The organism is Verrucomicrobiia bacterium, from assembly GCA_019634635.1.
Lineage (GTDB): Bacteria > Verrucomicrobiota > Verrucomicrobiia > Limisphaerales > UBA9464 > UBA9464.
Genome location: JAHCBB010000032.1, coordinates 1 through 54,796, shown reverse-complemented (window position 1 = coordinate 54,796; position 54,796 = coordinate 1). Strand labels below are relative to the sequence as shown.

Below are 54,796 nucleotides of genomic sequence, written 5' to 3'. Positions count from 1 at the left end.
ATGACAATTTGGGTGCGACGAGGCCGGCAACCCATCTGCAACCCCTTCCTTCGAGAGTCGCACGCACCGCGGCGGTTGACAGGCCTGGGCGACTGGTAGTTGATCGGGGTGCATTAAGTTCGTAAACCAACCTGTGCGGCAGACTTGGAAGGAAGCGGGGAACTTTGACGGCGTTCAGAAGAACGCCGGGATGGGTGTCCATCGCCTGAAATCGGGTGTTCTTATCGCAGCAGGATCCGCTGGGCCGGTGGACGAACATGGTGGATCGGGTGGGCACGAGCGGCGGGGTCACTGGGGTGGCCGGCCGCAGTGGGAGGATGGCCCGTGGACTTCCGGAACGAATGCCTGGGTGGACCTTGTGAGCTACGGGTACCATCCCTCGGGCGAGCGGAACGTGCCGGGCCTCAGCCAGCCCACGGGCAACGGCTGGACCAACACCTACACCTGGGACGCCGCCCATCGTCTGGCGTCGGTCGTCAGTCCGGCCGGGACGCACACCTACGTTTATCCGAATCAGGGACCGGGAGTCGGACGCATCAGTCTGCCGGGTGGATACTACCTGACCAACCAGTTTGATGCCCTGGGAAGAACGGCGGACACCCAATTGCGGACGAGCGGACATTCCATCCTCAATCGCCTGGGCTACGAGTACAACGCGGCGAGCCAGAGGACGCGGATCAGCCGGACCAATTCGAGTCACACGGCCTGGAACGGGTACACAACCAACAGCTACGACCTGGCCGGGCAGTTGCGGACGGTGCATGCCTTCAACGGGAGCGGCACGAGCGTCCCCGCCGACAATTTCTTCTACGGCTACGACCCGGGCTGGAACCTGCTCAAGCGCACGAACAACGTCACGGTGACGACGTACACACCCAATGTGCTGAACCAGGCCGCCGGAAGCTACGATCTGAACGGCAACCGGACGTCCGGGGCGGTGAGCTACGGTTACGACGAGGAGAACCAGTTGGTGCTGATGGAGTCCGCCAGTCAGTGGAAACTGGAACTGAGCTACGACGGGCTGTCGCGTCTGCGGGTGGTCAAGGACTGAATGGCGCTCAGTTAAGCCCCAACGTTTTCTTGGTGAGGCGTTTGCGACGGGTGGCGCTCGGAAGAGTTTTCCACATGTACTCGAGACTTTGCTGGTGCATTTGCTCCAAGATTTCCCATGCCTTCCGATTCCTTTGGATTGCGTGTTTGATCCAATCAAACTGCTCCCGGCTCAAGGCAACCGTGACGGTCTTCTGATTCACCCTCCGCGACCACTGGTAGCGCGGACCGCCTTGGCCAGGTTGGTCTCGTTCCACCACGCTGCCCAGCGCCACCCAGCCGGTCTGCGCCAATTGTGCCCGCAAGCGCTCATATTCCTGGGGGTAGGACTCGTTGGAATTTTTCACGGGCAAAATAGTACTTTGTGGTGGATTCCGCGTCAACAATAGGACAGTGTATGCACTGTTCGATAGGTCAACTCCTGATTTCCCCTCGTGGGCTGACGGATTTCAACGTGCCTACAAGAAGTTCTGCGGTGAGCCTACTCCCCCGGCGTGGCGTCCTTCTCGATCACGGCAAAGAAGCACCGCGACCCGTCCACGGGGACATCTGTCAACGTGGTTGTGGTGCCGGTGGCGGGGATGTCGGCGTAGTCCGCATGGACCGGCCACGCCTCAACCCGCGTGGAGAAATCCGTCGAGGTGACCAGGTCGTAGACCTTGCCGGGCTGGCTCTCCCAAGCGAGCTCGAAGCCGGTGTCTGGCGCGAAGGCCGGAATGATGGTGGGTGTGGGGTCGAGAACCACTCGTTCTAGAAAATGGAGTGATGGTTCAAAGATTGACATGCCGCTGGACGACGGGTCGAAACGAAGCATGCGCATGGCACGGATGAAGGTGAGGGCAGCGGAGGGGCGGGTGGGGGTGTACCACTGCATCTCCCGCGTCGTTGGCAGTCAGCGACTGCTCGACGATCTGTGCAAGGAGAAGCTCGCCGAGATCCTCCTCAAACTCGCCCCGTTCTGCGGGATCGAGGTCATCACCTACTGCATGATGGGCAACCACGTCCACCTGCTCCTGCGCGTCCCGGCAGCACGGGAAATCCCGGATGCCGAACTGCTCCAACGCCTGGGGGGGTTCTACGGCAAGAGAGGGATCCTGACCGTCCTGGCCCGGGAGGGATTGGAGACGCGTGGGGCGGTGGATCCGGATATTCGCCAGTCGCTGCTGGAACGAATGGGCGATGTGTCCGCGTTCATGAAGGAGTTCAAACAGCGCTTCAGCCGCTGGTACAACCGTCACACCGGCCGCTTCGGAAGTCGGATCCGGGGTGTCCCACTCCCAGGGATCCGTGTGCTGAGGGATCTGCAGGTGCGGGCGGTCGGGTAGCGGCTCCCATGGGAGAGCAGCGGGGTCAGGTGCGGTGCATCCCGATTCTTCATGGACGATCGTGCGGTCCTGCGGTTTCTTTGGGGAAACATCCCGGGGAGACAACGCCATGATCACGCTGAGCGGACGCGGTTCCATCACCACCTGCGACGGGGTTACCCGCCGCGACTTCCTGCAGGCGGGGGCGCTGGGGGCACTCGGACTGACCTGGGCCCGCTTCAACGCATTGCGGGCCCTGGCCTCGGAGGGCTCGGGGCCGGTGCCCGACAACGGGCGGTCGGCCATCCTGATTTTCAACCTCGGGGCGCCTTCGCAACTGGACCTCTTCGACATGAAGCCCGATGCCCCCCGGGAGGTCCGCGGTCCGTTTCAGCCCATCTCCACGCGCGGGGATTTTCAAATCTCGGAGCTGCTGCCCCGCCACGCGGCGCTTGGCGACCAGTTCAGCCTGGTGCGGACGGTGTACCACACCGCGGCGGCCGTGCATGACACCGGGCACCAGTTGTTGCAAACGGGGCGCCTCTTCACCGGCGGGATCAACACGCCCCATGCCGGTTGTGCGCTGGAGTTCCTGCGCGGACGCCGCAGCGAGCTGCCAGGGCATGTGATTCTTCCTGAGCCGATGGGGAACACCGGAGGCGGGCTGCCGCACGGTCAGGACGCCGGATTCCTCGGCAAGGCCTACGATCCCTTCTCGATCCATGCCGATCCGTCGCAGCCGGACTTCAAGGTGCCCGACCTGCTGCCGCCGGACGGCATAGGCGAGGCGCGCCTGGAGCGGCGCCGGGAGCTGAGGGATATCGTGGAAGGCACCGTCCGGAACTTCGAGGCGAGCGACAGTGCCCGGCTGATGGATGCCAACTTCGCGGCCGCCTACCGGATGATGACCAGCGAGAAGGCGCGGGAAGCGTTTGATCTTTCGAAGGAACCGGCGGCCGTGCGCGAGCGGTATGGCATGACCCGGTTTGGACAGAGCTGCCTGCTGGCGCGGCGGCTCGTCGAACGGGGCGTGCGCTTTGTCACCATCAACACGTTCATCACGGTCTTCGATGAGATCACCTGGGACATCCACGGCTCGAAGCCCTTCACCAGCATTGCCGGCATGAAGGACATCGTCTGCCCGATGTACGACCAGGGCTACGGCGCGCTGATCGAGGATCTCCGGCAGCGCGGCATGCTCGACGACACGCTGGTTGCCAACCTCGCGGAATTCGGCCGGACGCCCAAGATCAACCCGACGGGCGGGCGCGATCACTGGCCGGCCTGCTGGACCTGCTACTTCGCCGGTGGCGGCGTGCGGGGCGGCCGTGTCGTCGGGAAATCGGATGACATCGCCGCGTATCCGGCCGAGCGGCCAGTGAAGCCCTCCGAGATCGTGGCGACCATCTTTCACAGTCTGGGGTTGGATTTGGAAACCCACCTGCCCGGGCCCCAGGGACGTCCGTTTCCGCTGGTGGATTTCGGCACCCAGCCGATTCGGGAGCTGTTCTCGTGAAGGCGGGGATTTCCAGCCTGTGGCGGCACCTCATCGGGCATTGCTGGCGGGGCGCCTCCCGATGCGCCGCCCTTGTGGCGCTCTGCGGCGTGCCGGCTCCGGCGTTTGCGGAGGAGCCCGCCCCCCCGGCGGCGCACGAAACCGCGGAGCCGTCGTTCCGCAACCACGTCCAGTCCGTGCTGACACGGGCCGGCTGCAACATGGGCGCCTGCCACGGGGCGGCGGCGGGGAAGAACGGATTCTACCTCAGCCTGCGGGGGTATCACGACGAGGCGGATTGGGCGGCCATCACCCGGGCCGCGGGTGGGCGCCGGATCTCTCCGTCGGATCCCGGACGCAGCCTGTTGCTGCTGAAGGCGACCGGCACCGTGCCGCACAAGGGGGGCGGGCGCTTTGACGTGGGCTCCCCGGAGTATGCCACCCTCGCCACATGGATTGCCGCCGGGGCGCCGCCGCCGTCGGCATCGGACCCGCGACTGAGCGCTCTGGAGGTGTTGCCGGACCATGCGCGCCTCCAGCCGGGGCAGACCCAGCCCCTGCAGGTGCTGGCGCGATTCAGCGATGGGCGGGTGGAGGATGTGACCCGGTGGGCGAAGTACACCAGTGCCAACGAATCGGTGGCCAACGTCTCGGAGCAGGGCGTGGTGACCGTGGTCGGGTTCGGCGAGGCCGGGGTCACGGCCTGGTATTTGAGCCGGATTGCGGTGGGCTTTGTCACCTCGCCCTACACCCATCAACTCGCGGCAGACCTCTTCGACCGGCTGCCCGCACGAAACTTCATTGACGCCCAGGTCCACGCCAAGCTGCGCGAACTGAACCTGCCGCCATCGCCTCCGGCATCCGACGCCACGTTCCTGAGGCGCGCCTATCTGGACACGGTCGGGGTGTTGCCGACCCCGGCGGAGACCCGGGAGTTTTTGGAGGGCATCACCGATGCGAATCGCCGCGATCGGAGGGATGCGGTGATCGAGCACCTGCTGGGGCGTCCGGAGTTTGTGGACTACTGGGCCTACAAGTGGAGCGACCTGCTGCTGGTGAACTCGTCGCGGCTGCGTCCGCCTGCGGCGCGTGCGTATGCCGCATGGATCCGCCGCCAGGTGGAGGCCAACCGCCCCTGGGATGCCATGGTCCGGGAGCTCCTCACCGTTCGCGGCAGCACGTTCGCCAATGGTGCCGGTAATTTCTTCCTGCTGCATGACGATCCGCGGTCCCTGGCGGAAACCACCACCCAGGCCTTCCTGGGCATGAGCGTCGGGTGCGCGCGCTGCCACAACCACCCAAGCGAGCAGTGGACCAATGACGACTACTTCGCGCTGGCGAATCTGTTTTCCAGGGTCGGCACCAAGAACGCCCCGGGCGACGGCGAACGCATCCTGGTCGCGCTCGCGTCGGGCGAGCTCGTCCAGCCGCGGACCGGCCGGCCGCAACGGCCGCGTCCGCTCACGGGTGAACCGCTGGATCCCGAGGCCACTGACGACCGGCGGGTGGCGCTGGCGGCCTGGCTGACCGATCCGGGGAATCCCTGGTTTGCGAAGGCGGTGGTCAACCGGGTGTGGGCCAATTTTTTTGGAACGGGGTTGGTCGAGCCGGTGGACGATCTCCGGGTGAGCAATCCCGCCAGCCATGAGGCGTTGCTGGCAGCGGCGGCGGCGCATCTGGTGACCTCGGGATACGACCTCAAGGCATTGATGCGCGAGATCCTGCGCAGTGAGACCTACCAGCGCGACAGCGAGCCCCTGCCGGGCAATGCGGCGGACACCCGGTTCCATGCCCGGTACCAGCCGCGGCGCCTGATGGCGGAAGTCATCCTCGACGCCTACGCGCAGGTGACGGGGGTGCCCACCGAGTTCCGTCGGGCGACCGGCAACGGCGACACGTTCCAGTTTACCTACCCGGCGGGCACACGCGCGCTGCAGCTCCCCGATTCGCAGATCGCCAGCTATTTCCTCAAGAGCTTTGGAAAGCCTGACCGGCTGCAGACCTGCGAGTGCGAACGCAGCGCCGAGCCCAGTGTCGCCCAGGTGCTGCACATCGCCAACGGGGACACCCTCAACTCGAAGCTGGCCTCGGCTCGATGCCGTGCGTTGGAGGCGGCCGGGTCCGGATCCCCGGCGCCGACCTTGATCAACGACGCGTTCCTGGCCGCACTGTCGCGTCCGCCAACGGAGGCGGAGCGGACGCGTCTGGTGCCCCTGATGGAGGCCGCGGCGCCGGGAGACCGGCGTGCCGTTCTGGAGGATCTCTACTGGGCGCTGCTCAGCAGCCGGGAATTCCTCTTCAATCACTGACTCGGACCCATGATGCGGATCGCGTTGCCATTTGACGACGGGAGAGGGCGAGTGCTGACCGCCTGGCTCCTGCTGCTGCCGGCCCTGAGCGTTCCGGCCGGAGACTTTTCGCGCGTGGAGGCGCTCCTTCAGGAGCATTGCGTGGAATGTCATTCAGCGAAGGATGCCGAGGGCGGACTGGCCCTGGATTCGTTTGATGGGTTGCTGAAGGGCGGCGAGACCGGTGCGTCCGTGGTCCCGGGGAAGGCGGCCGATTCGCTGCTGATCCAGGCGGTCGAGGGTACCTGGGGCCGCACCGGCAAGAACCAGTTCATGCCGCCCGGCAAGCGCGACCGGCTTTCGGCTTCGGCCATCGCCGCGTTCCGGGAATGGATTGAGGCCGGCGCGCCGGCGCCCGTGGCGGCCACGGGCCCGCGGGAATTGAATGTGCCCCGGATCGAACCGCGGACCCCTCCGCGACGTCCGGTCCGGGACCTTGCCTTTGAGCCGGGGTCCAAACTCCTGGCGGTGGCCCGGCCGGATGCCGTGGAGCTGGTTTCAGTGGACTCCCGGACGATCGTGCGGAGCCTGACCGGATTTCGCGGCTCGGCCCAGGCGGTCGTCTTTTCCGCGGATGGTCAATCCGTGTTTGCCGGTGCCGGAGACGTCACCGGTGGTGAGATTGTGGAGTGGCGGATTTCCGGAGGAGAGCGCGGACGATCGTTCACCGGACCTGGCGATGCGGTCCATTCCCTCGCCTTCTCGGGAGAGGGGCCCATGCTGGCCGGAGGCGGTTACGATCATGGAATCCGCCTGTGGCACCTGGCGGATGGGCGGGAAATGGCAACGATCGCCGTGAACCAGGGGGCGGTCATGGGACTGGCGTTCCGCCCGGATGGCCGGGTGCTCGCCAGCGCCTCGTATGATCGCACCGCCCGGATCTACGCGGTGCCCTCCGGCGAGCGTCTGGAGACCTTCGGTCAGGCGCTCCAGGAGGTCCATGCGGTGGCCTTTTCCCCCGACGGCCGGACCCTGCTGACCGGCGGCGGCGACCATCGGATCCGGGCCTATCGCATCGGTCCCGATGGGCGCGAAGGTTCCAACGAGCTGATCGCGACCGTCTTTGCCCATGAGGGAACGCTGCTGCGGCTTGGATACAGTCCGGACGGCCGCCTGATCGCTTCGTCGTCAGACGACGGGACGGTCAAACTGTTTGATGCCGCGACCCTGGTCCCCCTGCGCACGCTGGAGCCGCAGCCCGACTGGCCGTTGTCGCTGGTGTTTGCCGGCAATGCGTTTCTGGTGGTGGGACGCGCGGATGGTTCTCTGGGGTTCTACGATCCGCACACGGGCCGGGCGGCGCCGCCTCCACGTCCCGAACTGGTGCGCCTGGAGCCCGCGGGGGCGGAGCGCGGGCGGGCGACCCGGATCCGTCTCGTCGGCCGCAATCTGGAACAGGCTCCGGTGATCCGGGTCCACCGAGATGGGGCCCTCGCCATGGCGGTGGCCGCGGAGTGGGAGGAGGGATTTCCCTGGGTGACGGTGGCTCCGCCGCCGGATGAGCGCCCCGGCAAATGGGAACTGAGCGTCGGCGACGGGATGATGGAGTCGGCTCGAATCCCGTTGTGGGTGGACGACCTCCCGCAACGCACGATCGCCGCTCATCCGGCCGTGGCGCGTTTGGAGCCGCTGGAACAAGTGGAATGGCCCGTCTCCGTCTGGGCGACGCTGGTGTCGCCGGGCAGCGCCGTGGAATTCGAGATTTCAGCGCGCGCCGGGCAGAGGCTGGTTCTGGATGTCGCCGCTCAACGGCTGGGAGCGAAGGGGGATTATGCGCTCACCGTGTCGGACGCCACCGGCCGGACCCTCGGCTTCAACGCCTCGGTGGACGGCCAGCCGGATCCCACGCTTGTTATCGAAGTGCCATCGGATGGCCAATATCGCGTCCGGGTGGGGGAGGAAACGTATGCAGGCTCCGCGGATCACCGCTTCCGCCTGAGCCTGGGCGAACTGCCCTGGGTCACCGGAATGTTTCCGCTGGGGGTGCCCGCAGGACACGCGGCGGTGGTTCAACTGTTCGGGGTCAACCTGCCCGATGAGGGGCGGGTTCAGGTGCCGCCTCTTACCCCGGGAGAGCATCCGCTGCCCGTTCCCGCGGCCGACTGGCGAACCCGGCAAAATCGTGTGCTGTCCGCGACCGTGATGCCTTCGGCCGTGGAATCCGAGCCCAATGACGCGCCCGCGGAAGCCAACCCGGTCTCGGTGCCGGCATCGGTGAATGGAACGTTGGGAAATGCCGGCCTTCCGGATCGCGATTATTTCCGGTTCACCGCCCGTCACGGGGTCACTTACGTCATCGAGACGTCGGCGGCGCGGCAGGGATCACCGGCGGACACCCGTATTGCGGTCCTCTGGCCCGACGGACGTCCGGCCGAACAGGTGCGGCTCCAGTCCGTGCTCAATTCCGCGATCACCTTCCGTCCGGAAACCAGTGATGACCCGGGCATCCGGTTTGAGAACTGGGAGGAGATGGAGCTCAATGATCTGCTGTGGTGCGGCGGGGAGGTCATGAAGATTTTCCGGGCACCGCAGGGACCGGATTCCGACACCCTCCTGTACTCGAACAACGGACGGCGTGTCGGGTTCTTCGACACCACGCCCATGGCCCATCCTGTGGACCGCGACGTCTACCTCGTCAGGCCGTTGGACGCCGGCGTGGTCCCGGTGCCGAACGGCCTGCCGGTGTTCACCGTGCATTTTGAAAACGATGATGCCGGAATGCGGGATATCGGCACGGATTCACGGGTGATGTTCCTGCCACCGGCGGATGGCGCGTTCCTGGTGGAGGTGACCGATGCCCGCGATTTTTCCGGGGTGGACCACACCTATCGGTTGGTGATTCGCGAGGCTGAGCCCTCGTTTGTGGCGACGCTGCAGGGCGCGCCCTCCGTGGTGGTGGCCGGCAGCGGGCAGGAATTCACCGTGGCGGTGGAGCGTCGGGATGGCTTCGATGGCCCCGTACACTTTGCGATGAATCACACGCCGCCCGGATGGACGCTCCCGGAGTCGCTGGTGATTGAGGCGGGGCACGACCGGGCGCAGGGGGTCCTGCATGCCGCCAAAGATGCCGTCCAGCCTGCGGACGCCGCCTGGGATGCCGTCACCGTCGTGGCAACGGCCGAGGTCGAGGCGCGTCCGGTCGCGGTGTCGGTCAACAATCTCGGGCGGCCGCGCCTCTCGCTGGAGCCTCCACGGTTGCGTGTGCATCTGGAACCGGCGGGGGTCGCGGAGGGGGAGGAGACCAGCGGGCTTCCCCGGGTGGTCCTCACCCCGGGAGGCTCCGCCCGGGCGCACCTGCGCATCGAGCGCCTTGGGTTTGATGGCGTGGTGACCTTCTCCGTGGACAACCTGCCTCATGGCGTGATTGTGGAGAACCTCGGCCTGAACGGGATCACGTTCCTGGCCGACGAGAGCGGGCGGGAAATCTCCATCGCCGCGGCGCGCTGGGTGGCGCCCATGGAGCGTCCGTTCCATGCGGTGGAGAATCAGGCGGGCCGCCAGGCGTCGCGTCCGCTCCTCCTGCAGGTGCACGCCCCGGTGATGCGGGCGGCAGCGCCGTGATGGATCGGGCAACGCCACGGGCTTTGTGAGATGCCGCCCGTACCTGACCCGATGTGTGCGCAACCCAGGGGGCCCACGCGCCACCACCGTAACCGTTTTGTTTTTTTTCCGGTTTGGAGCCCTGACCTCGAGTCTGCTAAATAGAACTGTTCCGGCGTATCACCGTCCCCCAAACGGGGGAAGGGGCGCGCGCCGGGGGCGGGTCTTCAATGACGAAGGTCGCTTGCTGAACAGAACATCAATTGAAATTCACAATGACAAAATCCCCACGCAGAAATCTGGCGGTGGCGCTGATGACGGCTGCCGCCGGCTTGATTCCAGCGGCCCGCGCCGCGGTCACGGACGACCTGGTCGTCCATCTTCCCTTCGACAACGCATTCTCCGATGCCACCGGTCGCGGGAATAACGGCACGCCGGTGGTGCAGCCGGAAATCGGCGGCGATCTGCCCGGTTTCGTCGCCGAGGCGGCGATCGGGTCCCACGCCGTGCGCCTCCTCGAAGGCCAGCATGTGACCCTCGGGGCGCCGGAGGACCTCCAGTTTGGCGCGGACGTGAACTTCTCCGTGGCGTTCTGGGTCAGGGGCGAGCCGGGAGCCTGGACGAGTGACCCCTCGTTCATCTCCAATAAGAGCTGGGCCTCGGGCGGCAATGCCGGATGGATCATCGCCGCCCAGGGTAATGGCGGCTGGAAGTGGAACTGGAAGGCCAGCGATACAGGCCGACTCGACACCCCCAACCTCGCCGTGATCGCCGACGGGGCGTGGCACCATATCGTTGTCGCCCATGACCGCGCGGGGGATGCGACGTTCTATCTCGACGGCATCCCGTTGAGCACGATTCCGATCGTGGATACCGGGGACATTGACAGCTTTCTGGAGTACAACCTGGGCAACGACGGCACCGGCCGGTACGGCTTCGACAATGATCTGGGTGCCCGGTTCAAGGACATCCAGATGGACGACGTCGGCGTCTGGCGCCGCGCGCTGAGCACCGCCGATGTGGCGGAAATCTATGGTGCCGGCCTGCAGGGCTTCAATCTCGCCGACACGGCCTCCGCCGGCGCGTTTTTCAAGAATCTCTCGCCCAGTCCGGGAACGGCCAGTGCTCCGGCGCTCCCCGTGATCCGTGGAGAAATCCAGGCCGGCGGTTCCGCTGTTGACGTGGGCAGCGTCCGGATGCTGCTCAACGGCGACGTGGTATCGGCCGAGGTGAGCCAGTCGGGGGCCACCACCAGCGTGCGCTACGCGGTTCCCGGCATTCTGCCGGCGGGATCCGTGCAGGCGGTGCGCATCGAGGCAAAGGATGCGGCAGGCGCCGACGTCATCCAGGAGTGGAGTTTCACGGTGGCCAGCTACGCCGCCGTTCCCGCCGATCTCGCGCGGCCGCTCGAAACCCGGGGTGAGCCTGGGTTCCTCTATCGGACCGTCTGGGCCTCCTTCGCCTCGCCCAACCTCGAAACCACGATTGCGCGTGCCGAGGCGCAGCTTGCGGGAACCCTGATTGATCCCAACACGGGCGAGCCATTCATGAACGACGCGGCGGTTGGCCCCGTTAACGGGTACTTTCAGGTGCCGGTGATCAACTTTCAGGAGTCCGGAAACAACGCCGGCAACTTCCCCGATGACGCGCCATTCCCCGGACTGGAGGCGGGAGACATCAATTCCTTCTCCACCGAGGCGCTGACCTGGCTGGAGCTGGCTCCGGGCTTTTACCGGCTGGGGGTCAACTCGGACGACGGCTTCTCACTGCGCACGGGTGCCCCGCCGCAGGACGTGTTGGACGGCCTCGTCCTGGGCAGCTTCGACGGGGGTCGCGGCTCGGCCGACACCCTGCTGGACCTCGTGGTGACGGCTGGTGGCCTGTATCCCTTCCGCCTGATTCATTTCGAAGGCGGCGGCGGTGCCGATTGCGAGTTCTTCTCCGTGGATCCCGAGACCGGGGTCAAGATCCTGGTGAATGATCCGGTGGACGCCAGGGCTCTCAAGGCCTTCCAGACCTCGACTGGCGCACCGAGCCTGCCGTTCACCCGCTCCGTGTCGCCCGCGCCGGGCGCCACCGGCATCCGTGAGGACGACCCGATCACCTTGACCCTGGTGGATGGCGCGGCCCAGATCATCGGCGGCTCGATCCAGCTCCAGGTTGCCGGGAACGCAGTGACCCCCACGGTGACCCGCTCCGGCGAGATCACGACGGTTGCCTACACCCCCTCGCCGCTGCTGCCCTCGGACAGCCAGGTCAGCGCCACGGTGACCTACGGCGATGGCACCACCACGAAGACCCAGACATGGACCTTCACCACCCGTCCGCCGACCCAGCCGCCCGCCATCACGGGCCATTGGGACTTCGCGGAGGGCACCCTCGCGCCGACGGTCGGGTACGCGCTTGAGTACCCGAGTCCTGCGGCGCAGGCGGCGACCCAGTTTGGCACCGCCTCCAGCTTTGGCATCCCGGGCATCGGCGGTCAGGACGTTCCGGTGCTGCGGTTCACCGGCGCCGCCGCTCAGAACATCTACTTCACGATGCGACACAACGCCGCGCCCAACGGCGAGGGGCGCCTCGTCAACCTGTGGACCCTCATCCTCGACCTGCACTTCCCGGAGAACGGGGCGGGGTCGTGGTTCTCATTCTGCCAGATTGACAATCTGGACAACACCAACGACGGCGAACTGTTTGCGAACTTCGCCGACCGGCTCGGCAGCGGCGCCCCGAACGATGGCGGCATTGGCATTGGTGGTCAGTACACCAACACCGAGGATTTCGAGACCTACATCCAGCGCGGCCAGTGGCATCGGGTGGCGTTCGCCGTGGACATGACCAACGACAATGACTTCTTCGAGGCAGTGCTGTCGAAGTTCATTGATGGAAAGAAGTTCCAGGACCAGCTCCGGGGAACTGCAAACCTCGACCAGCGGCATGCGCTGCGGGACCGGCTCCTGCTGTTTGCAGATGAAGATGGGGAGTCCCAGCTCGTTTACGTCCACAGCGTCCAGATCCGGAACTACAAGATGACCGACGCCGAGATTGCCGCCCTGGGGGTGCCTGAAGCTGCGGGCATTCCCATCAACACGACTGTGATCAACCCGCCGATTCCGACGAATCTGGAAGCGACGGCTGCGGTTGCCAACGGGCAGTTCACCCTCACCTGGACTGGCGGGACCGGACCGTTCGAGGTGCAGCGCAAGGCGTCCCTGACGGATGCCACCTGGACCACGGTGGCCACCACCACTGAACGGACGTTCACGGCGCCGACAGAGGCCGACGCCGCGTTGTATCAGGTCGTCCAGTAAATCAACCGCGTTCCGTCGGAACGCCGGGCTTCAGCCGGGCGTCGTGGGGGGCTTCAGGGCCCACTGCGGCGCCCGGTTCCTTTTTGCGGAGGCCGGCCGGTCAGGCCCGGCGTCCGACGGGACGTCCCAGGATCCGGTCAAGGGAATCGCTGGTCTGATAGATCAGGGCCTCCGGGTAATGGGTGTACGGATGGAAGTACTCGAAGGTCACGTACCCCTGATAGGTGATGGCGGCGAGCGCCTCCATCACCGCGGGCCAGTTGGTGGTGCCATCCAGCAGAGGACGGAACGTTTCGAGGGAATAGTCCGTACCCTTCCTGGTGAACTCCTTGAAATGGATGTTCTGGATTCGCGGACCCAGGATTGGGATCCAGTGCTCCGGGAACTGGAACATGGAGATGTTGCCCGTGTCGAAATGGACGCGGACATGCTCGCTCTGGAACGGGTCCACGAAGGCGTTCATCTCCATCGGCGTCATGAGATAGCCGTTGAAGAAGATGTTCTCGATGTTCAGGCACACGTCGAGTTTCGCGGCCTGACGTTCGAGGGATTGGACGGCCTCCCGGGCCCGGGCATCGCACACATCGTTCGGCACGGGTTCGTGGTCGGTACGCCAGGGGATGTGCACGGCCCCGGGCACGACGAGCACATTGCGCACGCCGAGGTCGTGCGCCGCCTGTGCAATCCGCCCGGCGAGCTCCAGTCCGCGGGCGCGTTTCGCCGGATCGTTGCTGGTGAGTGGATAGGGCCAGAAGAGGAAGGAGCAGAGCCCGCTGATCTCGATGCCGATCCGGTCCGCCTCGCGGCGGATGGCCTGGAAGTCGCGGGTGCCCGATTTGGGTGAAAGGTCGTTGTCCAGGTCGTAATTCAGCTCGATGCCCTCGAATCCGGCATCTTTGGCCAGTTGGAGGCACTCGGTGAGCGTCATCCGATCCGGGTAGGGGAAGGCCCAAAGATTGATGGACTTCTTGACCTCGAAGCGGCGGGGAGAGGCGCGTCGGGGATCCGGGGCGGGAGCCTCCGCCCCGGCGGCCACCGATGGTGCAAGGCCGGCCGCCGTGAGGGCTGCTGTGGACTTCAGCAGGTTCCTGCGGGACAGCAGCAGTTCGGAGGCGGCATCGGGGCGGGGAAAGAGCGACTCGGGGCGATTCATCACTGGGTGATCGCAGGGCCGGCTGGAATCTTCAATCCCCAACGCCGGCTGAGGATGCGGGGAAACCGGCAGAATAATCGAGACTGCCGTGCCGTCGGTTCCGCGGGAATTTCCTCCGCAAACGGATTTGAGATTCCTGCGTGAATTTTGGGGTGGTTCGTCGCACGATGGACGCCCACCCGGTTCCCAGGTGCAATTCGCCGCCAGCACATCGCCTCACGACCGATCCGCCGTCACCGGCTGGGTCCTCATCGGGTTTGCGATCGTCATGGCGGTCGTCGCGTGGTGGATCCCGGCCCGCTGGCGCTCCCTGCATCCCGCGGTGGTTCGCATTGCGGGGCAGGGGACGCCGGGGGTCGTGGATCTGGCGGTTCTGGCGGCCAATCAGCAGCGGAGCGGCTTGTCCCTGAGACTTCTGGAGGCGGCCGTGGCCCTGGGGTTACCGGGCACCAACGAGGCTGCGGACGCCCTGGAGGCGGCGATGGTCCTTCGGCCCGTGGCGCCCGAGGTCCGCGCCCTGGGCGGTCCGGATCCGACGGTGGCGGCATTGCTGCCGTCGTTTGGGAACGGGGTCGGGGAGCAAGGACCGACGGCCTTGGAGCTGTTCCTGCCGGCCAGCCGTCGCGTCAGTGTCCGAAACGGGCTGCTGGCCTCACGGTCGCCAGGGGTGCAGGTGCTGCTGAAGACGCTGGAGCTGCCGGTGGAGCAGTTTGTGCCCGCGGGCCAACCCGGGGGCCAGCCGTTCGAGGCGGTCGTGCTGATCGCTTCCACATTGTACGAGCGCGAGCGCTTCCACGCGTCCCTGGTATTGGAATTGCGGGAGCTGGCCTCCGCCGCGCCAGACGATGCGGAATCCCGGAGGCGGCTGGAGGAATTTTACCTTGGGATGCTGTCGCTGGCGCGACGGCTGGACTGGACGTCCCTGGCGGAACTGGTCCGCAAGGTGCCATCCCTCGCCGATTTCGAACGATTCGCGGCTGCCGTCCGGGCGTCGCCGGATGAGCTGCCGGTGTTGTATGCCTCGGCCCTGATGTCGGGAGAGCCCGCCGGGGTCGGGCACCAGTGGATGGCGTTTGGCGGCGACGGACGGCGGTCGGTCGGGGACGCCCTGGGTGCCGGTGCCGGCGCGATACGGATGCTGGCCCGGGATGCACGCCCGGTGCGCCGGGGGCTTCCGTCGCCGACCGCGCTGGCGCGGGAGGTTCAGCGCGCCCCGGAGTCCTGGCTGCTCGCCCGCTCGTCCCTCTTCGTGGCCTCGGCATTCCTCGCGGCCCTGGGCCTCGCCGCCCTCGCCCGGGCCGGCCTGCCGCGACCGGCGGTGGATCTCGCCTCGTGGGCCTGGGCCTCCGTGGTCGCCCTGGTGCTGGGCGGATTCCTGATCCTGGCCAGCGAGCCGATGCCCGGCCGCCCCGCGCCGCCTCCGGCGTCCAAAATCTTTATTGAACTCCGCTCCTTGACGGGAGCGGGTCCCGTCAAGGATTCATCCCCTACCAAAAGGAACTTCATGGAGCCAACCACACTAGCCACCCTGGTGGTTTTCGCCGCCATCCAGATGACGGTGTACGTCATCTGCCTGAGAAAGGTCGGTGAGATCTGCCGGCGGCCCGAGCCGGCGGCGATCCGGCTGAGGCTGCTGGAGAACGAGGAGAACCTCTTCGATACCGGCCTGTACGTGGGCATCGGCGGCACGGCGGCGGCGCTCGTGATGCAGGTCCTCCAGTTGGTGGAGGCCAACCTTTTGGCCGCCTACTCTTCCAACCTCATGGGCATCGTCTGCGTGGCCGTGGTCAAGATCGGCCACGTGCGCAAAGCGCGGCGGCTGCTGATCCTCGAAACCCAGGCCGAGATCCCGTCATCCGTCGCGCCGGTGGCGGCCGGTCCCGCGGTGGCCCCGGCTCCAGTGGCGGCCTCGAATCCGTTCACGTTTCGATGAACCGGACCCTGCTGCTCATCCTCTGCGACTTCCTGTTGCTGAACCTCCTGGCGCTGACGCGTTGGGACAAGGTCGAGCCGGGGGTGCGCGGACCCACCCCGGCGGTGCCGCAGGCGGCGGCGACCCCGGGGGCCGGGGCGCGAGAGGACTTGGTGGCCACCCTGCGCGAGGCGCTGGCCGATGAACAGGCGCAGCGGGAGCAGCTGAGACGTTCCATGAGTTCCGAGGTGACCGCGCGGGAGGCCTCGCTGGCGCAGCTGGAGGAAACGCGGAAACAGCTTGAATCCACGCTGTCACAGACCCGGGAAAAGGCCACGCAACTGGATGAGGAGCTGGCCGCCCGCGCCCGGCAGGAAACGCTGGCGCGCGAACAGCTCGAACAAGCCCAGGTCCGGCTCAACGAGGTCTCGCGCAACCGGGAGGCGCTCGCCGAGTCCGTGCAGGCCGCCGAGGCCGAACGCCGGCGCCTGGCCGAGGAACTGGAGCGGCAGCGGGAGCAGGCCGCGGCACTTGCGGCCGCCCGGCAGGAGGCGGAACAGCAGGTCGCCAGCCTGAGCTCGGCCGTCAAGGTCGCCGAAGCCGAGAAATCACTGCTCCGGGAAAGCGTCACCGACCTGCGCGGCCAGGTGCAGCAGGTCCAGGAGGAAAAGGTCCGGCTCCAGGAGCAGACGACCGTGCTGGCGCGAGGGGTGTCGCAGCTGGCCCGGACCTCGGAGGCCTTCCAACAGGAGTTCCGGGAGAGCACCCCAATCAACGCCAACCAGCTCTTCTCGGGCTTCCTGACCAACCAGGTCACCGTGACCATCGCCGGCGTGGGCGCGGGGATCCTCGGGTCCACGCCCCGGGAAAAGGACGCCGCGGCGCTGCTGGTGACCGATGGCACCGATGTCGTTGCGCTCATCCATGTGGCCGAGTCGCCGTTCAGCCTGACCGTTCCCGGATTCGGACTGTCGGATCTCACGGCGCGCGTGGCGCGCGAAGGGAGCGTCCTGCCATCCGGCCGGCCGTTCCTCACTTCAAGCGATCCGCGGATCATCGGCGTCCCGGTGGATGCCGAGGCCGTCGAAACGTCCGGGATTCGCAGTTATCCGCTGGCCAGGGACCCTTTCAAATTCCCGGAGGCGGTCCTGTTCAGCCGGGGTGGCCGGCGCTATGGGGAAGTGGAATTCAAGCTCGATCCGCGCACGCCGGACTATGTGCGCATGAAGAACCGGCTTTTCAGCGGTGTGTTTGGCGAGTTTTCGCCCACCGCCGGCGATCTGGTGCTCAGCAAGACCGGCGAACTGCTCGGCGTGATGGTCAACAGTGACTACTGCGTGGTGATGAAGGGGCTGCAGGCCGCCCCGGGCGGCGTGTTCGAGCCGGGACTGTCCCGCGAGGCCATGGGACGCAAGCTGGAGATGTTCCGGACCCAGGTGAACCGCCTGCCGGCACCGCTGCAGTGACCCTGCCGGGCTGTTCTGGCTGAACCCCGCCCCGCATGCAGCAGCTGCTGGTCTGGCTCGGGATTGCAGGGTGCCTCACTCAATCGGCGGTGTTTTCGGGGCTCAATCTGGCCTTGTTCAGTCTGAGCCGGCTGCGGCTGGAAGCCGCGGCTGCCGCGGGGGATCGCGTCGCCCGTCGCGTGCTGGAATTGCGTCAGAACGCCAATTTCGCCCTGGCCACCATCCTTTGGGGGAACGTCGGGACCAACGTCCTGTTGACCCTGCTCGCGGATTCCGTGCTGGCCGGGGTCACGGCGTTCCTGTTCTCCACCGTGTTGATCACCGTGGCCGGGGAGATCCTGCCCCAGGCGTATTTCTCCCGCCACGCGCTCCGGGTCGCCTCACTGCTGGCTCCGGTGTTGCGGTTCTATCAGGTCCTCCTGTGGCCCGTGGCATGGACGACCGGACGCCTGCTCGATGCCTGGGTCGGGCCCGAAGGCGTGCCCTGGTTTCGCGAACAGGAACTCCGCCAATTGCTGGAGCACCACGCCCGGCGTCAGGGATCCGAGATTGGCGCTGTCGAAGCCGTTGGAGCCATCAACTTTCTGGCGCTGGATGATCTGCCTGCCGGACAGGAAGGGGAACCGCTCGACCCGCGGAGCGTGCTGCAGGTGCCCTTTCAGAATGGACGTCCTGTGTTTCCCCGCATCCGGTCCTCGCCCGACGACCCGTTCCTTCGGGAGGTGGCGGCCTCGGGACGCAAGTGGGTGATCCTGACCGACGAGACCGGCGAGCCGCGCGCGGTTGCCGATGCCCCGAAGCTGCTCCGGGCCGCCCTGTTCGACCCCGATACTTGGGATCCGCACGTCCACTGCCACCATCCGCTGATCGTAAGGGATGTTCACCAACCGCTTGGACGCCTGCTGCAGCGGCTGACCGTCGAGCAGGAGGGGCCGGGTGACGATGTCATTGATCGGGACCTGATCCTGGTGTGGACCCCGGCAGAGCGGCGCATCATCACCGGCTCGGATCTCCTCGGACGCCTCCTCCGGCGCATCGCCCGCGGGGGGCCGGTCGAAACGGCGTCCGGTGTGGCGTGACCGGCATCTGGCGTTGCTTCACCTGCCGGACGCCCGGCGCGGGCTTTCGCCCACCAGCGGTTGTGTGCTGCGAAGGTACGCGAAGAGGTCCCGGACCTGCTGGTCGTCGAGGTCGTTGAGCAGTCCCTCCGGCATCAGAGACTGGACTGCGGGTTGCAAGGATGCGATCTCCTCGCGGGAGAGCACCATGTTGCGGTTGTCCAGTTCCCGGACCACGACGATGCGATCATTCTGTTCGGCGAGGAATCCGGACAGCACCCGCCCGTCGCGGGTTTCCACCGTGTAGTTCTCGAATCCCTCCCGGATCTCCGCGCCCGGATTGACGATCGCCAGCAACAGTGAATCCAGATCGGTCCGGTCGTGCGTGGTCAGGTCCGGGCCGACATCGCCTCCTTCGCCGAAAAGCCGGTGGCAACTCCCACAAAGTTTCCGGTACTGCGTGCGTCCGTCGTGCGGATCCCCGGTTCCGGACCGGATCCTCGCTGCCCGCGTCCGGATCTCCTCCTCCATGGCGGTCGTCGTGGGTTGTGCAGTGTTGGGCCAGAGGGTGGCCAGCAGTCCCTGCAGGTCGGCATCCTGATACTGCTTCATCCGGTGGATGATAGCCGGGGGGATGGTCCCGGCCTGGATGGTGGGACCACGCCATCCCGAAGATTCGCGCAGGATGGCCCGTGCCAGGCGGAGGCTCCACTCGGGACGGCTGGCCAGAAGGGTCTGTGCCGTGGGCAGGGAGTCCCGTCCCAGGGCGGTGTACAGCTCAAGGATCGCATCGGGAATGGCCGGATCGTCGTAAGGCTGGAGGGCGCCGAGCACGGCGCGGCGGAATTCGTCGTCCCGGTACGTGCCCCGCCAGGCTTGCAACAGCGCGGGCACGGCGCCGGGAACCCGGACTTCGCTCATGACCCCCAGGAATTCCAGGCGTTCGTTGCGAGGTGCGGTTTCGTCGGCAACGACCGCGAGGGCCCGACGGATTGCGCGCGGATCGTGACGCCTCACCGACAGCGCGGTCGAGGCGACTCCCTGGCGGTCCATGGATGTCGCGAGCTCCTCGGGCAATCCGGAGAGCAGCCGGCCCCGGAACCCGGCCTCGATACCCCGCATGAATTGCCGGGCATGTGCTTTGGAGGGCGCCTGATCCAGCACTCGGGCGCAATGGAGGAGATCCTGCTGTGTGCCGGACGACGCAAATCGCCGCCCGACACGTTCCACCAGATGCTCGGACACCAGGGGCAGGTCCCAGAACGAGGCATCTTCGAAAAGGCGAATCACGTCCTCCGGACGATCGCCGCACTGCGCTTCCATCGCCCACCAGACCAACAGGGGCTGGCGGTTGTCGCGGCTGTCTGCGGCGTGAGCGGACAGGCCGCGGATCATTCCAAGGGCTACCGGCGCGGGCAGGCGTCGTGCGGTTGCGGCCAGCTGATTGCGTCCTTCGAGGTCTGGTTCGCCGGCGGCCATCGCCACGAGACGCACCCCCACCGGCGGTGACACCCGGCGTTCGTCCCCGAGCAACCGGACGGTCCAGAGTCGGACCTGAGGTTCGGGATGCTCCAGGGCCCGGAGTGCGTCCGCCTCCGTCAGCCCGCCGCAGAGGGAAAGCGCCCAGAGAACTTCAAGGGCGAGCTGTCCACGGGCTCGGGTCAGGGCGTCACGCAATTGGGGAATCACGGACGCATCGCCTCGGTCACCGAGCAGGCGCAGGGCCGTCTGACGCACCCAGCGGTTTGGATCGGAGAGCTTCCCGACCAGCGCCTCAGATCCGAGGCGTGACAGATCGGCCGGGAGCACCGACGGACGACCCCGCAAGCCCAGCCGGTAGATGCGCCCGTTGGAGGCATCCAGGTGACCTTCGTGGTTGCGGTAGTGATTCACCTGCTGGTCGTACCAGTCGCAGACATAGAGAGCGCCGTCCGGGCCCGCCTTGATGTCCACCGGACGAAACCAGCGGTCGGTGCTGGTCACGGGATGCGACAGGTCGCGTGTGCGGAAGGAGGATCCGTCCGGCTCGAGCGATGCCTCGACGATCCGTCCCTGGAGCGGCTCGACGCCAAAGAGACGTCCGGTGTGCTCCGGTTCCAAGGCGCCATGCCCGTAGATGACAAAGTTGTGGGTGAAGCGGGGCACGCTGCCGTGCGGCATCGCGGGGAAGTAGCCGAAGGCGTGGGGGTTGGAGAGGGGACCGTGCTTCTCAAATCCCTTCTGGAGGTAGGCTCCCTGCTGATAGTGGAAGCCACGGGTGTCTCCACCATTGTGGCCGGAAAAGACCCGCCCCTGGTCGTCCAGTTCGCATCCGAACGCATTGCCACCCCCTTCGGCGAAGACCTCATACACCCGGCGCTCCGGATGATACCGCCAGATGTTTTGTCCCTGCGAAAAGATCGGGGTCTCGTTCCGGGGTTTGCCGTCGGCCCCCATCACCTGGATGTGTGCGGTGACCGTGCTGCCCTGCGCCCCGTACAGCCAGCCGTCCGGACCCCACCTCAGCGAATTGGCCACGCTGTGGGTGTCCTCCAGGCCGAAACCCGCCAAGCGAACCTCCGGGTCCCCATCCGGCACGTCGTCGCCGTCGGCATCCGGATAGAAGAGCAGGTACGGCGGATTGAGGACCCACACCCCTCCACGGCCGCGTTCGACTGAGGTGACGATGTTGAGCCCGTCCACGAACACGCGATGATGGTCAAAACGACCGTCCCCATTGGTGTCCTCATGGATGCTGATCCGGTCCGCTCCTCGAAAATGGCGGGGCGGGGGTGGCGGAACCTGGTCGTAAACCGCCCGCCATACGCTGTCGCGGCTGACCATGGTGAGGCCGGCGGGGTGGGGATATTGGCGGTATTCGACGACCCACAGGCGGCCGCGTTCGTCGAAGTTCAGAAACACCGGCTGGGCAATCTCCGGCTCGGCGAGAATCTGGTCCCACTGAAACCCGTCGGCGATCTGGAATTGCCGGAGGGAATCTGCCGGATCGAGGGCGGGTCCGGCCGCTTCCTGCGGGAGATCTGTGGGGGGTGGGGGCGGCGGTGGTGCCGCCGGGCGGGCAGGTGATCCGGGCGGCGTCGGCGATACTTCCGGATTTGGCGGCGCCGCAGACGACCGGAAACCCACGACCGCGCTTGCGGGGGGCACGGGCTCGTGGAGGCACCACAGGATGCCGTTTAGCAGGAGCCGGCGGAACGCGGGCAGCTCAAAATCATCCGGATTCCCCAAGGACGTGTAAAACACGCGCCGGTCGTCCGCCGCGTTCACCCAGGCCACCGGCTCGGTGACCGCGCGTCCCTCAATCCGCCCCTGGAGCAACACGGTGACGGTCGGGGCGATCCCGGTGTACTGGTAGAGATGCGAGGTCACCGGGAAGGGGCCTTGGGGCACTCCGGTGAGCACCGGGTGCTGGAGATGACCGGCCATCGCGGCCACCAGCGTGTTCGGCGCCTCCGGGGGCTTGTTTCCATGATGACCGGTGTACCGGGCACCCAGGACTTCGACATCAAACGCCGGCCAGCGGACCGCATCGGCGGCTGCCGGCGAACCTTCGGGGGCAAAGGCATGACTCGAGGTCCGCAGGCCCACCAATGGTTTTCCGGCGCCCAGATGCGCTTGGAGAAGCTCCCGCATCCGACGGGGCATCGGACGCCGTCGCACGCTGACCACCAGGAGATCGGCATCCTCGATTCGCTCCACGTCCTGGAAATCCCCGTCTCCCTCCCGGGATGAGGCGAGGACCCAAGAGACCTGCAGACCGCGCCATTCCAACTCCGTCCGCGCAAACTCCGGCAGGGTTTCCCAGGTCCGGTACTCGTTTTCCCCGACGACCATCACGATCCGGCGCGGGACATCTCCGCGAAATCGGAACGGCTCTCCGCCGAGAAACCCGGAGCTGGTGATGGTGGGGCACCAGTATCGCTCGACATGTTCGACCACGAGCTCCGTGCCGCGGAAATGGGAGACATGGGGCGGCATCCTGTGATGGTACATTGAGTCGGTGAGATCCCGCATCAGGACCACGTTCAGCCCCTGGGCAACGAGCTGGCGGATTCCAAAGGGGCGACCCAGCACGCACATGTTGATGTGGACGCCCATCACGATGACGTTGGTGATGCCGCGCTGGCGCATCAGGTGGTAGGCTTCATGCGAATCGGTGATCGCGTCGCCCTCGTGGATTTCCAGCGCCGGATGCTGGCGTGTCCACGCCCCGTATCCGGGACACTCCGGGCAGCCATCGCATCCGCCGTCCGAGTCATCAATGGGGAGTGGCGGCTCGCGTTCCGGCTGGATCGAGCACCATCCCTGCAGGGGCACCACCGGCTCGACTTTGGGTGCCGCTCGGGCGATTTGGCGACCGGGATGGTCCTCGTAAAAGGCCATCGTGTCGCTGGGGCAGTGGATGATGAGGATGCCGAGGTCCCGGGCGGTGCAGAGGACCTCATTCATCCGCGGGGCCATCTCGCCAACCCGTTCGGTGGCATCTGGGCAGTGATGCCGGTCCCACATGTCGCAGACGACCACGGCCGTCCGAGCGGGAACCCATGCCGCTGTCTGCCGGACTTCACGCCACTGGTCGGTGTCGGCGGTGTCGCGGACCTGCGACCGGGTATGGAGGGTGAACGGGGCCGCCGCCACGGCTGGGGAGGCCGGCGGGAGCCAGATGGCCACCGCGGCCAGGATGAAGAGGGGCGCCCGCAAGATCATACCGACGAGACTGGCGGCGCCTGGTCGCGAAGACAATCGAAAGGCGGGCGGGATGTCGTGGGGGAGGCTGGATGCGGAGGTGGAAGGATTCCGGCCGTCGTGAGATTCTTGCGGACGTGAATTCCGGATCCCGCTTCGAACCCCAACCTGCGGCCGAGCCTCCGGGGACCGGGCCGGCGTTCGGCCCTGTACGGGAGCGGCTCTGGCGGATCATCTTCCTTTCCGACACCAGCGCCGGACGAAACTTCGACGTGGCACTGCTGGTGGTGATCTTCCTCAGCGTCCTGGTGGTGGTGCTGGACAGCGTCGAGGCACTGCGTCTGGCCCATCCGGGCTTTTTCTGGATCACGGAGTGGGCCTTCACCTTCGCCTTCACAGTCGAATACCTCCTGCGGCTTTGGGTGGTCCGCAGACCGTGGCGGTACGCGCGCAGCTTTTTCGGGATCGTGGATCTCGTGGCGTTTCTGCCGTCGTACCTCGAACTGTTCGTCCCCGACACCCACTATTTGATGGTGCTCCGTGTCGTGCGCCTGCTGCGGATGTTCCGGATCCTCAAAATGGCGCATTACCTCGGAGAGGCTGGCGTGCTGACCAATGCGATCCTGGCGAGCCGGGCAAAAATTTCGATCTTCCTGATCAGCGTGATGATGCTGGTCTGCGTGGAGGGCACCGTAATGTACCTTCTCGAGCACAATGCGAACCCCGGCTTCAGCAACATCCCCCAGGCGATCTACTGGGCCATCGTCACCATCACCACGGTGGGCTACGGGGATGTATCCCCGATCACCGTCCCGGGCAAAATGATGGCCTCGATCGTCATGCTCACCGGATTCGCCATCCTGGCCGTTCCCACCGGAGTGGTGACCGCGGAGCTTGGGCGGGAGATGGCCCGCGCGCGGCGCCGTCGTCTGACCTGCAGGGAGTGTGGTTGGGACGACCACGACATCCGGGCGCGCCACTGCCAGCAGTGCGGGACCCTGATCGGTTGACAGCCGTCGGGAGGCGGATTGATGAATTGTTCCACCGCCCGGGCGGGAGCAGGCTTCCCAAGTCCCGGCAGCGCCGGATCAAACGCAAGGTACGCATCGGCATTGGGGTCCGTGACGTTCACCGGTTCCAGCAGCCCGTTCACGGCGACGGGCCGGCCGCAGGGGCACCCGCGGCAAGTGCGCGGAAACCGGGGCTGGGGTCCACGTACTTCCCATCAGGCCTGAATCAAGCGCCATCCAGGAGCACTTCCCGGTTTCCGCCCCGGATTCAGGGCGTGGCCGTGATCCGGTAGTAGGCGGACGCCGCCGTCCTGGTGATTTCCTGGTGCACCAGACCCTCGTAACCGGGAATCGGCTCCCCCAGCCGTGTCCAGAAGGTCCCCGCACCCAGGGACTCGGTGCGCTCGACCTGGTAGGAAACTCCGGCGCGTCCCTCCCAGGAAATCTCCAGCAGGCCGGCGATGACCCGCGTTCCGGCCACGACCAGTCTTGATTTGCTGTCGGAGGGAATGGTCCGCGAAAGATATTCCTCAAGGTTGCCATGTCCGTCGCCGTCCGGGTCACCGTCCGCATCCTCGGCCAGGGAACCGAAGTAGTCCTGCTCCCAGACGTCGGGCAATCCATCCTGGTCGGAATCCACGGGGGCAACGAGCTCGACCGCGCTCCATGCCACGTCGGAATACCTGGAGTCATCGCCTGGAAGCAGATTTCCGGCAAACGTTGCGAGCGCGAAGAAGCGGCCGTCGGCACTGAGGCGCCCCCCAACGCTGGGGCCGTCGCCCGCCCGTCCGTCGGCCGCCGCCGACACCAGCCGGGTCACGCCCGAGTACCGGTCATGGACAAACACATCCGAGGTCTCATTAAGATCCAGTCCATCGGAGCCGGCTGCCATGGACGTGAAGATCATCCAGCGCATGTCCGGGGTCAGTTGTGCTTTGGAAAAATCGAACGCCGGAGCGCCGTCTCCAAGTTCTGAGCCCGCACGGACGACAGTCCCCCGGTCGAGGGAGTAAAGAAACATCTGGCGTTCGGCGGCGGTGTTCCCCCCATGCAATTCCCGCCCTACCAGGAGCAGATGATGGCTGTCCCCGGCAAACCGGGGGATGGACGTCGCCAGGACCGAAGGGATTTCCAGCGGCATTGCACGGCCAAGGATGCGGTCGAACAGCGCGTAGGTGATGGGCGTGCTCTCCCAGACCTCCCGGGCTGGATCATACTTCTCGGTGGGGCCGAAGCGTGTCAGGAGCCAACGTCCATCGGGCGACAGGTCCACCACGCGACTGTCGGTTTGGACCGGAACCCGGGTCAGGGATCCGGAAGCCAGGTCCCTGATTTCCACAATGCCCTCCTGCTCGAAGCCGCTGCTGAACGCCACGACGGTGGCATTGCGATCAAAGCGGGCGGATCCCGGATGATGAACACGCGGAAAGCCGAAGGTGTTGGTAAGACCCTGAAGCACGTCGCGGGTCGCCGAAATCCCGCGATCCCACACCAACAGCTTTGGAAGGCCCGGGAACTCGGCGTCGAACTCCATCATGACCCGGCGGCCGTCCGCGGCAACCCACGCATTCAACGGCTTCAATCCCATGGCGGCGGCGCTGACCGGATCCACCGACACCAGCCGGGTCGTTCCCGTCGGAAGGTCCCGGAGGAAAACGTTGGGAGACCGGTTGGTGACCCCCTGGACAATATCGGGAGAATCGCTCAGGAACAGGACCGACCGGCCATCCCCCGAGAGGCGCCCCCAGCGGGCGCCCGTCGCCGCACTCCATCCCTCCCGATTGACGCTCACCAGCAGGTTGGTTTGCAGGAGCCGGTCATGGACAAACACGTCCTGCCGGCCATTGGCGTCGTTGGGCACCAGGTTGCTCGCCCGGCTGCTGAACGCGATCCACCGTCCATCGTCGCTGAGGCCCCCATCCACCCAACTGTTCCCGTCCCCGGTCGCAAACGACCCCGATTCCAGTCCCACCGATACCCGTTCCGGAGTCCCGTCAGGAAGCTCCAGGATGAACACATCCGAGGTCCCATTGTCGTCGAGGGAATCACGACGTTCAGAGGACTGGAAGGCGAGCCACCGCCCATCCGCAGAAAACGCGGGCTCAACGCCCATTGGCTCCACGGCCAGGCGCCGTGTGCTCCCCGTTGCCAGTTCCCTCAGGTAGCACGCTTGCCTCCCATCTCCGGGAGCCCCGGCCACCGGGATCGCTTCTGCCGTGCGGAACACCAGAAAGCGCCCGTCAGGGCTGGGTTCGCAGCGCGAGATGGATGTCGGATCCGGAGGCGGCGACGCCGGGGGCTCAATCCATCCGGACAAGGGGCGGACGCCTGACAACTCGGTCCAGATGTGGACCTCGCTTTGGAACTCGATTCCGGGTCGTCTCTCCAGGACCACGAGGCGTCTCCCGTCGTCACTCCATGCGATCTGGTCAAATTGCCTCAACGGCTGTTCAGGCAAGATGCGTTCTGCGGTCGCCGTTTCGACGTCGTAAATCCAGATGCCGCGCCGGTTGGGGCCTCCTCGGAAATCCAGGTGGAAGGCCAGACGGCGCCCATCCGCGCTCAGAGAGAAATCCAGCGGATGCCACACAGCGCTCATTTCTTCCGAGGGAGGCTCGGACAATCCCACCCGGGTATAGGTCGCATCGCGGCGACGCCAGACCATCAGGGAGGTCCACCCATTGCCTCCGGGGAAATATTGGGACGCGGGGTTCCGAAAGACGACGACCTCCGCATCCCGGCTGACCTGATGCTCCACGGGAGAATCGCTCGACGGGTCCGCAGCAAGCGCCCGGGAATCACCGGTCTCGATGGCGTAACTGATCACCAAGGATTGGTTCCCGCTTCCGCTCCAGGCCACCAGGTCCGTGGCCAGGGAGTTGAAAACGACATTCAGGCCATCCGCCGACAACGAAGCGTTCCATGAGGGGCCATCCGCAGGAACAGGTCCCGCCTCCCAATGTCGCCTGGAAATGAGGGTGGTGGTTCCAGCCGCGATGTCCCGGAGGAAAATATTGCCCTCCGGTGGCGCCATGAAGATCGTTGCCTGGCCGGAAAAGACCGCCCGCTCTCCATCCGCCGATACGGAATAGGCCACCGTGGTCCCCAGGGGATACGACCCCATTCCTGTGCTTACCAGTTCCGTTGTCCTTGATTCCCGGTCCCACCGGTAGAGGTTCAAACCCCAGTTTTCAAGCGCGTTGGTCACCAGATTCCGGGCATCGCTGACGAAGAACACATAGCGCCCATCCCGGGCGAAGATCGGGCTCCCCGACACGCCGTCGGGCGCCGTCAGGCCGGCCCGCGGCTGAAGACCCAGCGTCACGGGTACCAGCCCGCCACCAATCAGCGGCGCCACGCCAGCAATTCCGGCCAGGAAGGCGGCCGCGACCGACGGGAGCGGCGATCGCCTTGTGGGCGGATGGGCGCGGACCGCCCGGCGGATTCCGCATCGGAGTTTGGTCACGTCCTGGAAGATGGTCACGAAGCCTTTGGTTTTCAACTGTAGATTTGCAGTTGAGAATTTAACAGGCATCCGCGGGCTCGATGATCGTGGAGAGCCTGAATGGGTCCGATCCGAAACATTGAATCCTCAGCGAGGATTCGCCGGTTGCACGTCGGCCTGCACCGAAAACGGCGGAGGGCCGCCGTGCTCCATGGGCCGTGCGCACCGGGGGCCCGCGTCAGGGCAGGGGGAGGGAGGCCGTGGACGCCGAGGCCGTATCCGCCCGCTCGGCAAGTGAGGCGACGATCGCCGACGTCGTGCGCGGCACGGTCCCTGAAAACCGCTCCTGTCCGTTGATCCAGACATGGACCGGCTGATCAAGGTCGAGCAAACGGTCCGACAGCCGGAGGCGGATGCCGTCCGGCACATCCCCCTCCAGACGCACCGTCTGTCCGTCCAAGACGGCGACGATCTTGTGGCCGGCGCTCACCGGGGCATCGGCGGCGACCTGCAGCCAGTAGAAACGCCGGTGCACCACGTCGTCCTGAAACCAGACAATGCGCCGCGGCCAGGGCTGTCGCTGGTGGGCCGCCATCCAGGGGAGCGCCTCGGCATCCCTTTTCTGCATCCAGTGCCCAAGCCCCTCATAGATCCGGGTCAGGTGCACATACCCGGCCGGATCCTCCTGCTGGAGGCGGTCGAGCTCCGCCGCGCGATCCCGGGCGACCTGGTTGCGGTTGTAGGCCCGGTCCTCGGCGCCCATGAAGAGGGCAAACGGCAGGTTGCGGAGCCCCAGGAGCGAGGCCTCGTTGGGATGGCCGGCCATCATCGCGGCCGCGGCAAAACGGTCGGCCATGCGGGGGGCGAGTTGCCATACCCCGTCGCCACCCGCCGAGTAACCCATGAGATAAACGCGATTGGGATCCACCCCGCGTACGGCGACATAGTTGTCAATGAGCCTCTGAAACAACGGGTCAATGTGAGACTCATGCCAGAGATTCCAGGTGTCGGTCGGGGCCCGGGGCGCCACATAGATGCCTTCGGCGGGTTCATAGAGGCGACCCTGATTTTGCCACTGGCGGTCGTTCACCTCGGGGGGTGCGTTGCCACCCCCATGCAGGGAAATCCAAAGGCTGCGCCCGCCGGCGGGGGCGTCGCCAAAGGTGTGTTCCGTCCAGCGCAGCGTCTGATCCCCAAAGGTGAACCGCCGCTGCTCCACCTCCTCCCGACGTTCCACCGCCAGCCGGCTCAGGAGGTCTGTGGCCACCAGAGAGGTCACCCGCTCCGCTTCGACCTTCGTCAGGGGCAGGTCCAGCTCGGGCGCATTCGCGGGACGGGACCCCACCGGACGCTCCAGCCAGGTGCGGGCCGCATCCACAGCGGCGGTGGCCGGCATGAGGTCAGGCCAGATGGCATCCACCGTTGGGTTCCCCTCCGGTAGCGGACCGAACGGCATCTCGCGCGCCTCCTCTCCGACCGTGAAGCGCAGCCAGCCCTGGTCTCCCGGCTGGAGATGAAAGCGCGGCATGTCGTTGAGATCTGCGGTGCCGGATCGCGTGGAATCCAGTGCGCAGCTGCGGCGGACACCGTCCAAAACGCACACCTTTGCGGCGATCCGCTCCCCGCCCGGACGGTCCCAGAGGCGTACGCCAAGACGGGCGGCCGGCGCCGGAGGCTGGCGGGACGCGGCGTAGCGTTCCGTGACATTGACCGCGGCGACCGACTCGTTGCCACGCGACCAGACCATGGGGAATGTCAGGCCCTGCCGCTTCCAGGACGTGGCGTAGATCGCGTGGCGTGGCTGGCCGGCAATCGCCTCGGCGGCATCGCCCACAAACCAGCCGCGGTTCAATCCGGCCGCGTCATATTCATCCGCGCCGGTGAACTGCCAGTCGCCGTACCAGATTTCCACCCAGGTGTGGTTGCCGCGACCGTTGGCCCAGAGCGGCGTGCCCACGGCGCGTGCGGGAATGCCCACGGAACGGCACGCCTCCACCAGGATGATGGAGAGTCCGGTGCAGGTCGCCTTCCCGAGTTCCATGGACTCGCGCAGGCTCTGGTGCGGACGTTTGCGACCGGTGTGATAGTGCACCTGAATCCGGTCAAAAAGCTGCCGATTCAAGGCCTGGGCCGCCTCGATGGCCGTCTTTGAGCCCTGCACCAGCTCGCGGGTGAGAGCCATGAGCTGCGGACGCCATGGGTCCCGTGGTTCGTTGAAGACTGCGTAGGGCAGCACATCGTTGAGAAAGAGGTCCTCCGGGACGGTAGAGGCCCACGGGAACTCGTGCCGCGCCTGGAATGCAAGGTCCAGGTTCTCGGTGAGGAACGCTGCCGTAAGGGATTCCCGGTCGCCCGGAGGCATGTGGTCCACGAGGAACTGGGCCGCCCGGACTCCGGCGTCGCCATGACGCGCACGGGCCGCATTGAGAAATTCATCCACCGGAGTGGCCAGCACCGTGCCGGCGATCGCACAAAGACCCAGAAGCCATCGCATCGGCCCAAGGTCTCCGGAAACAGCGCCCGGGTCAAAAGCACGATCCGCTCCCAACGGTTTTGATCGCCGGGAGGGTTCGGTCTTCATCGGGGACGTTTCACGGAAGTGAACGTCACCGTCAGGGGTTCCGGCCGGTTCGGAATGTCCGCCACGAAAAGATCGGTGTCCTGAATCCACGTGCCGCCGGCCTCCCGTCCGTTGATTCGGAAGCGCACGGCGCGCTGCACGCCCCGGAGGATCAGGCGCCAGGTGGTTACCGCGGTGGGGAACGGCCCCTCGGATTCCCCGAATTCGAGCTGAAAGCTTCGCCCCGCGGTCCGGCTGCGAAGGCGTCGGCGCAGGCACACGCCGGTTTCGTAGTTGTTGGAACATCCGTCGTCCTCGTACCACGTGCATTCCCCGGAGGCCCCAGGCCAGCAATGGAGGAAGACCATCGGGTCCAGGCGGGACGGCATGCAGGGTTCCGGGCGGGTCATGGGCACCATCCCGCCAGCCCGCACAAACAGCGGAAGGACTTCCAGGGGCGCCTCGGCGACCACGTGGTGACCTCCCTGGAATCCCTCGCCGGTCCAAAAGTCATACCAGAGATCGTTGGGCAGGTACACCGACCGCGCCCGGGCGCCCTGACGGAGGACCGGGGCCACCAGGAGGTCGCGTCCCAGCAGGAACTGGTCGCCGCAGGCGACGGCGACCGGATCGTTGGGGTAGTGCCAGAGCAGCGGCCGCATGATTGGCACCCCCGAAGCGTGGGCTTCCGCGAACAGACCCTCCAGCAGGGGCAGCAGTTGGTAGCGCAGCTGGAGATAGCGACGGGAGATTTCCTCAACCTCCGGGCCGAACGCCCAGGGCTCCTGCGGCACGGTCCCCAGATTGGTGTGGCTGCGGAAGAACGGGGTGAAGGCGGCGAACTGGAGCCAGCGCGCGAACAGCTCCGGCGTGGCGTTGTCGAGGAAGCCGCCCACGTCGCTGCCGCAGAAGGCGACGCCGCTCAGCGAGAGGTTGAGCAGCATTTGCACGGCGTCGTTGAGGTGATCCCAGTGTGACGAGTTGTCGCCGGTCCAGACCAGGGCATGGCGCTGGATGCCGGCGTAGCCGGCGCGCGAGATGATGAACGGTCGTTCGTCCGGACGGTGGCGTCGGGCGCCTTCCTGCGACGCCCTGGCCATCTCCATGCCGTAAACATTGTGGACTTCGGCATGGCGACGCGGACCGGCGTCGGTGCGGTGCTGGCAGCGCGGGTCGAGGGTTTTGTCCGGCCGCGCAAAATTCGCCGGCTCGTTCATGTCGTTCCAGAACCCCGCCACGCCGACGCGCTGGAGCGCGGCCTGCTCGTCACCCCACCAACGTCGGGTGGTTTCGTTGAGGAAGTCGGGAAAGCGGGACGTTCCCGGCCACACCCGGCCCAGGAAATCCCGGTTGCCTGCCGGCACCTTCACAAAGGTTCCAGCTGCGGCGCCCCGCCGCAGCACGGGGAAGCGCCGGTCATGCTTCACGCCGGGATCCACGATCGTCACCACCCGGAATCCCTGCCGGGACAACGCCCGCATCAGCGTCGCCGGCCGGGCGAACGACCGGCCGAAGGTGAACACGCGAAAGGCGTCCATGTGATGGATGTCGAGGTGGATCGCGTCGCACGGCAGCCGCCGCCTTCGAAATTCGCCGGCCACCTCCCGGACGCGCGCCGCCGACTCATAGCTGTAGCGGGATTGGTGGTACCCCAAAGCCCACCGTGGGGGCAGGGGCATGCGCCCGGTGAGTTGCGTGTAGCGGTGCAGGACCTGCGGCACCCCGGGACCAAGGAACAGGTACAGATCCAGTTCGCCCGAGGCGGCGCGCAGGGTCCACCGGAGCGGATTGCTTTGCCCGAGGTCCCAGTACTGGCGGGCCGGGTTGTCCCAAAACAGCCCTGCGGCACGGCCGTCGCGCAACGACACCGCAAACGGAATGGACACATAGAGCTGGCGGAGCCCGGGATGAATGGCGGGGGCGTGGCCCAGGACATCGGTGTTCCAAAAATCACGGGCCAAACCGCGCCGGTTGAAGGTGCCGGTGGTTTCCCCGAGACCGAAGAGGGATTCCCCGTCCACCAATTCAAGCGTCAGCTGCGCCTCCCGCCCGGCGAATGCCGTGCAACCGGCGGTCGCCGTGAACACCCGGATTCCCGTCGGATCCGACACCTCCCACGCCCCGGTCTTCTGCTGGTATTTGAAGGTTCCGGCAGGCGTCTGGAGGCTCATTGAGGTGCCCGTCCTGCGAATGCGGACTTCCGGTGCCGGCCATTCCGAAGGCCGCACAGCCCAGGAGCAGGTCCTGGAAAATCGGCGTCCCCGAACGGCACGAATCCTGAACAGATCCGGGGCCAGGGCACTGACCTGGAGAACGGCCTCCGGGCTCCTGAGCAACAAGGAGTCCGCGTGTTCCCCAACGGGCAGCAGGCCGGCCAGGGGCGTCGGGGTTTGGGCTTTGGGCATGGCGATGGCGGGGACGGCGCGGCGACCGTAGGGAGATGCCCGGAGGCCGGCAAGTCATGGGCGGGCCCGTGCGATCGGACTCGCCCGCACGGCTGGTTGGTGTCCAATGCCCCGCGATGCCCGCCCCGTTCGGTCCTCAATTCCTGCGATGGCTGCTGGCGCTGGTCCTGGTGGCCGGCGATCCGTTCGCTGCGGAGGATGCCCCCACGGAGCTGTCGTTCGCGCAGTGGGAGGCCGCGTGCCTGCGACTGCCCATGAATCGCGAGCTCGGCAAACGGCGCCCGCCCCGGGCCGCATTGCCCCTGTCCACGATGGCGCCGCTCAACGCGGCGCTCGACGCCTTCTTTGCCGCAACCACCAACGGTCCCATGGCCTCCGCAAAGGCGTGGGTCGGATCCGTTCCGCGCCGTGACACCTTCTTCAACGTGGGACGCTCCTGGTTCGGTCCAAACCCGATTCCCTTCGAACCCTTTGCCCAGCGACTGAGCCTGGCGCCAGGGGATCGCGTCTTCCTGATGGGCGATCTCCACGGCGACATCCGATCGCTGCTCGCGGTGCTGCGTCGCCTTCAGGAACTCGGATGGCTGGACGGGTTCCGGGTGAGTGCCCCGGGGCGGCATCTGGTCTTCCTGGGGGACTACACCGATCGTGGCCAGTATGGGATCGAGGTGATCTACACCCTGTTGCGTCTGAAGAACGCCAATCCGGGAACGGTGCATCTGGTTCGGGGAAACCATGAAGACCTCAACCTGGTCAGCCGCTACGGATTCCTCGCCGAGGGTGAATGGAAATACGGGCGGTCGTTCGATCCCAATCCCATCCTCCGCGCCTACGACTTCCTGCCCGTGGTGCTCTATGTCGGCACCGGGAACGACTTCATCCAGGCCTGCCATGGCGGCATGGAACCTGGCTTTGATCCCCGGCCCCTGCTGGCCGCCCCTCCCGACCACGCTTTCCGGCTGCTGGGTCCCCTGCGGCAGGCGACGGCCCTGCGGTCGGAGCCTCCGTGGCTGGATCTGGATCCGGCGTCGGCCACCACGGCTGCCCGCGAGTTCCTCGACTTCACTCCGGAGGCACCCACGAGTCCGTCCGTGGTGGGATTCCTGTGGAATGACTTCACCCTGTTCGCCGACGAACCGGCATTCCTGCGCAACCCCGACCGCGCCTACGTTTACGGATCCCGTGCGGTGGCGTCCCTGATGTCCCATGCCAGCCGTGATGGGCCCCGGCTTCGGGCGGTGATCCGCGCCCATCAGCACACGGCCACCCTGAATCCCATGATGCGCCGATTGCTGGCCTCCCGGGGACTGTACCGTCACTGGCAGGAGGAACGGTCCGGTCCGGCGCTCCAGTCCACGGCCGCGGCACTGGCGTCGGCACTCGAGTCGGGGTCGCGTCGGTCCATTCCGGAGCATTCCGTTTGGACGCTGAATGTCTCACCCGACAGCGTGTACGGACTGGGGTGCGGGTTCGGCACCGCGACGTTTGCGGTCCTGAATCTTGACGGAGCCTTCGAAGACTGGCGCCTGGACGTGGAAACCGTGGACGTGGTGCCGCAAAACGGGGAACGCCGGTAGCCGGCCGGTGGAAAGGGTGCCCATCAGGGCGGTGGCGCTCCGGACTGCGAGCCGGCATGACGGATGTCCTTCGCCTCGTAGAGGTACACGACATCCTCGGCGATGTTTTTCGCGTGATCGGCGATCCGTTCGAGGGCTTTGCTGATGGCCATGAGGTTGAGGCTGCGGTTGGTGGTGCCCGGGTCGGTGATCATGCAGCCCGCCAGCTCCCGGTAGAGCTGCTTGTTGAGCGCATCCACTTCGCGATCCCTGGGAATGACCCCGCGGGCCAGGGCGGGATCGCGGGCCACGAAGGCCTGCAGGGCGTCGTTGAGCATGCCTCGGGTGAGCTGGGCCATGCGGGGAAGGTCCACGTACGGCTTCAATTGCGGTTCCTGGCTCAGTTCAATGGAGCGCCGGGCAATGGTGGTGGCCTCGTCCCCCACCCGCTCCAGGTCGCGGGCAATCTTGGTCGTCGTGACGATGAGCCGCAGCTGGGTTGCCAGCGGCGCCTTGGACAGCAGTCGGATCGCCTCTTCGTCAATCGCCTTTTCCAGCTGGTCAATCGCATCGTCCTCCTCGCGGACCCTTCGGGCGGCATCGTCGTCCCGCGCGATCAGGGCGTCCATCGCGCGGGCCACCGAGGCTTCGGCGCGGCTGGCCATGGCGAGCAGGCGCTCCCGAAGGCTTTGAAGTTCCACCTCAAAATGGGTCATCAGAGTGCGGGTCCGGGCGCAGGATCGCGCCGGAGCCCGGACCAACGTCGGGGCTTTGGGAGCCTTTGGAAATCCCCGACATGAAGGATGGGAACGGCGGCCGGCACGCGGGTTCCGGGCCGGGGCGACGCGGCCGTGCTTGGTGCCGCGGGATCACCCCGCTAGGCTTGCCGCCGACGTGATGTTGCCCGAAGAGATCCGGCGCCGGCGGACGTTTGCGATCATTTCGCACCCCGATGCCGGGAAGACGACGCTGACAGAGAAACTGCTGCTGTATGGCGGGGCGGTGCAGCTGGCCGGCTCCGTGACCGCCCGGCGCAACCAGAGGGCCACGACCTCGGACTGGATGGAACTCGAAAAGAAGCGGGGCATTTCCATCAGCTCCACGGTCCTCCAGTTCGAGTACGCCGGCTATTGCGTCAACCTGCTCGACACCCCGGGCCACAAGGATTTCTCCGAAGACACCTACCGGGTGCTGACCGCCGTGGACGCGGTGATCATGGTCATTGATGCAGGCAAGGGGGTGGAGGCGCAGACGCGGAAGCTGTTCGAGGTGTGCGCCCGGCGCGGCGTGCCGATCTTCACATTCATGAACAAGCTGGACCGCCCGGCCCGTGACCCGATCGGCCTGATGGACGAGCTCGAGTCCGTGCTCGGTATTCGTTCGGTTGCGATGAACTGGCCGCTGGGAAGCGGGGCGGAATTTCGCGGGGTGTACGACCGGGTGGCGCGTGAGGTGCATCTGTATGAGCGGACGGCCGGCGGACGCCATCGGGCGGCGGTGCAGGTGACGGGGTTGGACGATCCCCGGGTCGCCGGGGTGCTGGAGCCGGAGGTGTATGCGCAAGTCCGGGAACAGATCGAGATGATCGAGATGGCGGGGGCGGCGTTGGATCCGGAGCAGGTCCTTGCCGGCCGGCTGACCCCGGTGTTTTTCGGATCCGGGGTGAACAACTTCGGGGTGCAGCTGCTGCTCGACAGTTTCCTGCGCCAGTCGCCGCCTCCCCAGGGGCGTCCGGTCCGCCGGATCGCTCCGGCCGACCCCGTCGCGGAGTGACCCGCCTGAGGCCGACGCGGTCCGTGTACATGGGAGTCCCCACGAGCCGGACTCGCGGATGCGCGGACGGTTCGGCAGGAGCCTCGCCCCAGCGGGTAACGGCCTCGCCCCACCAGGGTAGACCCGCAGTCCTTCAGACCGCACATCAGTTCCCCAACCCGGTGGGGCAACGCTCCGCGGAGCCGTCCGCGTGTGGGGTTGCCAAAGGCCCGGCTCGCGGCGACACGTACGGTTCATGGGGAGCCTCACCCCACCTGCGCATATCCCGCGGGGCGGGACCCCCATCGGGACCTGAGGCCTTTCATGCCTTTGTGGGTCTACTTCGTTGAAGGGCGGCGAGAGTCCTCCGGTCCGGGCGGCAGCTCGACACCGATTCAAAGCCGGGGCAGGGTCTCGGGCCGTGACCATTTATGTGATCAACGGTCCGAACCTCAACCTGCTCGGAACCCGCCAGCCGGAAATCTACGGCCGGATAACCCTGCCGGAGATTGAGGCGGGGATGAGGGTCCGCGCCCGGGAACTGGCCGTGGAACTCGAATTCCACCAGAGCAACCACGAGGGGGACCTGGTGGACTGGATCCAGAAGGCCCGGGAGACCGCTGCGGCCGTGGTGCTCAACGCGGCGGCCTACACGCACACGAGCGTCGCCCTTCGGGACGCCATCGCCGCCTCCGGAATCCCCGTGATTGAAGTCCACCTGTCCAACATCCACGCCCGGGAGTCGTTCCGGCACCGCTCGCTCATCGCGCCGGTGTGTCACGGTCAGATTTGCGGCTTCGGGGCCGATTCGTACCGGCTTGGACTGGACGCCGCCGTCTCCGTGGCCCGCTCCGGGGCGTCCGGTTCCCCCGGTTCGTCGTGACCCGGCGTGCTTGCCTCCCGGAGTGGTGATGCCAAGCTCCGCCCGACATGACATCTCCTGTGACCAAACCACGCATCGTTGCCTGGATGAAACCTTCCTGCGGCTGGAGCCAGGGGGTTCGCGCCGTGCTGAACAAATACAACCTGCCCTTCGAGGACCGCGACATCATCAACAACCCGGATTTCTACCAGGAGATGGTCGAAAAGACCGGCCAGATGCTGCAGCCCTCCCTGGAGGTCAACGGTCAGATCCTTGCCGATGTCAGCGGCGAGGAGGTGGAGCGATGGCTGCTCCAGCAGGGTCTCGTCTCGCCCAACAGCACGGTGCCCCCGGTCCCGATCAACCAGCCCTGCGCCCACGAGGTCCCGGGCGCTCCTGCAGACGTCGGGTTTCGTCGTTGACGGCATGGCCGCCGAGGAGTCCCAGCGGCAGCAGCGGCTCCCCGGGGGGTTCCGGATCCGTTCCGCAACGGTGGGCGACACCCCGGTCATCCACCGGTTCATTCATGCTCTGGCTGCCTACGAGCGGCTCTCGCAGGAGTGCGTCGCCACCGAGGAAGGGCTCCGCGCCACCGTGTTTGGCGAGTCTCCTGCCGCCGAGGTGGTGTTGGGGGAATGGGATGGGACGCCGGTGGGCATGGCCCTTTTTTTCACGAATTACTCCACATTCCTGGCCAGGCCGGGGATCTACATGGAGGACCTTTTCGTGCTCCCGGAATTCCGGGGTCGTGGGTTTGGAAAGGCGCTCCTCCTCCACGTGGGCCGGCTGGCGCGGCAGCGCGGATGCGGGCGCTTCGACTGGGCGGTGCTGAAGTGGAACACCCCCAGCATTGAGTTCTACCGATCCCTGGGGGCGGTGCCGCTCGACGAATGGACCGTGATGCGGCTTGCGGGCGATGCCCTGGCCCGTTTGCCTGACCCGGGTGAACCGACGAAATCCTGACGGACCCGCATGACTCCAGAGGCGCATCGTCACCTCGCCCGTGTGGATCCTGTGATGCGCCGGCTCATCCGGAAGGTGGGTCCGTGTCCGCTCAAGCCCGACCGGCGGACCCCGTACGAGGCCCTCGTGTCGGCGGTGGCCCACCAGCAGCTCAATGGCGTCGCAGCAGGCACGATCCTGCGCCGTTTCCGCGCCCTGTTCGACGGACGGGGCTTTCCCAGGCCCGATGCGGTGGCCGCGGTGGCCGATGCGCCGATTCGCGCCGCCGGATTTTCGAGGGCCAAGCTGGCCGCCATCCGCGATTTGAGCGCGCGGGCGATGAATGGACGCCTCCCCTCGCGTCGGGTGCTGGCCCGTTGGGACGATGAACGGATCATCGCCTGTCTCACGGAATGCCGCGGCGTCGGACGCTGGACCGTCGAGATGTTCCTCATGTTCGGGCTGGCACGGCCGGATGTCCTCCCCGTGGACGATTTCGGAGTGCGCAACGGATTTCGGATCGCCTACGGCCGGCCGGAGATGCCGGCACCGGATGCGTTGGCGGCGCACGCGGAGCGGTGGCGTCCGCACCGGACGACCGCCAGTTGGTACCTGTGGCGCGCCGCGGACCTGTCGCGTTGACCGGACTTCCACAGTTCCCGCCTATGGGAATGGACGGAGAGCCTCCGCGGACCGGGGGCGCCCGAATCGCAGGTACAGCGCGGGCAGGATGAGAAGGTCCAGCGGCAGCGAGGTGAGGAGTCCGCACAGGATCACCGTGGCCATCGGGCTCTGAATCTCGCTGCCGGGCCGGCCCGCGCCGAGGGCGAGGGGGATGAGGGCGAGGGCCGCCGCCAGCGCCGTCATGGTGATTGGAGCCAGCCGCTCCAGCGCCCCCTGCGTGACCGCCTCCCGGAAATTCCCCACGCCTTCGCGCCGCTGGAGGTGATGGATGTGGGTCAGGAGCATGATTCCGTTGCGGGTGCTGATCCCGAAGACCGTGATGAAGCCAATCATCGAGGCGACGTTCAGCACGCCGCCGGTCAGGGCGACTCCGGCGACGGCACCGATCAGGCACAGCGGCAGATTCAGCATCACGATCGCGGCGTCCCGGGCGCCTCCCAGCACCGTGGCCAGCAGGAGCACCACTGCCCCGACGACGGCGCCCCCCACCACCAGGAGCCTCCGTTGTGCCGACGCGGCACTCTCAAACTGCCCGCCGAATTCCACCCGGTACCCGGGCAGGGATGCCAGCAGCGGCTCCACCCTCCGGCGCAGATCCTCGACAACTCCGGTGACATCGCGGCCGGCGACGTTGCAGGACACCACCAGCTTGCGCTCGAGTTGCTCGCGACCGATTACGTTGGGCCCGGTGTCCCGTACGAGGTCGGCGAGGGTGGACAGCGGGACATAGGCGCCGCTGGGGGTCCGGACCAGGAGGTCGCCCAGTTCGTCCACGGCCATGGGCATGCCATCGGTCTCCAGACGCAGGGTGAGGTCCACTGCGCGCTGATCCTCCAGGATTCGGGTGACGGTGATTCCCCGGACTGCCGCTTCGAGGGTCCGCGCAACCTCGCGGATTGTGAGCCCGTGACGGGCAAGGGCCGCGCGGTCAAATCGCGCCCGCAGATTGGGGATGTCGGCCTGGGGTTCGACCGAAAGGTCCACCACGCCAGGAACGTCATGGACCGCAGTTTCGACACGGGCGGCGAGGTCACGGAGCGGACGCAGTCCGGGGCCGAAGAGCTTGATGGCAATGGCAGCGCGCGTTCCGGAGAGCATGTGGTCCATCCGGTGCGAGATCGGCTGACCGATCGAAAAACTCATTCCAGGAACCGCGGACAACGACTCCCGGAGGTCTTCCAGAAACGCCTGTTTTGAGCGGCCCCCCGGGCGCAGCGAGACGTCCAATTCCGAGGATTCGACGCCCTGCGCATGTTCATCGCGTTCGGCACGTCCGGTGCGCCGCGTCACCGATGCCACCTCGGGATGTTCCAGCAGGACCCGCTCCGCAAGCTGTGCGATGCGGCCTGATTCGTCGAGGCTCGTTCCCGGGATGGTGACGGCGCTGATGGTGAGCGTGCCTTCATTGAAGTCGGGCAGGAAGCCGCGCCCGAACTGCGGCAGGACCGCCAGCGCCACCACCAGAAGCGCCATCGTCGGGATCGGAACCGCCCACGGGTGATTGAGGACCGGTGTCAGCACCCGGCCGTAGGCCCGTTTCATGGTGCGAACGACCCGGGGTTCATGGGCGGTCTCCACCGCGCGGCTTCGTGGGAGCAGCAGGAGACACAGGGCCGGTGTCACGGTGACGGCGACCAGCAGCGAGGCGCCAAGGGCGGTCAGATAGGCGGTGCCCAGCGGACGCAGCAGCCGCCCCTCGATGCCTTCAAGGAAGAACACGGGAACGAACACGAGTGCAATGATCGCGGTGGCGAAGACGATCGAACTGCGGATCTCGATGCTGGCGTCCAGCACCACCCGCAGCACGGCGCGGCGCGCGGATTCCGGCAGGGCGGTATTCTCCCGCAGCCGCCGGAACACGTTCTCCACGTCAATCACCGCGTCGTCCACCAGCGCCCCGATGGCGATGGCCATGCCGCCGAGGGTCATCGTGTTGATCGTCGCGCCCGACAGGTCGAGCGCCACGACGGCGGCCGCCAGCGACAGGGGAATCGCGACCACGCTGATCACCGTCGCCCGAAGGCTTCCCAGAAATGCGAGGATGACGAGGACCACGAAGAAGATGCCCTCGGACAACGCCTTGCGGACGTTGTCCACCGCCACCTGGATGAAATCCGCCTGCCGAAAAACGTGGCGGTGCAGGGTGACTCCCTCCGGCAACCGGGTCGCGAGATCATCCAGCACCAAGTCCAGGCGGCGGGTGAGCTCCAGTGTATTGGCGCCCGGTTGCTTCTGGAGGCCCAGGACCACCGCCTCGCGGCCATTGAGCGCCGCATCTCCCCGGCGCGGGGCGTTGCCGATGCGCACCCCGCCAAGATCCCCAACCGTCAGGGGCACGCCGTCCAGGGACCGGACCACTGTGGCAGCGATGTCGTTGGACGTACGCATGCGTCCGACGCCGGTGACCAGCCACTCGATGTTCCGCTGGGGGATGACCCCCGCCGGCGCGTTGAGGTTGGCGCTGGCGAGGGCGTCGGCCACCTCGGCCAGGGAAACCCCACGCGCCACGAGCCGGTCCGGCGACAGCGCCACCTGATGCTGCTTCTGGGCGCCCCCGATCGCGATGACTTGCGACACTCCCGGAACCGAAAGCAGGCGGCGACGAATCACCGTTTCGGCATACGTCCGCAATTCGCGGGGCGGCACGGTGTCGGATGTCAGGGCGAGGAACAGGATCTCGCCCATGATGGAGGACGTGGGGGCGATGATCGGACGGTCCACCTCCGCGGGAAGATCCGCCGACGCCAGGGCCACCCGCTCGCTTACCACCTGCCGGGCCGCCCGGAGATCCGTCCCCCAGGCAAACTCGGCCCAGAGGATGGACAATCCGGTGGTCGAAGCCGACCGGACCCGTCGGACGCCCGGCGCGCCATTGATTGAGGTCTCCAACGGGATGGTGACCTGGACCTCAGCCTCATCCGCAGCCATCCCGCCGGCTTCGGTGAGGACGGTGACGGTAGGGGCGGTGAGGTCCGGGAAGACGTCCACGGGCATCCGCAGTGCCGAATTGCCGCCGACGACGAGCAGGACCAGCGCCAGGAAGAGCACGGCGGTCCGGTGGCGCAGCGCCCAATGAATCAGGGAGTCCATGGGGATGGTCAGTGGACATGTCCCTCGGCCGGGACCTCCGTGCTGGCCCCCGAGAGGCGCACGAGGTTGGCACCGGCGACCACCACCCGTTCACCGGACCGAAGTCCCGAAAGGACCTCAACCTGATTGCCGTCGCGGAGCCCCAGCACCAGCTCGCGCCGCTCAAAGGTCTCGCCGGCGACCTGCACAAAGGCGACCGGCTGGCCCCCATCTTCGACGATGGCGGCATCCGGAATCGCCAGGCGCAGGGCGGCGTCCTGGGATGCGAGCAGCGCGTTGAGGTGCTCCCCGATCCGGAAGCGCCCGTCGGGATTCGGCAGCTCGTAGACAAAGGTCACGGTGTGGGTGGAGGCGTCCACCAGCGGACTGGCGAACACCAGCCGGCCGCCCGCCGTCGCCACGGAGAGAAACTCACCCCGGCGTCCGGGCGATTCCAGCAGCGCATCCGGATCCGCACCGAGCCGTTGAACCGCGGACTCCGGAATCCGGGCTTCGATCCGGATGCGTCCGGATTCGAGCAGCGTGAACAACACCTGGTCGGCAGGGACGTACTGACCGGGAGCTGCCGACGGACCCGCGACGACGCGGCCGCTGATGGGGGCACGAAGCTCCTGGAGGGGAATTTCGCCGGCCGGATCGGCACCGGACCGATAGCTGGTCCGTGTCGCGAGCGTGGCTTCCAGGCGTGCGACGGCGGCCTCGTAACCGAGTTGGGCCAGTTCCAGATCCTGACGCGACTCGATACCCAGCTCCACCAGTCGCCGTACGCGATCCAGGTTGCGCCGGGCCTGGGCCACCGAAAGCTTCGCATCCGCGATCTGGCCTTCGATTTCCCCGAGTTTTGCCGTGGCCTCCGAGAACGCCGGACGAAGCCGGCCGAGGATCTGGCCGGCGGTGACGGATTCCCCAAGCGTGGGTGGAATGTCGTTCGAAGGCGACAGGAAGGTTCCGGGAAACGGGGCGGACACGTGGGCGGTGGCCCCGGGCGGGGCGGTCACGGTGCCCGCCGCGCGCACACGTGACACCAGGCGTTGCGGGACCACCGGAGCCGTGCGAATTCCCAGCTGCCACTGGCGTTCCTTGGACACCAGGATGCCTTCAAGGGGGGGCGGTTGCGGGGCGGCTTCAGCGTTCTCGGCATCGGCATGCACCCGAACAGGCCCAAAACTGAGGGTGCTTTTCTGGTCGCGCGAGCCGGCCAGCAACAGGCCCCGCCAGTCGCCGGCTTTCGGGAACACCAACGCGTGCGAATAGACTCCAGGCTGCACGGGGCTGAGATCCGGAGACTCCACCAGGGTGTCGCCCAAGCGGAACTGGTACCGGACGTTCGAGCCCTCCCAAGGGATGCCGGACGGCAGTTTGGAGAGATGTCCGACCAGCTGGGCCGCCTGTCCGGCGACCAGCGGTGGATGTTCCAGATAGAACTCCAGGTCCTCCGAGTGAGCGGTCTGTTGGAGTGCCCCCGGCGGCGGAGGCGGCCCCGAAGCAGGATGGCGATGGCATCCGGCGAACAACACACATAGCGCCAGGCCACACAAGCTGCGAGTGGGACGCCGGATCCGCGGGCGCGAGTTTCGGGGCGGCAGCAAGAAATTCATGGTCAACCAAGCGAGGGAGTGGTCGTCCAACGGCACACACGCAGGGAAGGAGCGCCCGGGACGACATCGGGCGTCGTTTCAAGGGGGGTGTGGACTGCGAATGCTCCCGCCGAAGGACGACGAGCCGCAGATCCTCAAACGCAATTCGGAGGGCGGGCGGGCATCACCACTCTGTGGAGAAAGGTCCACGAGGGGTGCAGATGAGGCGGGGCGGTGCCGGGAGGGGGAGGGCGGTGTCCGCACGAATCGGATGCCGAAACCGGCATCTTGAGACCCATGGCGTCCGCGAGGCTCCAGGCGAGGGATGCGGTTGGGGCCTTGGAGGCTCCCGAGTCGGGCACGGCCCTGAGGCATTGGCCATCGGCCGCATCGTGGGGGTCGTGCTCGTGGGGGGATCCAGGGGTCTCGGAACTGCCCCCCATGCTGGAGTGGCAGGGAGCGTGATGCGCGTGCACCACTCCGGCGTGTTCCAGGAGGACGTGCGACGAGGCCGGCAGCCAGAGGGCTGCGAGCAGCAGGACAACCATGGACCTCAGCACCGGCACCAGTCTTTTTATGGACGCGAACTCACGCGGGCGCAAGGCGTGGTAAGAAGCGGCCAGAGTGTTCATCGGGGTGGAGCGGCTTGAGGGCCAAGCCGGGTGGGGAGAGGCAGAGCCGGTTGAAGAACGGACGCCTCGGAATCAGGGGAGCTGGCGCCACCGCCGGACCAGCGGACGCACGAGCACGTTCCTTGCGGCGGGCGGGATCCCTCGAACCCGGGGATGGCACTGCACTTGCGGCACTTGTGGATCTGCCGCCCCAGCCGGCAAAAATTGCAGGAGTGTTGCCTCCGGACCGGTGGCGACTGTGGCAAAAGAGGTTGGGATTCTGCCAAGGCACGGCTGGCTCCCGGATGCTCGTTCAGCGACGCTCGGGCCGAATTCCCTCCTGCCATGTCTGTCGCGAATCCCACCCCTCCTGGGGGTCCTCAACCGACCTCGGAACCGGCTCCCACCACGGCACCTGGCGGCTACATCCTGTGGTTCTCGGAGATCTCCATTCAGGATGTGCCCATCGTGGGCGGAAAGAATGCGTCGCTGGGCGAAATGTACAGGGAACTGGTGCCGCGCGGGGTGAGGGTTCCGGATGGGTTTGCCGTGACCGCTGCGGCGTATCGTGACTTTCTTCGATCGGGTGATCTCGACCGCATCGTGCACCAACAGCTCGCGGAATTGGATACGGCGGACATCCCCGACCTTCGGCGCCGGGGCGCGGCCATCCGCCACGCCATCCTCACGGCTCCGATGCCGCCGGCCCTCGAGTCGGCAATTCTCAACGCCTACCAGCGGTTCGAATCGCCCGACGGTCTTCCGGCGGACGTCGCGGTGCGGAGCAGCGCGACGGCGGAGGACCTCCCGGACGCCAGCTTTGCCGGACAGCAGGAATCCTACCTCAACGTGCAGGGCCATCGCGCCCTGCTGGACACCTGCCGCCGTTGCTTCGCGTCGCTCTTTACCGACCGCGCCATTAGCTACCGGGTGGACAAGGGATTCGAGCACTCCAAGGTGGCGCTCTCGATCGGTGTCCAGCGCATGGTGCGGTCCGACCTGGCCGCTTCGGGCGTGATGTTCACCCTCGACCCCGAAACCGGGTTTCGCGACGCGGTGCTCATCAATGCCGCATACGGCCTCGGCGAGAACGTGGTGCAGGGGGCGGTCAACCCCGACGAATATCACGTCTTCAAGACCACCCTTCGGACCGGGTTCCGTCCGATCCTCAAGAAGCTGGCCGGATCCAAGGAGTTCAAGCTGATCTACGACATTGGGGGCGGGCGCATGGTCAGGAATGTGCCGGTGCCGCCGGGCGACCGGATCCGGTTTGCGCTCGACGATGACGAAATTCTGCAGCTGGCCCGATGGGGGTGCGAAATCGAGGACCACTACGCGGCACGTCGCGGCCGGCCCTCGCCCATGGACATCGAGTGGGCGAAGGACGGCCGGACCGGCGAGTTGTTCATCCTGCAGGCGCGTCCGGAGACCGTCCAGTCACAGCGGCCGGCCGGGGCCATCGAAAGCTTCCGTCTCAAGGAACGCGGGCGGGTGCTGGTGAGCGGACGGAGTATTGGCGAGCGGATCGCCACCGGACCGGTGCGGATCCTTCGGGGGGTCCAGCAGCTCGGAGAGTTCCGCGAAGGGGAGATTCTGGTCTCGGACCGTACCGACCCGGATTGGGAGCCGGTGATGAAGAAGGCGGCGGCCATCGTCACCAACCGGGGCGGACGCACGTGCCATGCGGCCATCGTCAGTCGCGAACTCGGGGTGCCGGCGATCGTGGGCACCGGCACCGCAACCGAGGTGCTGCAGAATGGACAGCCGGTCACCGTGAGTTGTGCGGAGGGAGACACCGGATTCGTGTACGATGGGCCGCTGGCGTATGAAATCGAACGGCGGGAGCCAGCGGCCGCCGCGCGCCCGCGGACCCGCGTCATGATGAACGTCGGGAATCCCGAGGAGTCCTTCGGGCTGTCGCAACTGCCCAGCGACGGGGTCGGGCTCGCCCGTGAGGAATTCATCATTTCCAACAGCATCCGCATCCACCCGCTGGCCCTGGTGAATTATGCATCCCTGGAAGCGGGTCCCATAAAAGAGCAGGTGGACGCGCTGACGGCGGGGTACACGGACAAGCCGGCCTATTTCGTGGACCGGCTCGCGCAAGGCGTCGCAATGATTGCCGCGGCGTTTTACCCGAGGGACGTCATCCTGCGCCTCAGCGATTTCAAGACCAACGAGTATGCCAACCTGATCGGCGGCATGCCGTACGAGCCCACGGAGGAGAATCCCATGCTCGGCTTCCGCGGCGCGAGCCGGTACGACCATCCGCGCTACCAGGCGGGATTCGCGCTGGAGTGTCGGGCGGTGCGACAGGTCCGGGAGGTGATGGGGTTGAGCAACCTCAAGCTCATGATTCCGTTCTGCCGCACCGTGGAGGAGGGGCGGCGGGTGCTCGCGGCGATGGCAACGCACGGCCTGCGGCGTGGCGAGAACGGGCTGGAGGTGTACGTGATGTGCGAGATCCCCAGCAATGTGATCCTTGCGGAGGAGTTCGCGGAACTCTTTGACGGGTTCAGCATCGGATCCAATGACCTGACCCAGTTGATCCTGGGCGTGGACCGGGACAGCGAGATCGTGGCGCCCCTCTTTGACGAGCGAAACGCGGCCGTGCAGCGGATGATTGCGCAGGTGATCGCCGCCTGTCGCCGGAAGGGGCGCAAGATCGGCATCTGCGGCCAGGCGCCGAGTGATTACCCGGAGTTTGCCAGGTTTCTGGTGGCGCAGGGCATTGACAGCATCTCGTTGAATCCCGACACGGTGCTGAAGACCACGCAGGTGATTCTCGACGAGGAACGGCGGCTCGGCATGGCTGGCCGGGCCTGAGGCCGCGCGTCCCGGGAACGCCAGGCCTGCGCACCCCCCACGCCGCCAGAGCGAATCCCCGGGCGCCCCTCGGATCGGCGCCATTGTCCGGTCCGGCCGGGAAACCGTCGTTGACCCGGGTCCGATCGTTTGATAGCTCCCCAACGCGTTCGGGTTGCTGCAACCCGCAGGGCCGGCGTCGGGCACGGCGCCGCCGAACGTTCGCATGTCCCCATCGGATTCCCCGTCCTCCAATCCCCCCGACGCACTGCGGCATCTGGGTTTTGATCTGCTGCACGCCGACCTGCGCTATCTCATGGAGGCGTTCGCGGCAACGCTGGAGCGAATCGGTGAGGCGGCACTGGCCGCCCGGCTCCCGTGGTGCGGCGGGGAGGGGCCGCCAGCCGGCAGGGCACACGGAGTGAACGGGCGCGCGCTGGGGCAGGCGTACTCGATCGCCTTTCAATTGCTGAACATCGTGGAGGAGCGCGCCGCCGCGCAGGTGCGGCGGTTGCGGGAGAAGGAGCTGGGCCCGGCGGCGGAGAAGGGACTTTGGGCGGACAATTTGCGGCAGATGCGGCGGGAGCTGGGTGAGTCCGGATTGCTCGGAGTGCTCGCCTCGGTGCGCGTGGAGCCGGTGCTCACGGCGCATCCGACGGAGGCGAAGCGCGAGACCGTGCGTGAGCGCCACGGTGAGCTCTACCGCCTGATGAACCGCCGCGAGAATGCGGCGTACACACCGCGGGAGCAGGAGCGCCTTCGCCGGTTGATCACCGTCGAACTCGAAAGCCTGTGGCGAACCGGCGAGATCCATGTCACGCGGCCCAGCATCGAGGCGGAGCTCCAAAATGCGTTGCACTACCTTCGGGAGGTTTTTCCGGAGGCATTGGCCCGGGCCCATGTTCATTTGCGGGAGGCTTGGGAGGCGGAGGGTCTCGACGCCGCCCGTCTGGACGCCCTGCCGCCGCTCATGCGGTTCGGCACCTGGATCGGCGGGGACCGCGATGGCCACCCGTTCGTGACCGCGGAGGTCACCCGCGAGGCGCTCCTCGCGCTGCGCCACAATGCACTGCGCGTGCAGCGGCGCGGCCTTGAGGCGCTGGGGCACCATCTCCCATTGAGCGTTCTCTTCCAGAAGGTGCCTGAGGCGCTGATCGCGCAGCGCGATCGTCTCGCCGGCGAACTGGACGGCGCTCCCGGGGTCGCCGTGGACTTCATTCGCGAGCGCAACAAGGAGGAGCCCTGGCGGGAGGTGGCGTTCCTGATGCGCGCGAAGGTGCTCCTGGCCATGGAACATCCGGATGCCGCAGCGGCGTATCAGCAGCCGGAAGCGCTTCTTGCCGACCTCGAAATGCTGGCGGCCTCGCTGGAGGACGTCGGAGGTCATGCGCTGGTTCCACAGTGGATCGTGCCCTTGCGGCGCCAGATCCGTGCGTTTGGATTCCATTCCGCCAGTCTCGATGTCCGCCAGAACTCCGCCTTTCATGAGAAGGCCCTGGCGCAGTTGTTGGCGGCGGCCGGTATGCCAGACGGCGCCGATTTTGCCGCCTGGCCGCTGGAGCGGCGCCGGGAATTGCTGGAGCGGGAGCTGCAATCACCGCGCCCCTTCCTGGCCCCGGGGATGAGTGCCGGAGCGGAGGCCGACGCCGTGATCGCCTGCCACCGCGTGCTTGCGGAGTACCGTGCACGCCATGGCGGCGCGGGACTGGGCGCGCTCATCGTCTCCATGACGCGCCACGTGGAGGATTTGCTGACCGTGTATCTCCTGGCACGCGAGGCCGGTCTTGCGACGTGGACGGAGAAGGGACTGATCTGTCCGATGCCCGTGACGCCCCTGTTCGAGACCATTGCCGACCTTGAGGCGGGCCCTGCGATCAGTGAGGCCTTCCTGAGTCACCCGGTGACCCGCCGGGGACTTGTCGGGGCGGCCGATCCGCCCTCGTTTCAAATGATGGTGGGCTATTCCGATTCCAACAAGGACTGCGGAATCCTGGCCAGCCAGTGGGCCATTCATCGTGCGCAGGACCGGCTGGCGGCACTGGCGGAGCGCCACGGACTGCGTCCGGTTTTTTTCCACGGTCGCGGCGGCACCGTGGGGCGTGGAGCGGGGCCGACGCATTGGTTCATGGAGGCCATGCCCCATGGTGCCCTCAGCGGCCATTTGCGCATGACCGAGCAGGGAGAGACGATTGCGCAAAAGTACGCCCACATGAATTCGGCAGTGTACAATGTCGAGCTGCTGATTGCCTCGGCGGCGTCCACCACCGCACGGCACCGGCGGGGTCCCGCACCCAGTGAATCCCTGGCGCCGGTGATGGACCGGCTGGCGGAATGGAGTCGCGAGGCCTATCGGGGTTTGCTTCAGCAGGAGGGCTTCATGACCTTTTTCCGGTTGGCGACCCCGATTGACGCGCTGGAAAACGCACGCATTGGGTCACGCCCGGCCCGGCGCACCGGTCAGGCCGCACTGGAGGATCTTCGGGCCATTCCCTGGGTGTTTTCCTGGACCCAGTCCCGGTTCTACCTGCCCGGGTGGTTTGGAGCGGGAAGTGCGCTCGACCGCCTGCGCCGGACGGACGGCGACCTTTGGGAAGCGCTGTCCGGCCGGTTCCGGCGGAATCCGTTTCTGCGTTACGTGCTGACGAACATCGAGAGTTCGCTGGTCAGTGTGAACCTCGACTGGGTCAACGCCTACGCCGGTCTGGTGGCGGACACGGAAGTTCGGGAGCGTTTCCTGGGAATCATCCTGGCCGAGTTCGCATGCACCCGGGCGATGCTTGACGCGGTTTTTCAGCGCCCCTTCAAGGAGCGCCGGCCCCGGCTGGCCTTCACCTTGGAGCTGCGCGAGCCGCCGCTGCACGTCCTGCACCGTCAGCAGATTGACCTCCTCCGATCATGGCGGGAGCACCTGGCCGCCCGGGATCAGGCCGGCGCGGATGCACTGATTCCGGACCTGCTGGTCTCGATCAACGCGCTGGCCTCGGGATTGCGCACGACCGGCTGAGGGGCTTGTTTATCGCCGGGAGAAATTAACCTGCTTTCCCGTCTCCAAAATTGCTAGCGTTACATTGTGGGACCGGATTCGTGTCAATTTCAATTTCGGGTCGGATTCGGAACTCGCGGATGCTGAAACGGGCTGAATACCCAAATCCGTTCCGCAGAATCGTTCTCGTTTCATAGGCTGCCCAGCAGCCTACCCTCGCACCCCACGGCGCTCACCCTCGCTTGCCGAAGCAACACAATCCAGCTCGCCCGAAATTGAATTGGGTAGAGCAGGAGGTGACGTATCTGAACCGATTTCTGTGGCAATACATCAGAAGACTCCACCGGGCTTGCTGATAGTTGCCCTGTCCCTTGGCATCCCTTGGCATCCTCTCTCTCTTCAGGATGCACGGCTCATTCCATCCATCAGTAGTTGGCAGTTGACACCGCCCGAATCGCGAGTTTCGCTTTTAACAAGGCTCGGAACAGCGGAATCGAATCTCCTTCTCCCGGTGAAGCGTGAACGACCAAACTCCTACCGGTTAATGCGCGAAAACTTGCGCCGTGCTGTTGCCAATGCAGGTGGTGTTCTTGGACCACGATCCGCAGCCCTCTTGCGGCAGACCGGTGCCGCACGGGCACGAGACGCGCGCGCGCCGGTAGGAGGAGTTGGTGGAGACGCGACAGTCCGCCGGCCCGGAACGACCCGCCACCATCATGGCGGACCACGGGCCAACCAGGGTCGCCGACGGTTCCTCGCCCTGCGCGCAAACCGGCGCACGACGGACACCCTACTTTGGTTTCCCGCCCGCCGCAGCGTCCGGGCGTCCTACAGCACCGCGTGTGGGGCGGAGTACACCGAAGTCACCCTCTGAATCAAATCACCTGCGATGAATGCGACACCGAATCTGACTGAACGTCTTCCCCGATCCTGGTTCTGGTTGCCCGCCATTCTAGGGATCCTCACCTCGCTCACCGGCACGGGCGGCACCGGAACCAATACGCAAGCACTGTCCGTGGCCTCCACCTGGCAGTTGCCGGTCGAGGTGAAAGCCACCTGTTTCGCGCTCAGCCCGGATGCCGGCAGTCTCGCCCTCATGCATACCAACGGCTACGTGGAGATCTGGGGCACGGCGGCCCGTCTGCCGCAACGGAGAATCGCTGTCCAGACGCTACCGATAACTTCGTTCTTCCGGCAATCGCTGGCGTTTTCGCCCGACGGTCAATGGCTGGCTATTCTGAGCGGCGGACCGCTCCGACTTGTCCCCGTATCGGGTGCTACCAACGAGCTCCTAGTCGGCGACGCCCGCGACAGTGTCACGCACATCAAGTTTAGCGCCGACAGCCGGCACGTGCTGGTGTGCGGCAAAGCTGAATACGTGGTAAGCCTGCCGGAGGGGAAACCCGTCGGCACACTTACCACAAGCGGAACCAGCGTGCCCAAGCTGACGCCGCATCGGCCACTAGCCCGATTCGGCAAGCCTTCGCGGCCGATTCGAACTTCCACGTCAGCGCTTTCACCGGATGGGTCGGAAGTAGCGCTGGGGCAAGAACACTTGGAGGTGGAACGTTGGGATGTCGCCAGCGGGCAATGCCTGGGTTACGCGAGCCTTGATGTGACGGGAATGCCACTGGAACAAAGTCCTGTTTCGGTGCTCAACTACTCCTCTCGCAACAAGCAACTGGTCGCCGTGTTGAATGGAAGCCAATGGGACGTGGTCCTCGTGGAACCTGACGGCAAATGGCGGACGCTCCTGCACCAAACGCCGTGGGGTCAACTTCAGACGAGTCCTCGCCGGGCCATCATCGACGCGTTTTTCACGCCCGATGGCCGGGAAGTTGTGGTGCTCGCGGAAAAGCTGGCCGAGGACAAACCTGGGTCGCCCTTCGTAAGAGCGGTCGGCCCCGAGGTGCTCTTTCTCGACAGCGTCACCGGGGCGGTAACACGGCGGCTGGACAGCGCCGAGGCCTGTTTCTTCGGCCAGGCTTGGATCTCGGCGGACGGACTGCAGCTGACGTTGCTCCGGCGCCACTATTCCAAGGTGCCTCGAACCTTCGCCGAATGGAATAGACTGCGCACGGATCATGCGGACTTGGCAGCCGCATTGTTGACCGTATCACTCGACCGTGAACCCAAGCCTGGCAATCCGTGAATCCCAGACTGCCACCTCGAAACCAATGAAGGCCCGGAATCCACTCGCGATTGCCAAGCCCTGAAGGGTGCCCTGTTTGATTGGTCTCGGCCAGGGCTAGGGAGGCAATGGGGTCTGATCTGTACAAATGACAATTTGGGCGCGACGAGGCCGGCAACCCATCTGGGACCCTGTTCCCTCGAGAGTCGCACGCACCGAAGCGGTTGACGGGCCTGGGCGACTGGTAGCTCGTCGGGGTGCATCGTCTCTCAACCGGTCACTTCAACACGCTCCACTCTCGGCGAATTGGGAAATGTAGGCAGTACAGACTCCGCGGATCGCTGCGCGACCGCGCGGTCGCCCACCTGGTCCGTGAACCGATTCGCGGGCAGCGGCGCAGGGCTGCCCGTTTGGCGATCCTTCACTGGACGGTGCGGGGAAGACGGTGACGCAGCCATGGTCCCGGCTTCCGGCCAGACGGCGGTGCTCTTCCCTCAGGCCCGGCAAGGCGCCCCGGGGGCCGCCCGGATGGATTCGGTTGAAAGATCCGGGCGCCTCGGACGAATCTCTCAACATGAGGCCCCCGCGTGACCCTGTGGCCAACGCCGATGCCAATGCCGTCGCCGTGGATCCGGCGGCGACACGCTCCAGCCTGGTCCGGCGCCTCGGGGACTGGGGCGACGACGGGGGATGGCAGGAGTTCTTCGACACCTACTGGAAGCTGATCTACTCGGTGGCCGTCCGGGCCGGGCTGTCCGATGCCGAGGCCCGCGACGTGGTGCAGGACACGGTGGTGGCGGTGGCACGGCGGATGAAGGCCGGCGGATACGACCGGGCGAAAGGCTCGTTCAAGAACTGGCTGTGCCTCATCGCCCGCCGCCGGATCATTGACCATTTCCGGCGCCGGACCGATCCCGCGCTCCGGGCCCCATCCGGGTCGGACGACGATCCCGACCGGACCGACCTCCTCGCCCGGGTGCCAGACCCGGCGGGGGGCGATCTGGACCGGGTGTGGGAGGAGGAATGGCGACGGAACCTGCTCGACGCCGCCCTGGACCGGGTCCGTCGGGACGTCTCGCCCAAGCAGTTCCAGATCTACGACCTTTCCGTGCTCCGCGGGATGCCATTGGGGGAGGTGGGCCGCCTCCTCAAGGTCAACGCCGCCCAGGTGTACCTAGCCCGGCACCGGGTGGGACGCCTCCTTCGGGCCGAGGTGGCCCGGTTGGAATCCCGGGCGGAGGAGTCCCCCGTTCCGACATGATCCGCCGCCTGTTCCATCGTCTGCACAACTGGCTCGTCCCGGTGGTGCCGCGCCGGTATCCGGTCACCGGGGGACGCAATCCCCACGCGGTCCGACGTCGGATCCGCCGGAACATCCGGCGTCTGCTCCACGTCCCCCAGCCCCTGCGGGGCGGGAGCAGCGTGTGAACGTCCCCGACCCCGATCCGACGATGCCTCCCGATCCCGAACGGCCCAGGCGGAGGGTTCCATGGGCGGACCGGGTGTCCTCGTCCCTGGCGGACGGGGGCGACCCGGCGGTGCGGGCACCGGTGGCGGTGCCCGATCACGTCATGATCCGGTGCATCGGGCGGGGGGCGTATGGGGAGGTCTGGCTGGCGCGGAACACCCTGGGCCCGTATCGGGCGGTGAAGGTGCTGCACCAGGCGGCATTCGGCGACGACCGGCCCTTCGAGCGGGAGTTTGCGGGGATCCAGCGGTTCGAGCCGGTTTCCCGGAGCCACGAGAGCCAGCTCAACATCCTCCATGTCGGCAGGGGAACGGACCATTTCTACTACGTGATGGAGCTGGCCGACGACGCGGGGCAGGGCACCGCGATTGACGAGTCCAGCGACACGCCGGGTTCACCCCATTTTATGTCAGATTTTATGCAAATATCCCATCAAAAACAGCGTTTCCTCTTCCCAGTCTCGTGACTATGTGCTGTGACTGTGGGTGTCGAAAGGATTGCCATGGCCAGCCTCTTCAAACGCCCTACCTCCCAGTACTGGTTTGCCTGCTATCGTACCCGATCGGGGCGCCAGATCCGCAAATCCACCAAGCTCACCGACAAGGTGGCAGCCTTGAGGATCGCCGATGAATGGGAGCGAGTGGAATCCATGGCAAGGAACGGCATGGCGGCGGTCTCGCAGTTCCAGAAGGTGGTGAGCCAGGTGTCGAAGGAAGTGATCGGGGAAGACGAACGCATTACTGCTTGATCCAGGCAATACTTGGTAAGTGATCAAAATTCAATTAAATTCATGAATAGAATTATCGCATGCGCTTGCCTTCTTCTGTGTGGCAATTCAATTTATTCTCAACCGATCACTAACAGCGCGGTGCTGGCGCGTCTTGATCTGGATAACAATGGGGTTGCGGAAGCAACCTTCCAAGTGGAGGCTTCACTTCATTCAGAAACTCCTGAAACGTGGAGAGTCGGAATGGGACTGATTCCCGTGCACACTTCTCGAGTTCTTCGGCGCAACCGCGACCGCATTTCCTTCGACAATGGTGATTTGATTGGCCCGGCATCCCTAGCAGTCACTAATGTGCACGAAACCCCTCCGTTTCCTCCGAGTCTTACCTATTCCCTTCCGTTCTTGATCTATTCGGCTGTTTTCTTGGGCGAATGGTCCTATCAATCTTTGCCGAATTCTACATTTGTAGCAGAGAGTGAGGTCCTGGTGGGATTTCGATTCGGCTTGGCCGACGGGTTCCACTATGGCTGGCTATGCTTCGTACGAGAAGTTGCCGATGACCACACAGCCTTCAAGCTGGATTCATTCAATTTTCATCCGATACCTCAAGAGAGTATTAAGGCGGGTCAATCGCCACCGCTACCATCAATAACTGCCAGCGAAATTGATGGTCAGATCGAATTGGTATGGGATGCACGATGGGGAGATTTGGTTCTCGAATCGACAACAAGCTTGTGGAGCGGTGGTCCTTGGCAGGTGCTGGACCACTCAACTGGAGGACCAGTGTATTTCTCCGAAGACGGGGATGTGCGCTTTTTCAGACTGCGTTATCCGTGAAGCCGTCGTACAGGAATGTGGGGATCCAGAG

Annotated in this window: 34 protein-coding genes; 24 read left to right on the top strand and 10 right to left on the bottom strand. The window is 66.1% G+C overall.

The genetic code is table 11. From position 1 onward, the window contains the following. Window positions 1-247 precede the first annotated feature (247 nt). Window positions 248-1,051, top strand: a complete 804-nt coding sequence (locus KF791_17115; GenBank protein MBX3734299.1) for a hypothetical protein — start codon at window positions 248-250, stop codon at window positions 1,049-1,051. 7 nt (window positions 1,052-1,058) lie between these two features. Here the strand turns inward: KF791_17115 and KF791_17110 are convergent, their stop codons facing one another. Then, complete coding sequence (locus KF791_17110; protein ID MBX3734298.1) at window positions 1,059-1,397, bottom strand: hypothetical protein; 339 nt, start codon at window positions 1,395-1,397, stop codon at window positions 1,059-1,061. Between the two features lie 134 nt (window positions 1,398-1,531). Next, window positions 1,532-1,795: a hypothetical protein gene (locus tag KF791_17105; protein MBX3734297.1), complete on the bottom strand. Its 264-nt coding sequence runs from the start codon at window positions 1,793-1,795 to the stop codon at window positions 1,532-1,534. 73 nt (window positions 1,796-1,868) lie between these two features. Between KF791_17105 and KF791_17100 the strand changes: the two genes are divergently transcribed. From KF791_17100 to KF791_17080, 5 genes are all read left to right on the top strand, one after another. Then, on the top strand, window positions 1,869-2,375 hold the full coding sequence (locus KF791_17100; GenBank protein MBX3734296.1) for a transposase: 507 nt from the start codon (window positions 1,869-1,871) through the stop codon (window positions 2,373-2,375). Window positions 2,376-2,484: 109 nt separating this feature from the next. Next, window positions 2,485-3,870 (top strand): DUF1501 domain-containing protein, encoded by a 1,386-nt coding sequence (locus tag KF791_17095; protein ID MBX3734295.1) that lies wholly within the window; start codon window positions 2,485-2,487, stop codon window positions 3,868-3,870. Window positions 3,871-4,070: 200 nt separating this feature from the next. Further along, on the top strand, window positions 4,071-6,158 hold the full coding sequence (locus KF791_17090; protein ID MBX3734294.1) for a DUF1553 domain-containing protein: 2,088 nt from the start codon (window positions 4,071-4,073) through the stop codon (window positions 6,156-6,158). A 9-nt stretch (window positions 6,159-6,167) separates the two neighbouring features. Continuing rightward, the gene (locus KF791_17085; protein MBX3734293.1) at window positions 6,168-9,758 is read left to right on the top strand and encodes a hypothetical protein; all 3,591 of its coding nucleotides are present in this window, start codon (window positions 6,168-6,170) and stop codon (window positions 9,756-9,758) included. A 254-nt stretch (window positions 9,759-10,012) separates the two neighbouring features. After that, a complete protein-coding gene (locus KF791_17080) occupies window positions 10,013-13,045 on the top strand; it encodes a LamG domain-containing protein (GenBank protein ID MBX3734292.1) in 3,033 nt (1,010 codons plus the stop codon). 100 nt (window positions 13,046-13,145) lie between these two features. Here KF791_17080 and KF791_17075 read toward each other — a convergent pair whose 3' ends face one another. After that, a complete protein-coding gene (locus KF791_17075) occupies window positions 13,146-14,198 on the bottom strand; it encodes a sugar phosphate isomerase/epimerase (protein ID MBX3734291.1) in 1,053 nt (350 codons plus the stop codon). Window positions 14,199-14,388: 190 nt separating this feature from the next. Here KF791_17075 and KF791_17070 point away from each other — a divergent pair, with 190 nt between their 5' ends. The 3 genes from KF791_17070 to KF791_17060 are packed head-to-tail and all read left to right on the top strand — an operon-like array spanning window position 14,389 to window position 18,655. Then, window positions 14,389-16,131, top strand: coding sequence for a hypothetical protein (locus tag KF791_17070; protein MBX3734290.1), 1,743 nt, complete (start codon window positions 14,389-14,391; stop codon window positions 16,129-16,131). After that, a complete protein-coding gene (locus tag KF791_17065) occupies window positions 16,128-17,576 on the top strand; it encodes a hypothetical protein (protein ID MBX3734289.1) in 1,449 nt (482 codons plus the stop codon). Before KF791_17070 ends, KF791_17065 begins: the two co-directional genes overlap by 4 nt. A 35-nt stretch (window positions 17,577-17,611) precedes the next feature. Continuing rightward, window positions 17,612-18,655 (top strand): DUF21 domain-containing protein, encoded by a 1,044-nt coding sequence (locus tag KF791_17060; GenBank protein ID MBX3734288.1) that lies wholly within the window; start codon window positions 17,612-17,614, stop codon window positions 18,653-18,655. 18 nt (window positions 18,656-18,673) lie between these two features. On the opposite strand, the gene KF791_17055 is transcribed toward KF791_17060, so the two are convergent. Then, window positions 18,674-23,341, bottom strand: coding sequence for a ThuA domain-containing protein (locus KF791_17055; protein MBX3734287.1), 4,668 nt, complete (start codon window positions 23,339-23,341; stop codon window positions 18,674-18,676). 71 nt (window positions 23,342-23,412) lie between these two features. On the opposite strand from KF791_17055, the gene KF791_17050 reads away from it, so the two are divergent. Then, a complete protein-coding gene (locus KF791_17050) occupies window positions 23,413-24,330 on the top strand; it encodes an ion transporter (GenBank protein ID MBX3734286.1) in 918 nt (305 codons plus the stop codon). A gap of 268 nt (window positions 24,331-24,598) precedes the next feature. Here KF791_17050 and KF791_17045 read toward each other — a convergent pair whose 3' ends face one another. The 3 genes from KF791_17045 to KF791_17035 form a co-directional block, all read right to left on the bottom strand. Beyond that, window positions 24,599-27,688, bottom strand: a complete 3,090-nt coding sequence (locus KF791_17045) for a PD40 domain-containing protein (GenBank protein ID MBX3734285.1) — start codon at window positions 27,686-27,688, stop codon at window positions 24,599-24,601. A gap of 325 nt (window positions 27,689-28,013) precedes the next feature. Then, window positions 28,014-30,356: a dienelactone hydrolase family protein gene (locus tag KF791_17040; GenBank protein ID MBX3734284.1), complete on the bottom strand. Its 2,343-nt coding sequence runs from the start codon at window positions 30,354-30,356 to the stop codon at window positions 28,014-28,016. Beyond that, window positions 30,353-32,740 carry a DUF5110 domain-containing protein gene (locus KF791_17035; GenBank protein ID MBX3734283.1) on the bottom strand — a complete coding sequence of 796 codons (2,388 nt, stop codon included), beginning with the start codon at window positions 32,738-32,740 and terminating at the stop codon, window positions 30,353-30,355. The genes KF791_17040 and KF791_17035 overlap by 4 nt, the downstream gene beginning before the upstream one ends. Before the next feature lie 116 nt (window positions 32,741-32,856). On the opposite strand from KF791_17035, the gene KF791_17030 reads away from it, so the two are divergent. Continuing rightward, window positions 32,857-34,317 carry a serine/threonine protein phosphatase gene (locus KF791_17030; protein MBX3734282.1) on the top strand — a complete coding sequence of 487 codons (1,461 nt, stop codon included), beginning with the start codon at window positions 32,857-32,859 and terminating at the stop codon, window positions 34,315-34,317. Between the two features lie 23 nt (window positions 34,318-34,340). Here KF791_17030 and phoU read toward each other — a convergent pair whose 3' ends face one another. After that, window positions 34,341-35,015 carry a phosphate signaling complex protein PhoU gene (phoU, locus tag KF791_17025; GenBank protein ID MBX3734281.1) on the bottom strand — a complete coding sequence of 225 codons (675 nt, stop codon included), beginning with the start codon at window positions 35,013-35,015 and terminating at the stop codon, window positions 34,341-34,343. A gap of 178 nt (window positions 35,016-35,193) precedes the next feature. Here phoU and KF791_17020 point away from each other — a divergent pair, with 178 nt between their 5' ends. The 5 genes from KF791_17020 (at window position 35,194) to KF791_17000 (ending at window position 38,494) form a co-directional block, all read left to right on the top strand. Further along, on the top strand, window positions 35,194-36,069 hold the full coding sequence (locus KF791_17020; GenBank protein ID MBX3734280.1) for a GTP-binding protein: 876 nt from the start codon (window positions 35,194-35,196) through the stop codon (window positions 36,067-36,069). A 400-nt stretch (window positions 36,070-36,469) separates the two neighbouring features. Beyond that, window positions 36,470-36,931 (top strand): type II 3-dehydroquinate dehydratase, encoded by a 462-nt coding sequence (gene aroQ / locus KF791_17015; GenBank protein ID MBX3734279.1) that lies wholly within the window; start codon window positions 36,470-36,472, stop codon window positions 36,929-36,931. 47 nt (window positions 36,932-36,978) lie between these two features. Continuing rightward, the gene (locus KF791_17010; protein MBX3734278.1) at window positions 36,979-37,332 is read left to right on the top strand and encodes a glutaredoxin; all 354 of its coding nucleotides are present in this window, start codon (window positions 36,979-36,981) and stop codon (window positions 37,330-37,332) included. Window positions 37,333-37,336: 4 nt separating this feature from the next. After that, entirely contained in the window at window positions 37,337-37,873 is a 537-nt protein-coding gene (locus tag KF791_17005; GenBank protein MBX3734277.1) for a GNAT family N-acetyltransferase, read from the top strand. 9 nt (window positions 37,874-37,882) lie between these two features. Further along, window positions 37,883-38,494: a DNA-3-methyladenine glycosylase 2 family protein gene (locus KF791_17000; GenBank protein ID MBX3734276.1), complete on the top strand. Its 612-nt coding sequence runs from the start codon at window positions 37,883-37,885 to the stop codon at window positions 38,492-38,494. A gap of 21 nt (window positions 38,495-38,515) precedes the next feature. Here KF791_17000 and KF791_16995 read toward each other — a convergent pair whose 3' ends face one another. Then, window positions 38,516-41,626, bottom strand: coding sequence for an efflux RND transporter permease subunit (locus KF791_16995; GenBank protein ID MBX3734275.1), 3,111 nt, complete (start codon window positions 41,624-41,626; stop codon window positions 38,516-38,518). 8 nt (window positions 41,627-41,634) lie between these two features. After that, a complete protein-coding gene (locus KF791_16990; GenBank protein ID MBX3734274.1) occupies window positions 41,635-43,224 on the bottom strand; it encodes an efflux RND transporter periplasmic adaptor subunit in 1,590 nt (529 codons plus the stop codon). Between the two features lie 935 nt (window positions 43,225-44,159). On the opposite strand from KF791_16990, the gene ppsA reads away from it, so the two are divergent. The 8 genes from ppsA (at window position 44,160) to KF791_16950 (ending at window position 54,765) form a co-directional block, all read left to right on the top strand. Then, window positions 44,160-46,640 carry a phosphoenolpyruvate synthase gene (gene ppsA / locus KF791_16985; protein MBX3734273.1) on the top strand — a complete coding sequence of 827 codons (2,481 nt, stop codon included), beginning with the start codon at window positions 44,160-44,162 and terminating at the stop codon, window positions 46,638-46,640. 205 nt (window positions 46,641-46,845) lie between these two features. Further along, window positions 46,846-49,623 (top strand): phosphoenolpyruvate carboxylase, encoded by a 2,778-nt coding sequence (locus KF791_16980; protein MBX3734272.1) that lies wholly within the window; start codon window positions 46,846-46,848, stop codon window positions 49,621-49,623. An 868-nt stretch (window positions 49,624-50,491) separates the two neighbouring features. Next, complete coding sequence (locus KF791_16975; GenBank protein ID MBX3734271.1) at window positions 50,492-51,754, top strand: hypothetical protein; 1,263 nt, start codon at window positions 50,492-50,494, stop codon at window positions 51,752-51,754. Between the two features lie 553 nt (window positions 51,755-52,307). After that, window positions 52,308-52,994: a sigma-70 family RNA polymerase sigma factor gene (locus tag KF791_16970; GenBank protein ID MBX3734270.1), complete on the top strand. Its 687-nt coding sequence runs from the start codon at window positions 52,308-52,310 to the stop codon at window positions 52,992-52,994. Then, window positions 52,991-53,161, top strand: coding sequence for a hypothetical protein (locus tag KF791_16965; protein MBX3734269.1), 171 nt, complete (start codon window positions 52,991-52,993; stop codon window positions 53,159-53,161). Before KF791_16970 ends, KF791_16965 begins: the two co-directional genes overlap by 4 nt. Window positions 53,162-53,235: 74 nt before the next feature. Beyond that, window positions 53,236-53,667, top strand: a complete 432-nt coding sequence (locus tag KF791_16960; GenBank protein MBX3734268.1) for a hypothetical protein — start codon at window positions 53,236-53,238, stop codon at window positions 53,665-53,667. 36 nt (window positions 53,668-53,703) lie between these two features. Further along, complete coding sequence (locus tag KF791_16955) at window positions 53,704-53,949, top strand: hypothetical protein (GenBank protein MBX3734267.1); 246 nt, start codon at window positions 53,704-53,706, stop codon at window positions 53,947-53,949. A 42-nt stretch (window positions 53,950-53,991) separates the two neighbouring features. Beyond that, on the top strand, window positions 53,992-54,765 hold the full coding sequence (locus KF791_16950) for a hypothetical protein (GenBank protein ID MBX3734266.1): 774 nt from the start codon (window positions 53,992-53,994) through the stop codon (window positions 54,763-54,765). The last annotated feature ends 31 nt before the right edge of the window (window positions 54,766-54,796 follow it).

Excerpts from the sequence above, each read along its gene's own strand:
- KF791_17000 (MBX3734276.1), top strand. The coding sequence starts at position 37,883 with ATGACTCCAGAGGCGCATCGTCACCTCGCCCGTGTGGATCCTGTGATG.
- KF791_16965 (MBX3734269.1), top strand. The coding sequence starts at position 52,991 with ATGATCCGCCGCCTGTTCCATCGTCTGCACAACTGGCTCGTCCCGGTG.
- KF791_17055 (MBX3734287.1), bottom strand. The coding sequence starts at position 23,341 with ATGATCTTGCGGGCGCCCCTCTTCATCCTGGCCGCGGTGGCCATCTGG.
- KF791_17010 (MBX3734278.1), top strand. The coding sequence starts at position 36,979 with ATGACATCTCCTGTGACCAAACCACGCATCGTTGCCTGGATGAAACCT.
- ppsA (MBX3734273.1), top strand. The coding sequence starts at position 44,160 with ATGTCTGTCGCGAATCCCACCCCTCCTGGGGGTCCTCAACCGACCTCG.
- KF791_17100 (MBX3734296.1), top strand. The coding sequence starts at position 1,869 with ATGGCACGGATGAAGGTGAGGGCAGCGGAGGGGCGGGTGGGGGTGTAC.
- KF791_17005 (MBX3734277.1), top strand. The coding sequence starts at position 37,337 with ATGGCCGCCGAGGAGTCCCAGCGGCAGCAGCGGCTCCCCGGGGGGTTC.
- KF791_16950 (MBX3734266.1), top strand. The coding sequence starts at position 53,992 with ATGAATAGAATTATCGCATGCGCTTGCCTTCTTCTGTGTGGCAATTCA.
- KF791_17020 (MBX3734280.1), top strand. The coding sequence starts at position 35,194 with ATGTTGCCCGAAGAGATCCGGCGCCGGCGGACGTTTGCGATCATTTCG.
- KF791_17085 (MBX3734293.1), top strand. The coding sequence starts at position 6,168 with ATGATGCGGATCGCGTTGCCATTTGACGACGGGAGAGGGCGAGTGCTG.
- KF791_16970 (MBX3734270.1), top strand. The coding sequence starts at position 52,308 with ATGAGGCCCCCGCGTGACCCTGTGGCCAACGCCGATGCCAATGCCGTC.
- KF791_16995 (MBX3734275.1), bottom strand. The coding sequence starts at position 41,626 with ATGGACTCCCTGATTCATTGGGCGCTGCGCCACCGGACCGCCGTGCTC.
- KF791_16955 (MBX3734267.1), top strand. The coding sequence starts at position 53,704 with ATGGCCAGCCTCTTCAAACGCCCTACCTCCCAGTACTGGTTTGCCTGC.
- KF791_17050 (MBX3734286.1), top strand. The coding sequence starts at position 23,413 with ATGCGGAGGTGGAAGGATTCCGGCCGTCGTGAGATTCTTGCGGACGTG.
- KF791_17040 (MBX3734284.1), bottom strand. The coding sequence starts at position 30,356 with ATGAAGACCGAACCCTCCCGGCGATCAAAACCGTTGGGAGCGGATCGT.
- KF791_17095 (MBX3734295.1), top strand. The coding sequence starts at position 2,485 with ATGATCACGCTGAGCGGACGCGGTTCCATCACCACCTGCGACGGGGTT.
- KF791_17065 (MBX3734289.1), top strand. The coding sequence starts at position 16,128 with ATGAACCGGACCCTGCTGCTCATCCTCTGCGACTTCCTGTTGCTGAAC.
- KF791_17030 (MBX3734282.1), top strand. The coding sequence starts at position 32,857 with ATGCCCGCCCCGTTCGGTCCTCAATTCCTGCGATGGCTGCTGGCGCTG.
- KF791_17080 (MBX3734292.1), top strand. The coding sequence starts at position 10,013 with ATGACAAAATCCCCACGCAGAAATCTGGCGGTGGCGCTGATGACGGCT.
- KF791_16980 (MBX3734272.1), top strand. The coding sequence starts at position 46,846 with ATGTCCCCATCGGATTCCCCGTCCTCCAATCCCCCCGACGCACTGCGG.
- KF791_16990 (MBX3734274.1), bottom strand. The coding sequence starts at position 43,224 with ATGAATTTCTTGCTGCCGCCCCGAAACTCGCGCCCGCGGATCCGGCGT.
- KF791_17075 (MBX3734291.1), bottom strand. The coding sequence starts at position 14,198 with ATGAATCGCCCCGAGTCGCTCTTTCCCCGCCCCGATGCCGCCTCCGAA.
- KF791_17060 (MBX3734288.1), top strand. The coding sequence starts at position 17,612 with ATGCAGCAGCTGCTGGTCTGGCTCGGGATTGCAGGGTGCCTCACTCAA.
- KF791_17035 (MBX3734283.1), bottom strand. The coding sequence starts at position 32,740 with ATGCCCAAAGCCCAAACCCCGACGCCCCTGGCCGGCCTGCTGCCCGTT.
- KF791_17090 (MBX3734294.1), top strand. The coding sequence starts at position 4,071 with ATGGGCGCCTGCCACGGGGCGGCGGCGGGGAAGAACGGATTCTACCTC.
- KF791_16975 (MBX3734271.1), top strand. The coding sequence starts at position 50,492 with ATGAATGCGACACCGAATCTGACTGAACGTCTTCCCCGATCCTGGTTC.